Annotated in this window: 47 protein-coding genes and 3 pseudogenes (2 of these 50 running past the window's edge); 26 read left to right on the forward strand and 24 right to left on the reverse strand. The window is 56.6% G+C overall.

Annotation, left to right across the window (positions count from 1 at the left end; all coding sequences use genetic code 11):
- The 4 genes and pseudogenes from RYC17_RS26820 to RYC17_RS00310 all read left to right on the forward strand — a co-directional run.
- A pseudogene (locus RYC17_RS26820) lies at positions 1-446 on the forward strand (MCP four helix bundle domain-containing protein); its annotated part reaches 325 nt to the left of the window's first position; the annotation flags it as partial.
- A gap of 279 nt (positions 447-725) precedes the next feature.
- Positions 726-1304: pseudogene (locus RYC17_RS26825) on the forward strand (methyl-accepting chemotaxis protein); the annotation flags it as partial.
- 206 nt (positions 1305-1510) lie between these two features.
- Entirely contained in the window at positions 1511-2248 is a 738-nt protein-coding gene (locus RYC17_RS00305) for an NUDIX hydrolase (protein ID WP_058402950.1), read from the forward strand.
- Between the two features lie 184 nt (positions 2249-2432).
- Positions 2433-3611, forward strand: coding sequence for a DUF2252 domain-containing protein (locus tag RYC17_RS00310; protein ID WP_005777311.1), 1179 nt, complete (start codon positions 2433-2435; stop codon positions 3609-3611).
- Positions 3612-3652: 41 nt separating this feature from the next.
- Here the strand turns inward: RYC17_RS00310 and tspO are convergent, their stop codons facing one another.
- The 8 genes from tspO to RYC17_RS00350 form a co-directional block, all read right to left on the reverse strand.
- Positions 3653-4093 carry a tryptophan-rich sensory protein TspO gene (gene tspO, locus RYC17_RS00315; RefSeq protein ID WP_122259903.1) on the reverse strand — a complete coding sequence of 147 codons (441 nt, stop codon included), beginning with the start codon at positions 4091-4093 and terminating at the stop codon, positions 3653-3655.
- 165 nt (positions 4094-4258) lie between these two features.
- Positions 4259-5854 carry a gamma-glutamyltransferase family protein gene (locus RYC17_RS00320; RefSeq protein WP_316902101.1) on the reverse strand — a complete coding sequence of 532 codons (1596 nt, stop codon included), beginning with the start codon at positions 5852-5854 and terminating at the stop codon, positions 4259-4261.
- Positions 5855-5884: 30 nt separating this feature from the next.
- Entirely contained in the window at positions 5885-6757 is an 873-nt protein-coding gene (locus tag RYC17_RS00325) for an ABC transporter permease (protein ID WP_058409142.1), read from the reverse strand.
- On the reverse strand, positions 6757-7701 hold the full coding sequence (locus tag RYC17_RS00330; RefSeq protein WP_316902103.1) for an ABC transporter permease: 945 nt from the start codon (positions 7699-7701) through the stop codon (positions 6757-6759). The genes RYC17_RS00325 and RYC17_RS00330 overlap by 1 nt, the downstream gene beginning before the upstream one ends.
- Before the next feature lie 28 nt (positions 7702-7729).
- Positions 7730-9232 carry an ABC transporter substrate-binding protein gene (locus RYC17_RS00335; protein ID WP_316902105.1) on the reverse strand — a complete coding sequence of 501 codons (1503 nt, stop codon included), beginning with the start codon at positions 9230-9232 and terminating at the stop codon, positions 7730-7732.
- Entirely contained in the window at positions 9229-10362 is a 1134-nt protein-coding gene (locus tag RYC17_RS00340; protein ID WP_057441297.1) for an ABC transporter ATP-binding protein, read from the reverse strand. Before RYC17_RS00340 ends, RYC17_RS00335 begins: the two co-directional genes overlap by 4 nt.
- Complete coding sequence (locus tag RYC17_RS00345) at positions 10359-11375, reverse strand: ABC transporter ATP-binding protein (RefSeq protein WP_058402943.1); 1017 nt, start codon at positions 11373-11375, stop codon at positions 10359-10361. The genes RYC17_RS00340 and RYC17_RS00345 overlap by 4 nt, the downstream gene beginning before the upstream one ends.
- Complete coding sequence (locus RYC17_RS00350) at positions 11372-12109, reverse strand: FadR/GntR family transcriptional regulator (protein WP_054072536.1); 738 nt, start codon at positions 12107-12109, stop codon at positions 11372-11374. Before RYC17_RS00350 ends, RYC17_RS00345 begins: the two co-directional genes overlap by 4 nt.
- Positions 12110-12425: 316 nt before the next feature.
- Between RYC17_RS00350 and RYC17_RS00355 the strand changes: the two genes are divergently transcribed.
- A complete protein-coding gene (locus RYC17_RS00355) occupies positions 12426-13610 on the forward strand; it encodes a dienelactone hydrolase family protein (RefSeq protein WP_316902108.1) in 1185 nt (394 codons plus the stop codon).
- Positions 13611-13637: 27 nt separating this feature from the next.
- Here the strand turns inward: RYC17_RS00355 and RYC17_RS00360 are convergent, their stop codons facing one another.
- Together RYC17_RS00360 and RYC17_RS00365 are read right to left on the reverse strand one after the other, a co-directional pair.
- Complete coding sequence (locus RYC17_RS00360) at positions 13638-14135, reverse strand: hypothetical protein (protein ID WP_316902109.1); 498 nt, start codon at positions 14133-14135, stop codon at positions 13638-13640.
- Positions 14136-14338: 203 nt separating this feature from the next.
- The gene (locus RYC17_RS00365) at positions 14339-14776 is read right to left on the reverse strand and encodes a winged helix-turn-helix transcriptional regulator (protein WP_058402940.1); all 438 of its coding nucleotides are present in this window, start codon (positions 14774-14776) and stop codon (positions 14339-14341) included.
- Positions 14777-15201: 425 nt separating this feature from the next.
- On the opposite strand from RYC17_RS00365, the gene RYC17_RS00370 reads away from it, so the two are divergent.
- The gene (locus RYC17_RS00370; RefSeq protein ID WP_316902111.1) at positions 15202-16005 is read left to right on the forward strand and encodes an SDR family NAD(P)-dependent oxidoreductase; all 804 of its coding nucleotides are present in this window, start codon (positions 15202-15204) and stop codon (positions 16003-16005) included.
- A gap of 70 nt (positions 16006-16075) precedes the next feature.
- Positions 16076-16441 (forward strand): YciI family protein, encoded by a 366-nt coding sequence (locus tag RYC17_RS00375; RefSeq protein WP_230016220.1) that lies wholly within the window; start codon positions 16076-16078, stop codon positions 16439-16441.
- 217 nt (positions 16442-16658) lie between these two features.
- Here RYC17_RS00375 and RYC17_RS00380 read toward each other — a convergent pair whose 3' ends face one another.
- Together RYC17_RS00380 and RYC17_RS00385 are read right to left on the reverse strand one after the other, a co-directional pair.
- Entirely contained in the window at positions 16659-17141 is a 483-nt protein-coding gene (locus RYC17_RS00380) for a TIR domain-containing protein (protein ID WP_122280465.1), read from the reverse strand.
- Between the two features lie 2 nt (positions 17142-17143).
- On the reverse strand, positions 17144-18571 hold the full coding sequence (locus tag RYC17_RS00385) for an SIR2 family protein (RefSeq protein ID WP_058409529.1): 1428 nt from the start codon (positions 18569-18571) through the stop codon (positions 17144-17146).
- Positions 18572-19960: 1389 nt separating this feature from the next.
- On the opposite strand from RYC17_RS00385, the gene RYC17_RS00390 reads away from it, so the two are divergent.
- The 9 genes from RYC17_RS00390 to RYC17_RS00430 all read left to right on the forward strand — a co-directional run bounded on the left by RYC17_RS00390 (position 19961) and on the right by RYC17_RS00430 (position 29881).
- Positions 19961-20251 carry a hypothetical protein gene (locus tag RYC17_RS00390; RefSeq protein WP_058402918.1) on the forward strand — a complete coding sequence of 97 codons (291 nt, stop codon included), beginning with the start codon at positions 19961-19963 and terminating at the stop codon, positions 20249-20251.
- 809 nt (positions 20252-21060) lie between these two features.
- Positions 21061-22209: a UDP-4-amino-4-deoxy-L-arabinose aminotransferase gene (gene arnB, locus RYC17_RS00395; RefSeq protein WP_316902114.1), complete on the forward strand. Its 1149-nt coding sequence runs from the start codon at positions 21061-21063 to the stop codon at positions 22207-22209.
- Complete coding sequence (arnC, locus tag RYC17_RS00400; protein WP_058402916.1) at positions 22206-23219, forward strand: undecaprenyl-phosphate 4-deoxy-4-formamido-L-arabinose transferase; 1014 nt, start codon at positions 22206-22208, stop codon at positions 23217-23219. The genes arnB and arnC overlap by 4 nt, the downstream gene beginning before the upstream one ends.
- Positions 23216-25207, forward strand: coding sequence for a bifunctional UDP-4-amino-4-deoxy-L-arabinose formyltransferase/UDP-glucuronic acid oxidase ArnA (gene arnA, locus RYC17_RS00405; RefSeq protein ID WP_316902116.1), 1992 nt, complete (start codon positions 23216-23218; stop codon positions 25205-25207). The genes arnC and arnA overlap by 4 nt, the downstream gene beginning before the upstream one ends.
- Positions 25204-26088, forward strand: coding sequence for a 4-deoxy-4-formamido-L-arabinose-phosphoundecaprenol deformylase (gene arnD / locus RYC17_RS00410; RefSeq protein ID WP_410478444.1), 885 nt, complete (start codon positions 25204-25206; stop codon positions 26086-26088). The genes arnA and arnD overlap by 4 nt, the downstream gene beginning before the upstream one ends.
- Positions 26088-27737, forward strand: a complete 1650-nt coding sequence (gene arnT, locus RYC17_RS00415; RefSeq protein ID WP_316902119.1) for a lipid IV(A) 4-amino-4-deoxy-L-arabinosyltransferase — start codon at positions 26088-26090, stop codon at positions 27735-27737. The genes arnD and arnT overlap by 1 nt, the downstream gene beginning before the upstream one ends.
- Positions 27734-28078 carry a 4-amino-4-deoxy-L-arabinose-phosphoundecaprenol flippase subunit ArnE gene (arnE, locus tag RYC17_RS00420; protein WP_316888875.1) on the forward strand — a complete coding sequence of 115 codons (345 nt, stop codon included), beginning with the start codon at positions 27734-27736 and terminating at the stop codon, positions 28076-28078. Before arnT ends, arnE begins: the two co-directional genes overlap by 4 nt.
- A gap of 26 nt (positions 28079-28104) precedes the next feature.
- The gene (gene arnF / locus RYC17_RS00425; protein ID WP_316902386.1) at positions 28105-28509 is read left to right on the forward strand and encodes a 4-amino-4-deoxy-L-arabinose-phosphoundecaprenol flippase subunit ArnF; all 405 of its coding nucleotides are present in this window, start codon (positions 28105-28107) and stop codon (positions 28507-28509) included.
- A complete protein-coding gene (locus RYC17_RS00430; RefSeq protein WP_058402911.1) occupies positions 28487-29881 on the forward strand; it encodes a UDP-glucose dehydrogenase family protein in 1395 nt (464 codons plus the stop codon). Before arnF ends, RYC17_RS00430 begins: the two co-directional genes overlap by 23 nt.
- Positions 29882-29914: 33 nt before the next feature.
- Here the strand turns inward: RYC17_RS00430 and RYC17_RS00435 are convergent, their stop codons facing one another.
- Positions 29915-31402: an ArnT family glycosyltransferase gene (locus tag RYC17_RS00435; protein WP_058409524.1), complete on the reverse strand. Its 1488-nt coding sequence runs from the start codon at positions 31400-31402 to the stop codon at positions 29915-29917.
- Positions 31403-31729: 327 nt separating this feature from the next.
- On the opposite strand from RYC17_RS00435, the gene RYC17_RS00440 reads away from it, so the two are divergent.
- Positions 31730-33661 (forward strand): LTA synthase family protein, encoded by a 1932-nt coding sequence (locus RYC17_RS00440; RefSeq protein WP_316902121.1) that lies wholly within the window; start codon positions 31730-31732, stop codon positions 33659-33661.
- Positions 33662-33778: 117 nt separating this feature from the next.
- Here RYC17_RS00440 and RYC17_RS00445 read toward each other — a convergent pair whose 3' ends face one another.
- Positions 33779-34453, reverse strand: a complete 675-nt coding sequence (locus RYC17_RS00445) for a histidine phosphatase family protein (RefSeq protein ID WP_221034603.1) — start codon at positions 34451-34453, stop codon at positions 33779-33781.
- 259 nt (positions 34454-34712) lie between these two features.
- Here RYC17_RS00445 and RYC17_RS00450 point away from each other — a divergent pair, with 259 nt between their 5' ends.
- Entirely contained in the window at positions 34713-35516 is an 804-nt protein-coding gene (locus tag RYC17_RS00450) for a phosphatase PAP2 family protein (protein ID WP_316902122.1), read from the forward strand.
- On the opposite strand, the gene RYC17_RS00455 is transcribed toward RYC17_RS00450, so the two are convergent.
- On the reverse strand, positions 35509-36810 hold the full coding sequence (locus RYC17_RS00455; RefSeq protein WP_316902124.1) for a HAMP domain-containing sensor histidine kinase: 1302 nt from the start codon (positions 36808-36810) through the stop codon (positions 35509-35511). The two genes, RYC17_RS00450 and RYC17_RS00455, sit on opposite strands and share 8 nt — an antisense overlap.
- A gap of 292 nt (positions 36811-37102) precedes the next feature.
- Between RYC17_RS00455 and RYC17_RS00460 the strand changes: the two genes are divergently transcribed.
- From RYC17_RS00460 to RYC17_RS00475, 4 genes and pseudogenes are all read left to right on the forward strand, one after another.
- Positions 37103-37642 (forward strand): sigma-70 family RNA polymerase sigma factor, encoded by a 540-nt coding sequence (locus tag RYC17_RS00460; protein ID WP_057407678.1) that lies wholly within the window; start codon positions 37103-37105, stop codon positions 37640-37642.
- A 2-nt stretch (positions 37643-37644) separates the two neighbouring features.
- The gene (locus RYC17_RS00465) at positions 37645-38625 is read left to right on the forward strand and encodes a FecR domain-containing protein (RefSeq protein WP_316902126.1); all 981 of its coding nucleotides are present in this window, start codon (positions 37645-37647) and stop codon (positions 38623-38625) included.
- Between the two features lie 63 nt (positions 38626-38688).
- Positions 38689-41158 (forward strand): annotated as a pseudogene (locus tag RYC17_RS00470) (TonB-dependent siderophore receptor).
- A gap of 4 nt (positions 41159-41162) precedes the next feature.
- On the forward strand, positions 41163-42242 hold the full coding sequence (locus RYC17_RS00475) for a hypothetical protein (protein WP_316902130.1): 1080 nt from the start codon (positions 41163-41165) through the stop codon (positions 42240-42242).
- 272 nt (positions 42243-42514) lie between these two features.
- Here the strand turns inward: RYC17_RS00475 and RYC17_RS00480 are convergent, their stop codons facing one another.
- From RYC17_RS00480 to RYC17_RS00500, 5 genes are all read right to left on the reverse strand, one after another.
- Complete coding sequence (locus RYC17_RS00480; protein WP_002553498.1) at positions 42515-43534, reverse strand: hypothetical protein; 1020 nt, start codon at positions 43532-43534, stop codon at positions 42515-42517.
- Between the two features lie 373 nt (positions 43535-43907).
- A complete protein-coding gene (locus RYC17_RS00485) occupies positions 43908-45512 on the reverse strand; it encodes a hybrid sensor histidine kinase/response regulator (RefSeq protein ID WP_057402378.1) in 1605 nt (534 codons plus the stop codon).
- A gap of 126 nt (positions 45513-45638) precedes the next feature.
- Complete coding sequence (locus RYC17_RS00490; protein WP_316902132.1) at positions 45639-46796, reverse strand: beta-glucosidase; 1158 nt, start codon at positions 46794-46796, stop codon at positions 45639-45641.
- Positions 46797-46798: 2 nt separating this feature from the next.
- Positions 46799-47980: a UDP-galactopyranose mutase gene (glf, locus tag RYC17_RS00495; protein WP_316902133.1), complete on the reverse strand. Its 1182-nt coding sequence runs from the start codon at positions 47978-47980 to the stop codon at positions 46799-46801.
- Complete coding sequence (locus tag RYC17_RS00500) at positions 47968-49152, reverse strand: glycosyltransferase family 1 protein (protein WP_316902388.1); 1185 nt, start codon at positions 49150-49152, stop codon at positions 47968-47970. The genes glf and RYC17_RS00500 overlap by 13 nt, the downstream gene beginning before the upstream one ends.
- A gap of 418 nt (positions 49153-49570) precedes the next feature.
- Between RYC17_RS00500 and galE the strand changes: the two genes are divergently transcribed.
- Complete coding sequence (gene galE / locus RYC17_RS00505) at positions 49571-50599, forward strand: UDP-glucose 4-epimerase GalE (protein ID WP_230016237.1); 1029 nt, start codon at positions 49571-49573, stop codon at positions 50597-50599.
- Between the two features lie 56 nt (positions 50600-50655).
- On the opposite strand, the gene RYC17_RS00510 is transcribed toward galE, so the two are convergent.
- Positions 50656-51204, reverse strand: a complete 549-nt coding sequence (locus RYC17_RS00510; protein ID WP_002553494.1) for a cupin domain-containing protein — start codon at positions 51202-51204, stop codon at positions 50656-50658.
- Between the two features lie 127 nt (positions 51205-51331).
- Positions 51332-52087, reverse strand: coding sequence for a gamma-glutamyl-gamma-aminobutyrate hydrolase family protein (locus tag RYC17_RS00515; protein WP_058402895.1), 756 nt, complete (start codon positions 52085-52087; stop codon positions 51332-51334).
- Between the two features lie 127 nt (positions 52088-52214).
- Between RYC17_RS00515 and RYC17_RS00520 the strand changes: the two genes are divergently transcribed.
- The 3 genes from RYC17_RS00520 (at position 52215) to RYC17_RS00530 (ending at position 55338) form a co-directional block, all read left to right on the forward strand.
- On the forward strand, positions 52215-53102 hold the full coding sequence (locus RYC17_RS00520) for a LysR family transcriptional regulator (RefSeq protein ID WP_316902135.1): 888 nt from the start codon (positions 52215-52217) through the stop codon (positions 53100-53102).
- Between the two features lie 147 nt (positions 53103-53249).
- A complete protein-coding gene (locus RYC17_RS00525) occupies positions 53250-54314 on the forward strand; it encodes an aromatic ring-hydroxylating oxygenase subunit alpha (RefSeq protein ID WP_122281017.1) in 1065 nt (354 codons plus the stop codon).
- 73 nt (positions 54315-54387) lie between these two features.
- Positions 54388-55338 carry a PDR/VanB family oxidoreductase gene (locus RYC17_RS00530; protein ID WP_316902137.1) on the forward strand — a complete coding sequence of 317 codons (951 nt, stop codon included), beginning with the start codon at positions 54388-54390 and terminating at the stop codon, positions 55336-55338.
- On the opposite strand, the gene RYC17_RS00535 is transcribed toward RYC17_RS00530, so the two are convergent.
- Together RYC17_RS00535 and RYC17_RS00540 are read right to left on the reverse strand one after the other, a co-directional pair.
- Positions 55339-56049 carry a GntR family transcriptional regulator gene (locus RYC17_RS00535; RefSeq protein ID WP_316902139.1) on the reverse strand — a complete coding sequence of 237 codons (711 nt, stop codon included), beginning with the start codon at positions 56047-56049 and terminating at the stop codon, positions 55339-55341. It abuts the gene before it with no gap.
- 73 nt (positions 56050-56122) lie between these two features.
- Positions 56123-57671, reverse strand: partial view of a putative bifunctional diguanylate cyclase/phosphodiesterase gene (locus RYC17_RS00540; protein ID WP_005743733.1) — the 3' portion only. Its footprint extends 422 nt past the window's final position; 1549 of the gene's 1971 nt are visible here — the last part of the coding sequence; its start codon lies beyond the right edge, outside the window; it ends in the stop codon at positions 56123-56125.

Here is a 57671-nt window from a genome sequence, read left to right on the forward strand (position 1 = left end):
AGGACGATGAACGCGCAGCGGGCGACCAGTACGACGCCTTGATGTCAGCCTACATCTCTGCTTCCCAGAACATCTTTGACCTGCAGCAAGCGGGCAAACTGGAAGACGCGCGCAATCGCCTCAACGCGCTGGCGGACGGGGAGTTCAACAAGGCTCGCGGCTATCTGCAGATCATGATCGACTCCAACAAGCGCCAGATCAAAGAAGGTGCAGAGGCCGCTGACAGGCTGCAAAGCAACTCGGTATTCATGTTGACGGCGGGTATTGTCATCGCGTTTGTGGTGGCGATCATGTTGGGTATTTTGATCACTCGCATGATTACCGGACCACTGAGAAGCGCTATCGAAGTTGCACAGCGTATTGCATCGGGTGACTTGACCCAGAGCGTTTCCAGCACCCGAGGCGATGAAGCGGGGCACCTGCTCAATGCGATCGGCACGATGCAGAGCAATTTGAAACGCACGATTCAGGAGATTTCCAGCGCGTCCGATCAGCTTGCCTCCGCAGCCGAAGAGCTTGGCGCGGTCACCGAAGAAAGCACACGCGGCCTTACTCGACAAAATGACGAGATTCAACAGGCTGCAACGGCGGTAAACGAAATGACGGCTGCTGTTGAAGAGGTAGCCCGCAATGCAGTGTCTACCTCAGAGGAGTCCAAAGCACTGGCAACCGACGCCGCGAACGGTCGTGGCCAGGTGGATAACACCGTCAAGGGCATCGGCACGATGGTCAGGGAGATTACCGAGTCGACGGGGTCAGTGACCACGCTTGCCGGCCACGTCCGGGACATCAGCAAAGTGCTTGAGGTCATCCGCAGCATTGCGGAACAGACCAACCTGCTTGCGCTGAACGCCGCCATCGAGGCTGCACGCGCCGGTGAGCAAGGCAGAGGGTTTGCTGTGGTAGCCGACGAAGTGCGCGCTCTGGCGCACCGCACCCAGGCTTCAACGGTGGAAATCGAAGGCATGATCGGTACCGTGCAGTCCGGTGCCGACGGTGCGGTCGCTGCAATGAGCAAAAGCCTGGCGACGGCCACCAACACCCAGGGACTTGCTCAGCGCGCCGGCAGCGCACTGGAAAAAATCACCATTGGCGTGGGTACGATCAACGAGCGCAACATGGTGATTGCCTCGGCGTCCGAAGAGCAGGCTCAGGTCGCACGCGAAGTGGATCGCAACCTGGTCAATATTCAGGAGCTCAGCGCGCAGTCCGCAGCAGGCGCCAATCAGACGAGCGCGTCCAGTCAGGAACTGTCACGGCTGGCGACTTCGTTCAACACCATGGTTGCGCAGTTCAAGCTTTAACGGGCTCGTGCAGGTGTATTACCGGCCTGATTGTCTGGACCGGGAATACATGCTGCATACCTTGTTCTTGTCCTTTCTACGGATTGACCTCGCCAGTTTGCGGGGGCGACTCGCGTAAGAGTGTCGACCTGTCCAGCCACGATCATTCGCAAAGCTGCTCCCGTCTCACTACAATCCCGGCAGACAGACCAATCCAAAGGTGTACATTGGAATTCACACGGGACAAATTCAACGGGATCATTGTCGACGCAGCTTCACTGCCAAATGACCCGCAAGCGTTGCGTGACGCTGTCGACGTGCTGGTTACCCTCATCGAAAACGAGCGCCTGGCGCTGGCCTGGGTCACACTGCCTATAAGCAATGCCCAGAGCATTCCGATCTTCACGGCTGCCGGGTTCTCCTTCCATAGCTGTCTGACCGATCAACTGACCCTGGTGCGCCGCCCCTTCGAGCAGGCATTCGTCCCGTTCATACCTACCCATACTGTAGGGGCGGGGGCCATCGTGATTAACGAGGCAGGGGAGCTCCTTGTCGTGAAGGAGCGAGGCACCCAAGGTTTCAAACTGCCGGGAGGGCACGTAGACAGCGCCGAACGAATTCAGGATTCGATCGAGCGCGAGGTGCTGGAGGAAACCGGGATCGAATCGAAGTACGAATCCATCGTGGCGTTTACCACCAGACATCCCTACCAATTTGGCAAATCGAATATTCACTTCATCTGCCGAATGACGGCCCTGACGCAGCGTATCAACATCCTGGACACTGCCGAGATCGAAGAAGCTAAATGGATAGCGTTGTCAGCCTACCTGGCAGATGACAGCAATAGCCTGTCCAACCGGCAGTTACTCAAAGATGTGGCGTTCAGCCGAGGTCTCGTCGCCACCGAGTACTCCGCCAATATCGGACCTCATAAAAAGCAGGAGATTTTTACGACAACTGACTGATCAACAGGAAACGCGGCCTTTAGTTATACGGCAAAATATGTGGATTTAACGCGTTCCGGAATGTCGCAGGGTAGTCTGAGTCAGGCTTGAGCGCTGAATTCAGGCTACTGATCAAATTTGAAATATCTTGAAACATTCCTGTCACATCACGAGTCAATGGAATAACCCTCTTCAAGGTTTTCCGATGAAAACGCCTCGTCCCGACACACGCCTCAAATCCCTCATCAACCTGCGCAACCTGAAAATGGCGAGGTCTGCGCACGCGTTCGTTCGCGGCAATACCGCGCAGTTCTATGAGTGGCTTCACAGTCAGTCGGGCAGGCGTCTGCCCAGCGGTCCGCCGGTCTGGATCTGCGGGGATTGCCATGCCGGTAATCTGGGGCCCACAGGGGATTCGAGAGGGCGCATCGATATGCATATCCGCGACCTCGATCAAGCCGTCATCGGTAATCCGGCCCATGACCTGGTGAGGCTGGGGCTGTCGTTGGCGACGGCTGCTCGTGGCTCGGATCTACCCGGAGTGACCACGGCAAGAATGCTGGAAGAGATGATGCAGGGCTACGAAGAGGCTTTTATCGGCAACGACGATGAAGAGCCGGATCGTCCTGCGCAAGTGAAAGCGGGGATGCGCAGCGCGGTACAACGCACGTGGAAGCATCTGGCAAAGGAGCGTTTCGAAGGTACGCAACCGACCATTCCGCTGGGCAAACATTTCTGGCAACTGTCACGTGCGGAACGCGATGCAATCAAGGCGCTTTGTGAGACGCCGGAGATTCATGCGCTGGTGACATCGCTAAAAGGCAGGTCCCAGGATGACCGAGTGCGTTTACTCGACTCCGCCTACTGGGTAAAAGGCTGCAGCTCTCTGGGGCTGCTTCGCTATGCGGTGCTGATGGGTGTTGGCGATGAAGAGGATGAAGAGTTCTGCCTGCTCGACGTCAAGGAAGCCGTCGCCGCGGCGGCCCCACGTACTGCGAGGGCTCGCATGCCCAGAGACAATGGCAAACGGGTGGTGGAGGGCGCCCGGAACCTGTCGCCCGGTCTGGGTAGCCGAATGGTTGCCGTGCGAATGCTGGATCATTCGTTCTTCATCCGTGAGCTACTTCCTCAGGACATGAAGCTGGAACTTGATGAGCTCACTGAGCAAGAGGCCATGCAGGCCGCAGCTTATCTCGCCAAAGTTGTGGGTAAAGCCCACGCCAGACAGATGGATCTGGCCACACGTGCGGCGTGGATCAGGGACCTGCAAAGCAATCGATCCGATACCCTGGACGCGCCCTCCTGGCTATGGTCGAGCGTCGTTCAACTGGTCGGTAGTCACGAGCAAGGCTACCTTGAGCATTGCCGCCGTTACGCGCTGTAGCGGTTTCGCCGCAGAGCCAATAGACGGCAAAGCCGGGACGATTATCTATTGTGGCGCAGAATGGAAAAGTTTAGCGCCGCTGCCACCGAGAGCCATACCAGATAGGGAAACAAAATCAGCCCCGTAATGATGTCCAGCTGCAAGGCCATTACGATCATTGTGGCGACAACAATCCACAGCAAAGCAAGAATCACCATCGCCGCGACAATGCGGTTCGCACCAAAAAATACCGGTGTCCACAACGTGTTCAGTGCTATCTGAGCAGCCCACAGGGCAAGCACGATCTGGCTGCTGGGGAGCAGCGTCAGGCGATACCCTGCCCAGGCGAGGAGCAGGTAGATCACGGTCCACGCTACCGGAAATGCCCAGTTTGGCGGGGTGAAGCTCGGTTTCTGAAGGGATTCGTACCATGCTCCTGGTTTAAAGATGATGCCGGTTGCTGCGGCGGCGCTGCAGGCTAGAAGGAAGATCAAAAAGGTCATGGCTTTTCCTGGGTCGAAACGCTATAGGGCGGTGAGATGAGTGGCAATCTCAAGCTTGGACGCCTGCGCGCTGGAAAGGTCCGATCTTTTGAGTGGCAAGGTGAGGCCAGCGAAGCTGATTGAACAGTCAATGCCCTGCTGCGCTGGCCGAACCGTTGCGTTTGGTCAATAAGCCGCGACCATTCCATCCTTCCTGGGATCGGTCCCGCCCACATAGCCATGCGCCGTTCGCTGGATAATCTGCGCACCGCCGAAGGCAAATACGCCGCTTGGCTCTTCGACATCAATGTCGTGACCTTTGGCGCGCAGTGCTTTCACCACGTCAGGGTCAAACGCACGCTCCACCGCGACTTTCAGGCCGGTTTCGATCCTCCAGCGCGGCGCATCGGCAGCAGCTTGCGGGTTTTGCTTGTAGCGCAGGATGCGCATCATCATCTGCAAGTGGCCCTGCGCCTGCATCGGGCCGCCCATCAGCCCGAATGACATCAGCGGTGTGCCGTCGGCGTTCATGACAAAGCCAGGGATGATGGTGTGAAACGGACGCTTGCGCGGTGCAACGTAATTAACGTGCTGCGGGTCCAGGGAAAAGCCTGCGCCACGGTTCTGCATGCTGATGCCGGTGCCGGGTACAACGACACCCGAGCCGAAACCCATGTAGTTGGACTGGATGAACGAGATCATCATGCCGCTTTCATCCGCCGCTGACAGGTACACCGTACCGCCCGGTTTTGGCGAGCCGTGCCCGGGATTGGCGGCCTGATCAGTGACCAGTCCCGCGCGCTCCATCAGGTAGGCCTTACTCAGTAAATCCGCTGAAGGGACGCGCATGTGCTCGCTGTCGGCGACATGTTCGTCGAGGTCCGCCAAGGCCAGTTTCATTGCTTCCAGCACCGGGTGAACCGTTTCAAGACTGTCCACCGGGTGCTCGCCGACGCCCAGCGCTTCAAGCATGGTCAGGCCGGCAAGGGTGGCAATGCCCTGACCATTCGGCGGGAGTTCATGCACCACGGCGCCCGCGTATGGCACCGACAAAGTATCGATCCAGTCCACGGTGTGCGTGGCCAGATCGTCGAGGCTCATCACGCTGCCATTGGCGTTGGCATGGGCGATGATCGCCTGTGCCAGTTCGCCGCGATAGAACGCTTCGCCTTTGGTCCGGGCGATCAGTTCCAGCGTGCGAGCGTGGTCCTTGAGCTGGATTTTTTCTCCGGCCAAGGGGGCTTTGCCATCCGGCATGAAGCATTCGGCAAAGCCCGGTTGATCCTTGAGCAGGTGCGAGCCGCGTTTCCACAGCTCGGCGATAATCGGCGTTACCTGATAACCATCGCGGGCATAGCCAATCGCCGGTTCAGCCAGGGTAGCGAAGGGCAGCTTGCCGTAACGCTCGGACAGCGCCACCCAGGCCGAAACCGCCCCCGGTACGCTGACCGCAGGCCAGCCGCGTTGTGGCATCTGACTATGGCCTTCGAAATACTCAGGCGTCCAGGCTTGTGGCGCGCGGCCGGAAGCGTTCAAGCCTTGCAGCGTGCTGCCGTCCCAGACGATGGCGAAGGCGTCGCTGCCAATCCCGCAACCAGTGGGCTCTACCACGGTCAGCACCATGGCTGCTGCGATAGCGGCGTCGACCGCATTACCGCCACGGCGCAGCATGTCCAGCCCGGCCTGAGCGGCCAATGGCTGAGAGCAGGCGACCATGTTGTTGCCCATCACCGGCGAGCGCGCAGAAGCGTAAGGTTGGCTGTAATCCAGATCATCGAACATAAGCGTTTCTCTTGGCAGAAGACGAAAGGTTTAGCCCTTGGGGTCCAGCGCATCGCGCAGGCCGTCACCCAGCAGGTTGAAACACAGGACCGTGATGTAGATCGCCACACCTGGCGCAATCGACATCCACGGAGCCTGCTCCATGAAATTTTTCGCAGTATTGAGCATCGAGCCCCAGGACGGCGACGGCGGTTGCTGGCCCAGGCCGAGAAACGACAGGCTGGCTTCGGCCAGAATCGCCGAGGCGATGGTCAATGTGGCCTGTACCACCAGCGGCGACATCACGTTGGGCAGCACGTAACGCAGGATAATCCAGCGATCCGGCAGACCGATGGCGCGGGCACCTTCCAGGTAATCCTCATGCTTGATCGACAGCACCTGGCCACGGGTCAGCCGGGCAAAGATCGGCATCGCGGACAGGCCGATGGCGATCATCGCGTTGGTCAGGCTGGGGCCGAGAAAGGCGCCCAAAGCGATGGCCAGCACCAGAAACGGACAGGACAACAGCGCTTCCATGACCTGCGAGATGATCATGTCCAGCTTGCCACCGAAGTACCCGGCCAGCAGGCCCAGCGGCACGCCGATGAGCATGGCGATGGCTACTGAAACACCACCGGCCAGCAGCGAACTGCGTGCGCCATACAGCAAGCGTGAAAACAGATCGCGGCCCAGTTCGTCGGTGCCCATCCAGTAGATCAACGAGGGAGCCTTGCGTACCGCGAGAAAATTGGCCTTGAGCGGATCATGGGGCGCAATCCAGGGGGCCAGAATGGCCGCGAGGACAAACAGCAGCAACACCGCCGCGCCAATCACTGCGCCTTTGTTGGCGAGGAACTTCTTCAGAAAAGGCGAGCGACTGCGCGGCAGGATCGCGCTGTGCGGCAGGCTGGCAATAGCGGTCATCAGGCAGTCCTCAGGCGTGGGTTGATCAAGCGGTAGAGCACGTCGGCCAGCAGGTTCAACAGCAGAAAGCCAATCGCGACACACAACACCACGCCTTGCACCACGGCGTAGTCGCGGTTGAACACAGCGTCGACGATCATCTTGCCGAAACCTGGAATGCTGAACACTTGCTCGGTCAGCACCGCGCCGCCAAGCAATTCACCAAACAGCAGTGTCGTGAGGGTGACGATGGGCATCAGCGCGTTGCGCAACGCATGCTTGAGAATCACCGTGCGCGGGAACAGTCCTTTGGCACGAGCTGTGCGGACGTAGTCAGTGCGCAATACTTCCAGCATGGCGCTGCGGGTGTGACGCATGAGAATCCCCGAAAGCCCGGCACCCAGTACGAAGGCTGGCAGAATCAAGGTCTTCAGGTTTTGCCCGAAATCCTCGCCCATAGGCACGAAGCCGGAGGCGGGCAGCCACTGCAGTTTCACCGCAAAGATCATGATCAGCAGAATGCCCAGCCAGAAGTGCGGAATGGAAATCCCCGACAGCGCCACCACGTTGGCCCCGTAATCCACGGCGGTGCCTTTGCGCACCGCCGAAATGATCCCGGTGGGGATGCCAATCAACAGCGCAATCAGCAGGGCCAGCACGGCCAGTTCGATAGTCACCGGCAGTTTCGACGCCAGCAGCGTGGTCACCGGTTGCTCGGTGCGCAGCGATGTTCCCAGGTCGCCGGTCAGCACGTTGCCGACCCAGTTGAGGTACTGCAACGGGATCGGGTCATCGAGCCGGTATTTGTCGCGCAGGTATTCCATGACCGCTGGATCGCGTTCTTCCCCGGCCATGGCCAGCACCGGGTCACCCGGCAGCAGCTTCTGCAGGGTGAAGACGAATAGCGAAACCAGAATCAGCGTCGGTATTGAGCTGAGCAGGCGTCGCAGGATGAACATCAGCATACCGGAACCTCGCAGGTGCGCCCGTCAGTCATGGCTTGAACGCGACATTGGCCAGACGAATAAGGCCGTCCGGGTTAGGGACGAAACCGGTCACGTTGTTACGCATGGCAATGATCCGCGGGTCGAAATACAGGTAGGCGGTCGGTACTTCATCGGCCAGCAAGCGCAGCGCTTCGTTGTACAGCGCCTGGCGTTGTGCAACGTCGTTCACGGTGCGCGCCTTGTTCAACAGCTCGTCGAGCTTGGCGTTGCAGTATTTGCCGTCGTTCTGGCCACCCTTGCAGGTCACGAACTGATGGATATCGCCGTCCGGATCAGGGCGGCCCGACCAGGCGCTCATGCCGATCTGGAAGTTGCCGCTCGCCTGTTCGCTGAGCATCGTGGCGTATTCAGTGGCAATCAGATTGACCTTGAAGCCCGCTTCTTCAGCCATGGCCTGAATGATCTGCCCGACCTGTTGCGCGATAGGGTTGTTGGCCACTTTCAGGTCCACCGCCAACGGCAGTTTCACACCGGCCTGCGCCAGCAGCGCCTTGCTTTTCTCGACATCGCGGGCCGGGATCGGCAGGTCCTTGTCGTAATACGGGCTGTTTTTAGGGAACGGCTGAGCGCTAGGGGCGTACAGCCCCTCAAACACCACCTGGTTAATAGCATCGCGGTCGATAGACAGCTCAAAGGCTTTGCGTACGCGCTTGTCCTTACCCATCGGCGAGTTGGCTTTTTCACCGTTGCCGATGTTGAACATCAGTTGCATGTAGCCCAGGCCGGGTGTGTTGTAGATCGCCAGCTTGCTGTCACCCTTGACGGTCTTTACATCGGTAGGCGCAACGCGTTCGATAATGTCCAGGTCGCCGGAGCGCAGGTTGGCCAGGCGCACCGAGGTATCCGGAATCGGCAGGAACACCACTTTGTCGAAGTGATACGCCTGTTTATTCCAGTACTTGTCAAAACGCTCCAGCACGATTCGATCCTGCTGCACGCGCTGCACGAATTTGTAAGGGCCGGAGCAGACCGGGTTGGAGGCGAACTCGCCTCGCGCAGCTTTCGGCGCGAGCATCATTCCGGCGCGGTCCGACAGCTGTGAAACCAGCGTGGCATCGGCCTGCTTGAGCTTGATGGCGACGGTTTTTGCGTCTATCACCTCGACGCTGTCCACCGAGGCCAGCTCGCTTTTGCGCAGGGAGTCTGGGAGAGTGCGGGCGCGGTCGAGGTTGAACTTCACCGAGGCCGCATCAAAAGGTTCACCATCGTGGTACGTCACGCCATCGCGCAACGTCATGGTCAGGGTTTTACCGTCTTCGCTCCAGTTCCAGGCGGTGGCCAGTTGCGGCGAGTAGGTCAGGTCCGGGTTGACGTCCACCAGTTTGTCGCACAGCGCGGTGTAGACCAGGCGGCCGGAGTAGGTGCGCGAACGATGCGGATCAAGCACATCGGGATCGTCCTGAATGCCGATGCGCAACGTCGATTCGGCAAAGGCAGCGTTGGCGGCCAGCAATAACAATGTTCCTGTCACGACGCGTGCGATTTTCATGGCTGGCTCTCCACTGCAAGGGATTGATGGTGCTTGAACAGATTCAGGCGCTGGGTGTAGGCAGCGCTGGGTGTCGGAAGGATCAGCGTGGCGCTGCCTGCGTTGGCAATTTCACGCCAGAAGTGGCAGGCGACCTGGCGTTCGGCCTCGACTGTCTCCATGACCGGCACAGCTTCCTTGCACAGCGCACGGGCATGCGGGCATCGGCTATGAAAACGGCAACCCGAAGGCGGGCGGCTGGGGCTGGGCATATCGCCGCCGAGCAGCGGACGCGGCTGGCGCAGGTCAGGGTGGCTGACCGGCACAGCGGCCATCAGCGCCTGGGTATAAGGGTGCAAAGGGTTTTCGAACAGCGCGTCGACCGGCGCCAGTTCGACGATTTCACCCAGGTACATCACCGCCACGCGGTCGCTCATATGGCGGATCACGGCCAGTCCGTGGGCGACAATCACCAGGGTCAGGCCGAACTGGTGCTTGAGGTCTTCGAGCAGGTTGACCACTTGAGCCTGAACTGAAACGTCCAGCGCCGAGACCGGCTCGTCACCGAGGATCAAGCGCGGCTCGGAAGCCAGTGCGCGGGCAATGCCGATGCGTTGGCGCTGACCACCGGAGAATTCATGGGGATGCCGGCCACCGTGTTCCGGAGCAAGACCTACCGTGCGCAACAACTCGGCGACTTTAGCCTGACGGTCGCTGCGGCTGGCCTGGCTGTGCAGCCAGATCGGTTCGCCAACGATGGATTCCACGGTCATGCGTGGGTTCAGCGAGGCGAACGGGTCCTGAAAGATGATCTGTAAGTCACGGCGTACCTGACGCAGCTTTTCCGGTGTCAGGTTGGCCAGGTTGCGGCCCTCGTAAATCACGTCACCCGCAGTCGGTTGCAGCAGGTTGAGCAGCAAGCGGCCAAGAGTGGATTTACCCGAGCCGGACTCGCCTACCAACGCCAGTGTCTCGCCCTTGCGGACTGACAGGTTGACCTGATTGACGGCCTGTACCGGTGGCTTCTTCGGCTGCAAAAGGCCGCTTTCCACGGCAAAGTGCTTGCTCAGGCCGATGCCTTCCAGAATGGGTTTCTGCGCGTTGCTGTCGGGGCTGACGCGCCCGGCGATATCTGGTCTGGAAAGGTTCACGCACTGACTCCCACATGCTGTTCCAAAGGCGCACGGATGCACGCGGCGAAGTGTCCGGGAGACAACTCAAGCAGCGGCGGGCGTTCGTCTCGGCATTGCTGGATCACGAACGGGCAGCGCCCGGCGAAGCGGCAACCGCCCGGCATTTCTGCTGGCGTAGGCACTCGGCCGTTAATCGTTGCCAGGCGTCCCTCACGAGGACCAATCGATGGCATCGAGCCCATCAGGCCGACGGTATATGGGTGCTGCGGATCGTCGAACAGGGTTTTCACCGGGCCGCTTTCCACGACACGTCCGGCATACATGACCATGACGTCATCAGCGACCTCGGCCACTACACCCAGATCGTGGGTGATCAGAATCATCGCTGTGCCGGTCTCGGTCTGCAGGTTGGCGATCAGCGAGAGGATCTGCGCCTGAATGGTCACGTCCAGCGCAGTCGTCGGTTCATCCGCGATGATCAGCGCCGGGTCATTGGCCAGCGCCATGGCAATCATGGCCCGTTGCCGCATGCCACCCGAGAGTTCATGCGGGTAAGCGTCCAGCCGCTGGCGAGCGTCCGGCACGCGGACCTTTTCCAGCATGTCCAGAGCCCGCTGGCGGGCAGCCTTGTCTGAAAGGCCCTGATGACGCATCACGCTTTCGGCGATCTGCTCGCCGATGGTGAAAACCGGATTGAGGGAAGTCATCGGCTCCTGGAAGATCATCGCCATGCGGTTGCCGCGCACGTCGAGCAGGCGCTCTTCGGACATGCCCAGCAAGGCTTCATCGATCAGCAGCGAGTCGCTGGCGTCTACCCTGGCTGTCGTCGGCAACAGGCCCATCAGGCCCATTGAGGTCACGCTCTTGCCGCAGCCGGACTCGCCGACGATGGCCAGGGTCTTGCCGCGCTTGACGGAAAACGACACGCCGTCGACTACATTGGCGGGCGCACCGGCAAAGCGGACGGTCAGGTCGCTGATGCTGAGCACCGTGCCGTCGCCGTTTTCTGTGAGGTGGGCAGTGGCGCTCATAGGCTGGCCTCCAGGTCTTGGTTGATGACGGTGTTCAGGGCCTGTTGCAGCGCACGTAAATGGCCGCGCATGGCGGTGGCGGCTTTGATCGGATCGCGGCTTTCAATGGCGCTGACAATGTCGTCGTGATCGTGGCTGTAAGTGTCGAGGCGGTCGGCATTGCGCGCCCGGTGACGCAAGTCGCGCCAAGCGGGGTCCAGACGGATCGCATCGAGCATTTCGAAGATGTCCAGCATCAGCCGATTACCCGCGGCTTCGGCAATGGCGCGGTGCAGGGCGCTGTCCCACAGTTCAATACCTTCAGCATCAGTCTGCTCGGCGACCTGCTGGCGAGTGGTGCGCTCGGCAAGGCGGCGCAGAATCGCCATCTGTTCACCATTGGCCCGTACCGCTGCCAGTGAAGCAAGTGCTGGCTCCAGGTGCAGGCGCGCTTCCATGACCTCAGTAAAATTGGTCCGGCCGGAGAGCCGCGCGAAGCTCATGGCGGCGCTGGGTGGTGTAGGTCCGACAAAGGTTCCTTTACCTTGCCGGCGCCAGACCTGGCCTTCTGCTTCCAGCACCGACAGGGCGCGACGAACTGCGCGTCGGCTAACCCCGAAATCGGCCGCCAGATCCCGCTCGGTAGGCAATGCCCGCTGGGGGAAGGCTGCATGCTGAGCAACGATCTGCCGCAAGGCATCCAGTGCCAGTTTCGAAGAGTTGTCGATAGAGACGTCAGGATCGAACCTTTGCATCGTGGTACTCACACCAGACCAGACCAGAAAAAGATGCCCTGAGCTGCTTATAAGCAGACATTCAGGGCAAAGGGACCGGTGCAAGAGCGATGCCAATGAAAATTGGTTCGACCAACTTCCAGTTGCAGGACGCCTCCCAATTGCAGGCGATCAAGCCTGGCGCGCCAATGTTCAAAGGTTCGGCTGATCGGTTGCAGGCATGGAAGAGGATTGGTTCGCAGGTCTGTGAACCAATTTTGCGAAGGGGGCGTTTTTTTTTGCATCAATGCGGGCATAGTGCGCCAGTGAGGCGCGCATTCTGCGGGGAGACTCTGGCATGGCGTTAAAAAATGCATCGATCGCTTTGCTGTTACTGGTATTGGCGGCTGGCGTCGGAACTTTCCTCCTGGTGAATGAAGTGCAACAAGGGGGAGCGTTATCATTAATAGCCAATGCGCACATTGATGGCTTGATCAGGGAGCCTTTGCTGCTCAGCGTCCGCTTGCCCGATGGTTCAAGTGCGCTTCTCGATGCTTTTGTCACGCGACCGGAGAAGCCCGGGCGCTGGCCAGTTGCTCTAATCACTCATGGCACTAACGGTGATTCGAGCGACCGCACCAAAAGCCCCAATCTTTTTTCGTCCGCGGCTACCGTATTTGCCCGTCATGGTTATGCAGCGGTAGTGGTAATGCGTCAGGGATATGGACAATCGTCAGGTTTCAGCGAAAAGCGTGATGGAACATGCCTCAGTCCCCATCATGCCAGGGCCGGCAGAATTGCAGCTGATGATCTCATTGCAGCGTTGCAAGCCATTCAGCGGGCGTCATGGTCGTTACCGGATGAGGCCGTATTGATTGGCGTATCGTCCGGAGGATTCTCGGTGCTGGCGGCGGGCGCGTCCAACCCACCGGGCATACGGGCGATAATAAATTTCGACGGTGGGCGCGGGGCCAAGGGAGACGGCAATGTTTGCGGCAAGGAGCAACTTCTAACGGCTATTAAAACTTACGGGAGCCTCTCGCGACTGCCTACCTTATGGATGTACGCCACCAACGATAAAGTATTTCCACTGCCACTCGGCGAAGAGTTTTTTGCAAGCTACATCGATCATGGAGGACGTGGAGAGTTTTTCCAGGCTCCGGCATTTGGTGAGGATGGTCACACGTTCTTTGAATGGGCGCCTGAAGAAATATGGTGGGGCAGGGTGGCTGATTTTCTGGATAAGAACAGGCTGCCGAGTGATGAGATCATTTCTGCACCTGTCCCGGATCTGGAACCGCCCGAGGGCTTGGCCACATCAGGGAAAGCGTCTTTTCAAAAATATCTGAACAGCCAGGTGTATGAAAAAGCTTTCGCGACCAATGGAGCAGGTGTCTGGGCCTGGAGCGGGGGGCATCGCAGTCAGGATCAAGCAGGCAAAAAAGCGCTAACTCGCTGCGAGAAGATGACACTCGCAAAAAAGGGGTTGCCTTGTACGGTCTATGCAGTAGGTAACACGCTGGTTAACGCGCAGAGAAAGTAAGTTATTTTTTATGAGGACTTCGCGACATCACTTCGCCGCGAGTTGTTGGGCCTGCTGCAACTCGTCGGGTGATATCTTATTCTCGCGTGCCTGTTTTACCAGGGCGTTGTTGGCAGTCGCGAGGCCAGCGTTGAGGGTTGATATCTCCGTGACCAATGCGCCGATTTTGGATTTTTTGATCTCGGGGTCCATATTCTGATCCGCCATGAGCGCCTGTAACTCCTGCTGTTTCTCCTCAATTTGTCGCTTCAGCTCGCGGATCATCTTGAGGGTTTTTTGCGTCTGGTCTGGTAAGCCGCTTGATTCAATATCGGCATTCGACTTTGCCTGTGGCTTCTTGTCGTCGGCTGATTTCTGAATACTTGCCCCAGACAATGAGACCTTTACCCCTTCGGCAGGAATTGCAGTTGTAGCTGCAGAAGACGACTCAAGCGATTCATCTGTAACGTTGGCACTGTCAGGCCTGGGCGCAGGGACAACCGTTGGCGTGTAGCTAAAATTCGAGAACTGAGTGGTGATGTTCAACGTATATGCCTCATGAGATGTCCGCAGTACGCCATTGGTACGGAAATGTAGCAAAACGTATCATTACTGAATCATCGGCCGATCCTAGCAAATCTTTAGGTTCCGGGAGTGCGCCGATTATGATTCAAGCGCAAACGCCAACGACGTTCGCGACGGCTCGACATTGACGGCTGTGCTGCCCAATCGGCTGCGGCACAACGGCACTATTCCGGTAAATCGATTTGAATGGCGCGGGTGCCGATCTCTGCGCCGGTCTCGGCATCGATCACTACAGGCTTTACGTCAGTTCCGGTCTCGGCGTCTTTGAACCAGACCAGCTTGCCTTCTCCGCGGTGCTTTCGTCCCCAGGCTGCTATCGCAAAAAGCACCGGCCAATAGTCGCGCCCAGCCTCGGTCAGCACGTACTCATCACGCGGTGGGCGCTCTGAATAACGACGCTTTTCGAGTAGCTTTTCCTCTGTGAGGGTTTCGAGACGTTTAGTCAGCATGGTCGGGGCGATACCGAGGCTCTTCTTGAACTGATCAAAGCGCGTCAATCCTGAATTAGCATCTCGCAAAATCAACATCGACCAAGTGTCGCCCAGAACGGCCAAGCTCCGAGCAATAGGGCATGTGCCTTGAGTTGGGTCTTTAGTGTTCATATCATTTCCGTATTAACTAAATACTGAAACGATACTATCAGGTGTACAGCCACTAGTCCAACAGGGTTTTGACTCGTGAAAAGTCACCCATTCAAGGCGTGGGGAGGGCAGAAATCCAATGGCTCCCGATCCCCAGGCTGAAGCGCGTCAGGATCGCAACACCGCGCCCCCAACGAACAGAGGTTTGAGCTGACAGGTAGGTGGGAAAAGATTTTTCACTGTCAGTATCATTTCGGTATTGACTAGGTACTGAATCGATACTATCGTTCATCCATCAGCCTCACCTCAGAAAACAGACGCGATCAGTGACGCTCAAATCGCTAAAAAAACTGGGGCAGGGGGTCGACATCAAAGTATGACGCAATCCCAAAAACCACCGACCGTGATCTTGCGGTCTGTTAAAACACGCCCACGAGAATACTAAGATGAAAAAAACAGTTTTGGTTACCGGCGCATCGTCTGGCTTTGGATTGATTCTTGCCAATAGCCTGCACAAACAGGGCTATGAGGTGATCGGCACCAGCCGAGAGCCCCAAAAGTACGCAAGCAAAGTACCTTTCAAACTCTTGCAACTGAACATTGATGATGATGTTTCAATTGCGTCATTTGTCACAGACCTGTTCAAGCATATCAAGCGGCTCGACGTTCTCGTGAATAATGCTGGCTATATGGTCACGGGCATAGCGGAAGAGACCTCTATTGAACTGGGCCGCCAACAGTTGGAGACAAATTTCTGGGGCACCGTGAAGGTAACCAACGCTTTGCTTCCTTATTTTCGAGCACAGAAAGGAGGGAAGATCATCACGGTCAGTTCTATTGTAGGCCTGATCGGTCCTCCCAACCTTTCTTACTACACAGCTTCAAAGCACGCTGTCCAAGGCTATTTCAAGTCTCTGCGATTCGAGCTGGATCAATTTAACATCAAGGTCAGCATGGTTGAGCCGGTCTGGTTCAAAACGAATCTGGGCGCACATGCTGTATCGGCAGAAGGAACCCGAATTGCCGATTACAACAACTACAGAAGGCAGGTTGAAGCAGCAACCCAAAAAGGTATTGATGCAGCAGAAAAGCCCGATGCTGTTATCAAAAAAATCAATAGCTTGATCGAAGCAAAGAATCCTAAATTCAGCAATCCTGTCGGCAAAATGACTGGAATGATTTTGTTCTTACAGAGTTACCTGCCCAGCATGTTTGAAGGCTCAATTCTTAAGAGCGTGAAAACAGCTTAAACTCTGACGTTTAAAAGCAAAACAAGTCTTTAGCCAGAAAATAAATTCACGTACGTGCTGATGGTGGTTAATGTTTGGCAACGGCCAGGTGATCAGTCACGTCTCCAGTATGGGTTTTAAAATGAAATACTACTTTTGCAAGTTCGTACCGCCGCGCGCTGATTTTCTGAGCACCTTGTCTCCCGAAGAAAAAAGCTTGATGCAGTTGCACGGTGACTATTTGAACGCTCTTCTCGAAAAAGGAGTGATCGTCGCCCACGGGCCTGTACTTGAACCCCCGATAGGATACGGAATGTCTCTTTTTCAAATCGGAGAAGACGTTGAAATTGCTTCCTTTACCTCTGAGGACCCGATTGTGAAAAATGGTGTCGGCCATTATGAACATTATGCAATGCCACATTTGAAATACCGTGACCAAGAAAAAACGTCAGACTGAACTGCGTCACCGAGCAGGTGCAGGGGTTTCTCGCATAGGGCTTCAGCCAGTCTGAACGTTCTTCGTATCTAAAGGAATGCTGGAGCTTGACCCAAGATTTCCTTATACAACATTTAAGAAGGCGTCTAAAAAGGGACTGGCAGATAGCTATGGAACCAGGTACGAGTTGAACAGCGGCCTGTAGGGGCGTGTTCCATCCCTACAGGCCACGAAATCGTCAACCGTTACGTTGCGTGATGGCGGACTCAATCCAGTTCGCGAGGTTCGCCGAGATGTCATTGTAAGCATCAGAAGATTTAGGGTTGAAAACCAGAGGTTTCACTACCTTGTCACCTGTCTTGAAAGTGTATAGGTCGAAAGGGTTCGCACCTTGGCTGGACGTTCCTTTATTCGGGCACGAGAGGTTGTGAATATAGACGCCGAGCAAAGCTTTACCTTCTCCCCAAGCTTTTTTGATCTCGTACTGAACCCAAGGACGCTTGGACGTATCGCTACCTATGAGCACTACGACACAGGACTTCCCGCTCATGTTTTCTTCGATCCAAGCCTTGATCGCGGCGTCACCCTTCTTCTTAACTTCCTCCCAAGTGTTGGCGGTAACCGCTGCGTTGCCTTCAATGACCCCCATGTTGCGGATCTGCTGGACACGCATGACATCGTTGTCGAAATGGAAGCTGTAGAACACCTTACGTTTTGCCATGTTTATTTCCCTAGGCGGTTAAGAATTGCGACGATTTTGATAATAATTTCTTTGCGTTTGATCTGTGGGTCGCAGATCTCTTCGATCAGTGGGCGCATCCACTCAACACCTTGGAAGAGCTCATCTCTTGCGGAAATCATTTGCCAGACTGATTGAGCCGCGAATCCTGTGGCGCCAACCGGAATGATGACGCACCCCTTGTCTATGGCGATCTGCGCCTCCCTGATTACGCCGCCTGCTTCAATGATCTTGCCTTCTGCGCTTCGCTTGTTGCCAAACACAAAAATGGCAATGCCGGTCAGCCCGATCATGCGTTGGCGGTATTGCTCCCAGAGCTGTTGCAAGTCTGCAGCCTTCGTCGCTACCTGCGGAAAAGGCCGCATGATCAACTGGTCTTCAGAGAATTTCTCAGGATTGGCGTAGATCGCTTCCAGCGCACCGTTGATTACTGCGCTACCCACGCCCCAGCCGAAACCATTTACAACGCGTAGGTTATTCTTGACCAGAGAGGCGGAGAGGGTATGGATGAATTCCTGAGCTTCCTGCTGACCCCATTCGCCGAAATCTTCGGCACTGCCAGATATGAACACCGTCTTCTTCAGGAAGCGGCTTTCGATTTCCTGCAAAATGACAGGCACGTCCTCATAATTGTCGATAAGCAATGACTGAATACCGTAACGCTTCAGGTCGTCGATACGCAGATCCTGTTTGCGGCGCTTGTAGGCCTTGACTTCATCATCGTCTTTGGGGGCGATCGGTTCCCGGCGGACAAAGCAGTAGTGGTTGCGTTTGGTAGTGGTGTGGAGGCGGCTAAGCACGTAGTCCAGATTCGGATCAGTAAAGCTGAAGCCGATAAACAGGAAAGTCTTGGAGACAAGGTCACCACTCAAGGCCGTAACAAAGGCCTCATGCGTGCGGTAGTAACGCTCGTACTGTTCTTTGTAGAGAACGGCGTCGTTCGGGTGATGGGCGTCACCGTGCATCTTGTACACCACCGCATCTCGCTTCGGCCGGGTCGTGTTGAGTTGCGCAACGCTGTGCTTGACGTCCGGAACCTTAAAGGTGCGTTTCAACGCATCTTCGACAAGAGTGTCGTAATTCGTTGTCCAGTACGTGCGAATTGGCAAGCGGGCCAGGATCTCATGGGTCGTCGATGGTTCAGCCTGTTCGGAAAACTCTTCCAGGATTTTTCGAGAAAGCTTCGCTGGGCCTTTGAGTTTGTTCACGTGAAATTGCGCTAGAGAAATCAGGTCGTCCTCTTGCTCGATCTTCAGATCCAGCTCGTCCGCGATATCTCTCAGCAACTCTTTCCAATCAACAAAACCGGCACCCTTTGACATGCCCGCGCCAGCAAAGACCGCAGCATTGTCCTCACTTAAATCTTTGACAAATTCTTTGATAAACGAATTGATTTCGCCAGAGAAGGCCATTTCACGTCCTTAACGTCGATCACCTTGAAAGCCCTGCTCGCGGCCAGCTTCGCCTCAGACTGTCAGTCTGCGAGCACAACATGCTGTCTAAAACTTTGTCAGGAATTGTTCACCGTGACTGCCCGCGCTCACGTGGAGTGTCTACGAGCAAGGCTTTGGTCAATGTTTAGCCTTGATGGGATCCAATTCATGATTGCGGAATGTACTCGCAATAATGTCGAAAGGCTACTGTTGGAATGTCGAGCTTCATCGTCTGGCGCTGTAATTGAATATCGATCGAAGCCTATTCCCATCATCCGGGCAGGGGGGGAGTAGCCTAAATCACGCCTTAGCAGACGCAGCCTTCAATCGTGCGCACGCTTACAATAATCCACGAAGTGGTGCTGGCCGATCACTCCAAAAATAGAACACGCCATTCGTTTCAGGGCTTCGATGCGCAGAAGCATGGTGCCATAGGGTTCGACAATATCTACCACTACGCTGAAGTAGAAAGGCCCGACACACCTTAAGCGTTCGCGGGGAGGTCCGCAGGCCTCCCCACATTGCTCGGAATGTACGTCCCCATTCCAGCATGCTCAAATTTCCAAAGGAGTAGGAGTGCAGTGGTCAACTTTTTCCGGACACCTCAATCGGTGATCGTCAGGCCGCATCGACTCTACGATCGGGCAAAGCACCTTTTAGTGGCGGTCTTGGAATCCAAGCCGTCGGGATTGCTTCATCAGTTTGCCAGGCTTTGAGCGCATTCAGATGCCCGGGAACTGACGCCAAGCGGCGCCGAACTTCCAGGTTTATGAGTTGTTCAACTTGGGCATGGTCGTTGAGTAAACCCACGGGTGGGAACAGAGAAGGAACTGTGGCCTCAGCAATGGATTACAAGTCTATGCGAGCGAGCTGACAAAGATCGCATCGTTTTCAAATCTGAGGAATCGCTGACTAGAGCCAAGGAAAATCTCGAAGGCACAGGAGGTAGGGTGAGGAACTCGTTGATTTGGTTGGATTCTGGTAATTCGAGGCAAACCACGGTTTTTACTCACTGGTGACACCGGGCGTGGCAGTTACAAATAGATACAATTTAACATAATATACATTATGCGTACCTATATATACATCCTTTGTGAGCCCTGGCCACCAGATTTGAAGCCCGAGAACTGCCTCCTGGCTATTCAACAACGTGAACATCGAAGCCCCTCACACTTCAGTATCCGACCCAATCGCAGCGTGAGCTTCAACACATCGTGATCGCCAGCTTGAGACGATCAATGACGGACCGAGCCATTGCGCGCGGATGACATCGAATCAGCAACCCAAGTCACCACTCGAATTCAAAGCGTTTTACGGTAAAGTGTCCGCGACGGTACCAGCGCCCGCTAGACCTGAAATCAAGGACTGATGATGAAACGGACAATAGCGATTTTAATTGCCTGCATAAGCTCACCTGCATGGGCTGTAGATCCCGCGACCCTGCCAATGGTCGTGCAGATGCAAAAAGCTGCCAATGCAGCGACATGCGAGTCCTACAAAGGCGACACATCGCCGCTGGGCAAGGCTGTAAACAAACAGTGCCGAAACCGGGCCAAAGCTGAGTTTGAAGACATGCAAGATGAAAAGCCGCTAAGGGACTGCATCAAACCAGGCAACGTTATAGACGATGATGTACGCAAGTGTATGAAAGGCATTTAACAGCTCTGCCAATACCCGCCCTGTAGCCTGATGAGCTAATAGGTGATAAATATGACAGTGCCGAGGCTTGGAACGGCAACCCTCGCCTGTTTATACTTATACAATGGGCACACTCTCATATAACTCAACTAAACAGACATTTAGTTGAGTTATATTAATAACCAGATAACGCCTGGTCGTCCAAGCCTTCGTTCGCTCCACCAACTGACCTGAGCAAACTGTCAAACGCGCTGCCGACAGCCGCAAGGCAGCCTACCGCCACACAGGCACAATCACCCCGGCCCAAGCATACGGGCACTCAAGCTGTTGCCTGCACCCAGCCATATAAATTCGCACTCTGGTCATGAAAGCTTCATTAAATTCCAATGGCGTTGTCATACGTAACGTCACTTACAAACTCCCACAATTAGCATGACCAAGCTGAACTCCAGCTGTCTGTCTGCGATTACCTAAATGAAAGCTGAACACCACATTAATAATTCTACATATTGTCATGACGACATTGTTATCCCCATATAACCCGCCCTACCCTATGGCTCACAAGCGCTGCAATGCGCCACAAAAAACCAACGGCGTCTGGACAATATTTTGATGTTTGAGCCCCTATCTTCGCGACACTTGCTTTCGTCAGCAGGCCGTTTCTGGTGTCCAGCGAATGTGCCCATACACATTACGCCACTTGCAGCCGCTACCGGTATTCCCGTCTTGGCAGCTCGCCGTTGATGCACGTCTATGTTTATGCCCCCGTGTCATGCGTTTTTTTCTGTGTTGGCTATATTGGCTATGAAACGTAAATTGGAAAAATATCTATGAGCCAGGCTTTTCTTGCTTTTTCACGGCCTTCCATAGGCGATGAAGAAGTTGCTGCGGTGACTCGTGTGCTGCGTTCCGGGTGGGTCACAACCGGGCCGGAATGTCAGAAGCTTGAGGAGCAATTTGCGGTGCGGGTTGGCGCGCAACATGCGGTTGCGTTGTCGTCTGCTACCGGGGCGATGCATGTTGCGCTACTGGCACTGGGTGTGGGGCCTGGCGATGAAGTGATTACGCCTTCGCAGACCTGGGTGTCGACGGCCAACATGATTTGCCTGCTGGGGGCCACTCCGGTTTTTGTAGACGTCGACCGTGGCACTCTGATGAGCAGCGCAGCGCTGATAGAGCAAGCCATCACGCCACGAACCAAAGCGATCGTGCCGGTGCATTACGCTGGCGCCGCATTCGATCTTGATCCGCTTTATGCGCTGGCAAATCGGCACGGCATTACTGTGATAGAAGACGCTGCCCATGCGACCGGAACCGCTTACAAGAGGCGTCCGGTCGGCAATCAGGGCACCGCGATATTTTCATTTCACGCGATCAAGAACATGACCTGTGCCGAAGGTGCAATGTTCGTCACCGACAACGCGCAACTGGCCGATCGGGTGCGCCAACTTAAATTCCATGGTCTGGGTGTCGACGCCTACGACCGACTGACGCTGGGTCGCAAACCACAGGCAGAAGTCATGGAGCCAGGCTTCAAATACAACCTGGCCGACCTGAATGCGAGTATTGCCCTGGTGCAGTTGCAACGCCTTGACGCAATCAATGCAAAGCGTCAGGCGCTCGCCAGCCACTATCTCGAAAGGCTGGCCGCGAGCCCGGTCCTTCCTCTCGCCCTGCCCCGCTACGCCCAGCACCACGCCTGGCATCTGTTCATTCTGCGCATTGACCCCGAGCGCTGCGGGCTGGATCGCGACGCGTTCATGAAGGCCTTGCAGGCTCAAAACATCGGCACCGGCATCCACTTCATTGCGACTCACCTGCACAGCTATTACCGCAAGCGTTTCCCTGACGTCTGCCTGCCAGACACCGAATGGAACTCATCAAGGCTTTGCTCTATCCCCCTGTTCCCTGACATGACGCTGGATGATGTCGAGCGGGTTGTCAGTGCCATTGAATCGACCGTGGAATCCAGCCATTGAGACCCTACCCAATCAAGTTTGTGTCGATTGTCATCCCTGTCTACAACGAGCGCCAGAGCTTGCCCGAGTTGCTACGGCGTACTGACGCGGCCTGTAAACAATTGAATCACCGCTTCGAAATCGTGCTGGTGGATGACGGTAGTCGTGATGAATCGGCAGAGATTCTTCAACAGGCCGCACATCAGCCTGGCAGCCCCTTCGTTGCGGTGATTCTGAATCGTAACTACGGTCAGCACGCAGCGATCATGGCCGGTTTCGAGCAGTGCAAAGGTGATGTGGTGATCACCCTCGACGCTGATCTGCAGAATCCTCCCGAGGAAATTCCCCGGCTGGTGGCGCTTGCAGAGCAGGGATATGACGTTGTCGGCACAGTGCGCAGCAATCGTCAGGACTCTGCCTGGCGACGTTGGCCATCCAAGCTCATCAACCTGGCAGTACAGCGCTCCACAGGCGTGGCCATGAACGATTACGGCTGCATGCTGCGCGCGTACCGGCGCACGATTGTCGATGCAATGCTGGCCTGCCGCGAGCGCAGCACTTTCATTCCGATTCTGGCCAACAGTTTCGCGCGGCACACGACCGAGGTATTGGTCGATCACGCCGAACGTGAACATGGCGACTCGAAATACAGCCCCATGCGTCTGGTCAACCTCATGTTCGACCTGATCACCTGCATGACCACTACGCCCTTGCGCCTGCTCAGCATTATCGGCTTCAGCATGGCACTGCTCGGCGTGCTGTTCGCTGCGGTACTGATCGTTCTGCGTTTGATCTTCGGTGCGTCATGGGCCGGTGATGGCACGTTCGTGCTGTTTGCGGTGCTGTTCGTATTCACCGGAGGGCAGTTCATCGGTATGGGATTGCTGGGTGAATACCTGGGCCGAATGTACAGCGATGTCCGTGCGCGTCCGCGCTTCTTCATCGAAAAAGTCGTGCGCAGCTCGTCCGAAGTTGCCAGCGAAAGCGTTGATTCCTCTGTAACTCCCTATATGAACAAGGTTGCGCCATGAGCCCTAAAGCTGTCGTTTTCGCTTATCACGATATTGGCTGTGTCGGCCTGCAAGCGCTGTTGGGCGCAGGTTATGAAATTGCTGCAGTTTTCACTCACGCCGACGACCCCAAGGAAAAAACCTTCTTCGGTTCCGTGGCGCAGTTGTGTGCGCGACATGGCATTCCCGTGCATGCTCCTGAGGACCCTAATCACCCTTTGTGGATGGAGCGCATCGGCAAATTGGCCCCTGACTTCATCTTTTCCTTCTATTACCGCCAGTTGCTCGGTGAGCCTCTACTGGCGTGTGCCAGCAAAGGCGCATTGAATCTGCATGGCTCGCTGTTACCACGCTACCGCGGACGAGCGCCGGCAAACTGGGTGCTGGTCAACGGCGAAAGCGAAACCGGCGTGACCTTGCATCAGATGGTCAAGCGCGCCGATGCAGGGCCGATAGTCGCTCAGCAACGCGTCTCGATCAGTTCCACCGATACAGCCTTGACGCTCCACGGCAAACTGCGTGAAGCCGCCGCTGACCTGCTTAGTGAAACGCTACCCCTGCTTGCCCTCGGGCAACTTTCAGGCACGCCGCAGGACGAATCCCTTGCAACTTGTTTCGGTCGCCGTACCCCGGCCGACGGTTTGATCGACTGGTCGCTTCCGGCCACGCAACTGTACAACCTGATACGGGCAGTCACGCAGCCCTACCCTGGCGCATTTTGCCCGGTAGGCGAAAACAAGTTGATTGTCTGGGCCGCCAGTGCCGAAGCAGGCAATAACGGCGAAGCGCCCGGCACGGTCATCAGCCACGACCCGTTGCGTATCGCCTGCGGTGAGGGTTCGCTGGTGATCAACGCAGGACAGCGCGGCGACACCGGCTTGTACCTCAGTGGCGCACAACTGGCTCGCGAGTTCGGGCTGGTGGAAGGCTCGCAACTGCTCGATACAGAAAAGCGCCGCCCGGCCCGCCGTACCCGCGTGCTGATCCTCGGCGTCAACGGTTTCATCGGCAATCATCTGTCGGAGCGTCTGCTGCAGGACGATCGTTACGAAATCTACGGCATGGACATCGGATCAGACGCTATCGAGCGCCTGCGAACCAAGCCGAACTTTCACTTCATCGAAGGCGACATCAGCATCCACACCGAGTGGATCGAGTATCACATCAAGAAATGCGATGTGGTGCTGCCATTGGTGGCCATCGCTACACCGATTGAATACACCCGCAACCCACTGCGGGTGTTCGAGCTGGATTTCGAAGAAAACCTGAAGATCGTCCGTTACTGCGTGAAGTACAACAAGCGGGTGATTTTCCCGTCAACGTCAGAAGTCTATGGCATGTGCCAGGACGCGAGCTTCAACGAAGACACATCGAACCTTATCGTTGGCCCGATCAACAAGCAGCGCTGGATCTACTCGGTGTCCAAGCAACTGCTGGACCGCGTGATCTGGGCTTATGGTCAGAAAGGCCTGCAATTCACCCTGTTTCGCCCGTTCAACTGGATGGGCCCACGCCTGGACCGACTGGACTCGGCGCGTATCGGCAGTTCGCGGGCCATCACCCAACTGATTTTGCACCTGGTGGAAGGCACGCCGATTCGGCTGGTGGATGGCGGAGCCCAGAAGCGCTGTTTCACCGATGTCGTCGACGGCATCGAGGCGCTGGCGCGGATTATCGAAAATCGCGACGGGCGCTGTAATGGTCAGATCATCAACATCGGCAACCCCGACAATGAGGCCAGCATTCGCCAATTGGGTGAAGAGCTGCTGCGCCAGTTCGAAGCGCACCCGTTGCGCGACAACTTCCCGCCATTCGCAGGCTTTCGCGAAGTAGAAAGCCAGTCCTTTTATGGCAAGGGTTATCAGGATGTCAGCCATCGCAAACCGAGCATCGACAACGCCCGACAGTTGATTGGCTGGACACCAGGTATCGAGCTGAGCGAAACGATTGGCAAAACCCTGGACTTCTTCCTTCGCGAAGCCATGGCTGAAAAGGCGGATATGCGCTGATGCAGGCAGGCTTAAGAATCGATGTCGACACGTATAGGGGCACCCGTGAAGGCGTGCCCAGATTGCTGGACATACTCGATGAAGCTCAGGTCAAGGCGACGTTCTTTTTCAGTGTCGGCCCCGACAACATGGGACGTCACCTGTGGCGTCTCGCACGGCCGACGTTTTTCTGGAAGATGCTTCGCTCCAGAGCCGCGAGCCTGTATGGCTGGGATATTCTGCTGGCGGGTACGGCTTGGCCGGGTAAGCAGATCGGGCGTGACCTTGGCCCGTTGATGCGTCGTGCTCTGGATGCAGGCCATGAGGTCGGCCTGCATGCGTGGGATCACCATGGCTGGCAAGCCAATGCCGGACGCTGGAACGATCGCCAGTTGACCGCACAGATACACCGTGGGGTCGACTGCCTGAGCGACATTTTAGGCAACCCGGTGATCTGCTCCGCAGCAGCAGGCTGGCGTGCCGACCAGCACATCGTGCAGGCCAAGCAGGCGTTTGGTTTCCGCTACAACAGCGACTGTCGCGGTGCCACCCTGTTTCGCCCGTTACTGGCTGATGGCAGCCCCGGCACGCCACAGATTCCAGTGGACTTGCCGACCTTCGATGAGGTCGTCGGCCCGCAACTCCAGCCGGGGGCCTTCAACGACTACATTCTCAACCGTTTCGCTGCGCGACGGCTCAACGTTTACACCATTCATGCTGAAGTGGAGGGCATTGTCATGGCAGACGCTTTCAGGCAGCTGTTACAGCAGGCCAACGCCCGGGAAATCGAGTTCAAACCGCTGGGCCGGCTGCTGCCGGAAGCCATCGAGCAACTGCCTTGCGGGCAAGTTGTTCGCGGTCACCTGCCCGGTCGCGAAGGCTGGCTGGGGGTGCAACAGTGATGCACACCAGATACCGTGATGGCGCACTCCTGTTAGCGGCATTCTTACTGGCCTACCTGCTGCCGCTGGGTTTCCATGGTTTGTGGATTCCCGATGAAACCCGCTATGCCCAGATCAGCCAGGAAATGCTTCACAGCGGCAACTGGATCGCGCCGCACTTCATGGGCTTGCGTTACTTTGAAAAACCGGCTGCCGGTTACTGGCTGATTGCCCTGGGCCAGGCGGTGTTTGGCGAGAACCTGTTCGGCGTGCGCATTGCTTCGGCGATAAGCACCGGTTTAAGTGTCTTGCTGGCCTACCTGCTGGCGGGAAAGATCTGGCGCGACCCGCGCAAAAGCTTCGCCAGCGCACTGCTGTTCATGAGTTTCGGTTTCGTCGCCGGCCAGGCCGGTTACAGCAATCTCGACCCGCAATTCACCCTCTGGACAAACTTGACGCTGGTAGCGTTCTGGTACGCCGTGCACAGCATCGGCCGAGCCCGCCTGCTAGCCTGGGCGGTGGTCGGCGTAGCCTGCGGCATGGGGTTCATGACCAAGGGCTTTCTCGCCTGGGCGTTGCCGGTCATCATCACCCTGCCCTACATGCTATGGCAAAGACGCCTGACCGAACTGCTCAGGTTCGGCCCGCTTGCGGTGGTGATTGCCATTGCGGTCTGTCTGCCGTGGGCGCTGGCGGTACACCAGCAAGAACCCGACTACTGGCGTTACTTTTTCTGGCACGAGCACATTCGCCGGTTTGCCGGGGACAATGCGCAGCATGCCCAACCCTGGTGGTTCTACCTGCCTCTGCTGATCGCGGCCTGCCTGCCTTGGGCGCTGCTGCTGCCCGTGACATTGAAGCAAGCCTGGCAACAGAAAAGCAGGCCCGATACCGCCTTTCTGCTGCTATGGCTGGTCCTGCCGCTGGCATTTCTGAGCCTGAGCAAAGGCAAGTTGCCGACCTACATACTGCCTTGCCTGCTGCCGCTGGCATTGCTCATGGCTGACGCTCTGGTCGAACGTCTCAATCAAGGCCGTGGCACGGCGTTGCGCGTTAACGGAATAGTTAACGCAGCATTGACCTTGCTCGGGCTTTTAGCGCTGATCTACGTGCAGTTGAAACAGCCCGTGTACGAAAACGAACCGATGCACTTGTTGCTGGCGGTCATCGTACTTACCGGATGGACGCTCACCAACGCCCTGCAAGGCATCCGCCCTTTGACCTTCTGGGCTCTGCCAGCGGCGGGAAGCTGGCTACTGATCGTATTGCTGCCTGCGGCACTGCCAAACGACGTGGTGTACAACAAGACTCCCGACCAGTTTGTCGCCAGGCATCAAACGGAGCTGGCAGCCTGTACACATTTGCTGAGCAATGATCTGGGCGCTGCTTCTGCCATGTCGTGGCGCCTGAAACGACCGGACATCGCGCTTTTCAATACTTGGGGCGAGCTTGAATACGGCCTGGGTTATCCGGATGTACAGGGCCGCCAAGTCCGTCTGCAGGACATCGACGCCTGGATTACAAAAGCCCGAAGCGAAGGCAGGGTCGGCGTGATCATGCGTGGCAAGAGTGATGATGAGCTGGAGGAGCTTGAAATGCTTCCCAAGGACGGCCAGCGTTACGACGAAGGCAACCTGGCCATCCTCATTTATGAGAAGTCAGCGCTATGACGTGGCTGATGCTCCTTAGCGCATGCCTGCTGACGTGCCTGGGCCAAATCGCACAAAAGTACGCTGTGGAAGGCTGGCGCGGGACATTTCCCGGCGTATTGGCTGCCCTGCGTTCGATATGGCTGTGGCTGGCGATTGCCTGCCTCGGGCTGGGTCTGCTGGTCTGGCTGTTGGTGCTGCAACGCATGGATGTAGGCATCGCGTACCCCATGCTGGGCCTCAACTTCGTGCTGATCACCCTGGCGGGACGCTATGTTTTCAAAGAGCCGGTTGACCCACAGCACTGGCTTGGTATTGCGCTGATCCTTGTCGGCGTATTTCAGCTGGGACGCCAGGCATGACCCGCCGTAGCGCAACGATGTACGCCATGACCAGTGTTGTACTGGTCAGTTCGGCGCAATTGGGCATGCGCTGGGGCATGAGCCGCCTGCCCTCGCCTGGGCAATGGCTCGAGCTGCAGGATATCGGGCAGGTTCAGTCCAGTGCCGTCGCCGTCATCTGCGCCTCGATCACAGCCTATGCACTCTCCATGCTTTTCTGGCTGCTGGCGCTGCGTGATTTGCCCCTCAGCCGTGCCTATTCGCTCCTCAGTATCAGCTATGCACTGGTTTATACGCTGGCTGCAACTCTGCCATTTTTCCATGAGACGTTCACGGTATCGAAAACTGTGGGTGTCACGCTGATCGTGGCAGGTGTCTTGACCATCAACCTGCGGCGCATCTCCAGCCCGTCACTTCAGGATCTTCCCCATGAGAATCAGCGTTTTCGGTAGCGGATATGTAGGTCTGGTACAAGCGACCGTACTTGCCGAAGTCGGCCATGATGTTGTCTGTATGGACATTGACCAGGCCAAAATCGATCAACTGCGTCAGGGTCAGGTACACATTTACGAGCCTGGACTGGCCAATCTCGTACGTGACAACCTGGACCATGAACGCCTGCACTTCACCACCGACGAGCGACTGGCGGTGGAGCATGCCGAGGTGCTTTTCATCGCGGTCGGCACGCCTTCCCGAGCAGATGGCTCGGCCGATCTCGGCGGGTTTTTCGCGGTGGGCGAAGCCATTGCCCGGCATCGCTGCGAGCCGCTGATCATCGTCGAGAAGTCCACCGTGCCGGTCGGCAGTGGCGACGCCTTGCGCAGCCATATCGACAAGGCATTGCGTCAGGCCGGTCGGCTGTTGCAGTTCGATATAGTGTCCAACCCCGAGTTTCTCAAGGAGGGCTCGGCGGTCAACGATTGCCGGCGCCCGGACCGGATTGTCATCGGCTGCGAAAATGAGGCGGTACGCAAAGTCATGCGCGAGCTGTATGCGCCGTTCAACCGCAATCATGACCGGATCATGTTCATGGACCTGCGCAGCGCCGAACTGACCAAGTATGCCGCCAACTGCATGCTGGCGACCAAAATCAGCTTTATCAACCAGATCGCCGAGCTGGCAGAACATCTGGGCGCAGACGTCGAGTCCGTAAGGTTGGGCATCGGTGCCGACTCACGCATTGGTTACGACTTCATCTACCCTGGTTGCGGCTATGGCGGCTCATGCTTCGGCAAGGACATTCGCGCCCTGATTCACAGCGCCAGAGAGGCGCATTGCTCCAACGACCTGCTGTCTGTGGTCGAGGCAATTAACGAGCGGCAGAAGGGTAAGCTGTTCGAACGGGTCAATGCGTTCTACCAGGGCGACTTGCGCGGCAAGACGTTTGCTTTATGGGGGCTGGCGTTCAAACCCAATACCGACGATATGCGCGACGCTCCCAGCCGCGTGCTCATGGAAGCTCTGTGGGAAGCCGGTGCCAGTGTGCGGGCATTCGACCCCGAGGCCATGCAGGAAACCCAGCGTATCTATGGTCATCGCAAGGACCTGATTCTCATGGGAACACCTGAGTCCGCGCTCAACGATGCCGATGCGCTGATCATCTGCACCGAATGGCAGCAGTTCAAAGCCCCGGATTTCGATCTGATACAGCAGCGGCTGAATGCGCCGATCATCTTCGACGGCCGGAATCTGTATGACACTGAACGGCTTGCAAAACGCGGCTTTCACTACTTCCCCATCGGTCGTGGTGAATCGTGCGATCTGCCGATCCCGCAGAAGCAGTGGATACCGCATGATCAAGTGGCGAGCAGTCAGGCCGTATAACAAACCTGCGACGCTCGCCGTGCAGAGTGGCTGTCAGTGACTGACAGCCACTCCCAGCGGTGCCTGACTGACGAAATAGTAGATACGATCCCCGACCTTTACGCTGTCAACAATCCGCAGGGGTGGTTCGGGTGGCTGCATGCTTTCCATCACAGCGACATTGCCGTCAGCGCTGGCAAGAAAACCAGTCAATTCAGCGTTGTCAGTGAGTGTTTTCAGCAGGCTCTGACTATAGAACACGCTGGCCCCCGCCAGCCGTTCGCTGGGCTGGAACAAGGCAACCTGCCGTCCCTGCACCTGCAGGGTATGGACTTTGTCGGTCAGCGGCAGAAATGACAACTGCCTGTCGGCTTGTGGCGCGAGCCATAGGGCTGCACTTAGATAGCTCGCTACAACCAGCACAACGCCTGCGGCCATGAGCGCCTTTCCATTTCTCATGATGGACGCCGCAAAAAATGAGCGCCCCGACCGAGCCTGCAATCGCTCACCCAGAACAAAAGCATATTCCGCAGCAATCACTGCCGCCGCAGGTGCCAGCGACATCAGATAAACCATGCGTTTACTGGAGGCCAGCGACAACAACAGGAACTGCGCGCCCAGCCACAGGGCGAAGAACAGCAGATAACGATTGGCCATTAACTGCTTTCGAAAATGCCACAGCCCCAGATAAACCAGGATATTCCACGGCAAGAATGCCTCAGGCAGTTTTGTCAGGTAGTAATAGGCAGGTTCGTAATGACCCGCCTCTTCGAAAGAACCACTGAAGCGTCCAACGCTGTTGGTCCACAGCACGTCCTTCACTGACTGCATGCCACCCTGTCCGTACAGGAAACACAGCCACACGAGCAGCGGAATCAGGGCCACAAGGGTGAGCATTGCCGGGCGCAACCAGTGAGCAATAACAATGCGTTTGTTCTGCACTGACTCGCAAACAAGCCAGGCGAAAATCACCACGCCCGGCATTGCCAGCCCCAGCACGCCCTTGCTCAGGGTCGCCAGTGTGATACCCAGCATGAACAGCAACCAGGGCCCTGTAGAGAGCCCATCACTACGCAGGCGATTACTGGCATGGAAGAATGCCAGCAAGGCGGTGGTTACCCCCAACGCCAGCAAGGCATCCTCGCCCACTTGCCGCGAATTGCTCCAGAAGCTGGCCTGGGTCGCCAGCATGAAAGCAGCCACCCAGGCCACGGATGCCGGCCGCCCGAAACGTCGCAGCATGCTGTAAAGCAGCAACACGCTAAGCAGACCCGCGCAGGCAGAAGCCAGTCTTACCGCCCATGGGGCAGGACCGAACACCCGAATAGCCGCCGCATCCAGCCACACACTCATCGGCGGCTTTTCCAGAAAAGGCTGGTCGTTCAGTTTCGGCGTAATCCAGTTGCCACTCAGGTGCATTTCCATGGCAATGCCAGCCACGCGTGGCTCCGTCGAATTTTGCAACTGGTGATTTCCCAGTGCGAGAAAAAACAGCAAGACACCCAGCAGTAACAGCAACGGCGAACGCACACGAGAAGTCATCAAGGGAGATACCGGTTTGACGAGAAAGAGGATACCGACAGGCAACAGGACGACAAATTATAAACAGTGAGTTGTTGAATAATTGTTGAACAGCTCTTAAACATTTTTTTCACGCCTGCGCAACCAAATACTCACCCTTGTGTATAAATAATTGGCTAACACTAATTAATAGAGCGTGCAGGATGCACTGTCTTTCCGCGTGTGTTTATGATTACAGAAATTTGACAACGCGAAAAACTCATCTAACTTTCATGCCGCAGCAGTAGACGCTGATGCTCAACATTTCACCCTGAAATTTCAGATTTTTCCCGTCCAAGGAATTGACAAATGCGGATTTATTCAACAGCCCCAGCCCGATTCTTGCTGCTGGCGACTGGTACATGGCTGATCATTTTCTTTCTGACACGCCTTTTTTTATTTTCGACTCATATGGATGAAGCAGGAACACAGTTTTTCGCCACCTTCGCAACGGGACTTCTCTACGACCTTGCCTTCCTGAGCTACGCTGCCGTCCCCCTGGGTATTTACGTCTTCCTCTGCCCACCCGTGTTGTGGCGTGCCCGCGGGCACCGCTGGTTCCTTCAGGGAGTCATGACGTTAAGTATATTCGTCATGCTGTTTGTATCAGTCGCCGAATGCCTGTTCTGGGATGAGTTCGGGGTGAGGTTCAACTTTATCGCGGTGGACTACCTAGTCTATTCCGATGAAGTACTCAATAACATTCTCGAATCCTACCCTGTGGGTAAACTGCTCGGCATTCTGGCGCTGGTTGCTATCGTCGTTAGTCTGCTGATCAGTCGAGCAGTAGCCGCAGCAGTGAAAGCGCCTCTGCCGTCCTATCGTGGTCGTCTTGCCGCCAGTGCATTATTGCTATTGTTCGCGAGTATCAGCCTGCAATGGGTCGATCAGGACACACCACGCGGCATGGGCGGCAATGCCTATCAGCGGGAACTCGCCAGTAACGGGCCTTATCAGTTTTTTGCCGCGTTCCGCAACAATGAACTGGACTATCAACAGTTCTACGCCACCCTCCCCGATGCTCAGGTCGCCGGTCAAATGCGCCAGGAGCTTGCCGAGCCCGACAGCCAGTTCACTGGCAACGACCCTCTGGATATTCGACGGTCGATCAACAACCCGGGAACGCCACGCACACCTAACATCGTACTGGTCACCATCGAAAGTCTCAGTGCCAAATACCTGGGCAGCAATGGAGACACACGCAACCTGACGCCCAATCTCGATGCGCTACGCAAGCAGGGTCTTTACTTCAACAACTTCTATGCCACAGGTACACGCACCGACCGTGGTCTGGAGGCCATAACCCTTTCCATTCCGCCCACGCCAGGGCGCTCGGTGGTCAAGCGCGTGGGTCGCGAAAGTGGTTTTGCCAGCCTGGGTCAGCAATTGGCCCATGTGGGCTATGACAGCGTTTTCGTTTATGGCGGGCGTGGTTACTTCGACAACATGAATGCTTTTTTCAGCGGCAACGGTTATCGAGTCGTCGATCAGAGCAGCGTCAAGGAAGAGGACATTCACTTCAAGAATGCCTGGGGCATGGCTGACGAAGACCTTTATCGTCAGGCACTGAACCTGGCGGATGCCGATTTTGCGGCAAAAAAACCGTTCCTGCTGCAACTCATGACGACGTCCAACCATCGCCCTTATACGTATCCCGAAGGACGTATCGACATCCCGTCGGGTAACGGCCGTGATGGCGCAGTGAAATATACCGATTACGCCATTGGCAAGTTCCTGGCGGACGCGAGCCAGAAACCATGGTTCGACAACACAATATTCGTCTTCGTCGCTGACCACACCGCGGGCAGCGCCGGAAAGGAAGACCTGCCTATCGATAACTATGCTATCCCGCTGTTCATCTACGCCCCCAAGCTGATCCAGCCGGCAGAAATATCCCGTCTGGCCAGTCAGATCGACCTGGCGCCCACCTTGCTGGGTTTGTTGAACCTGGACTATCAATCGACGTTCTTCGGCCGCAACCTGTTTCTGGACAGCTCGTTGCCGCCTCGCGTGGTAGTCGGCAATTACCAGCACCTGGGCCTGTTTGACGGCAACAACCTTGCGATACTCAGCCCTCGCCAGGGTCTGCGTCGTCACGACAATGCGCTGGGAGAAAGTGTCGAAAGCAAGGCGACCAGCGATGATCCATTGATCGCTCGTGCCATCGCCTATTACCAGGTTGCCAGTTACGGGTTCAAACACAAGTTGCTCGGCTGGAAGCCTGAAAACGCAAAGCCATAGCCGCAACGCAACATCGCCACCTGCAGAGGGCAAGCCACGGTTTGCCCTCTATCCGAGCAGACCCTCTTCGATGCGCCGCCCTCAGTCACTGCCAAGTTTCACCAAGTACCTGGCAACTCAGCGGCTTTTCTGCTGCGCCAGTTGCGTCCAGTCCTCCGGATTTATAATTCCCCGGATAACGGGTTTACCCTGGCTGTCGAGCGAAATGAAAAGCGCACTGTCGTACTCGCTGGTGGCTGCATGAGGATACCCATGCAGGCTTTCCAACTGACCAATACAACCGCTGTGCGTCACCAGAATCAGATTTCGATTCAGAGACTTGTGCGCCATGACCTCATTCAGCATCTTCTCATCACAGTTGTACAACCATTCCTGGGCCTCCACCGGACGGCCAAACATGGCTTGTGCGGTCTGGGCGGTGCGGGTCAAAGGGCTGGTTATTACATCGGTGTGTGCAAGCCCGAGTTCGCTGAACGACCGGCCGACATCTGTCGAAACGGAACTGCCGTAGCGAGTGATGCCGTCGTTTGCACCAAGGCACTCGTTGCTGGAGCGGTCGCAGCGTTCGCCGTGGCGAACCAGTACCATCACATCACCTTTCTTCCAGCTGGCATACAAACCGGACATGGCCAGATTCTCGCCCTGAACAAGCCGAACTGGCGAGCGCGGCCAATAGGTGTAACCCGTCAACACGAGCAAAGAAATCACAATGGCGGCCGCCATCAGAACAACATTTACCCTGCCGCCCAGAAGCGAAGATGCCCTGAACGCGGATTTACCATAACTTTTCATCAAGTTGCCCCGTATGCCTGCCTGTTCAATGGAAAACCGAACACGCTGGCTCTGTCCTTTTAAGGCCGCCAGCTTGATCAAGGACACGTCATCGTCGGGTCAATGACATGTGAAAAAAATGCCAAAGCTGAATGAAACGGTTTTCATGAAAGTCCTGCTAGGAATTGAACAGGCTGCTACGTATATTCTGCCTCGCAGAAGACTTGGGCACATCGACCTGAACTCTCAAGCCACGCAAATGACTACGGAATAAAAAAGAGTGCAAAGCGAAAAATCAAGATTCTATGCTTGGAACTTCGGCGTGCCGATTGCAATAGCGCTGCTGACCTTTGTCGTTTTTGATCTTACTTCGCTCGACGAAGCGATCAGCAACTGGCTTTACTACCCGCTTCAGGTATTTCCGTTTGAGCATGACCGCCTATTTGAAAATCTGACCCACCGCTGGCCCAGGATCATTCCCGACTGGACGGGAGAAGCCGCGGTGATCGGGCTATTGCTGTCCTTTATATGGCCGCTGCTGAAACCCGGGCGCAATGACCGAATGATTGGCTTGCTTGAAACCGCTCGGGTAGCGCCATTGTTACGCTTCACTGCTCGTCACCGTCGCGACCTGCTGTTTATCGTGGTCTCTTTCGCGGTGATCACCGGCATGATCCACTTTTTCAAAAGTCACACGAGCATTTACTGCCCTGTGGAAACCACTCTGTATGGCGGCACAATGGAGAAAAAGGAGTGGTTCGAAAACTTCAGCCTGTTCCATGAAGCAGGTGCGGGTCGTTGCTGGCCAGGAGGTCATGCTTCGGGTGGATTTACCATGGTGGCACTGTATTTCGTTGCACGCCGTTACTGCTGGCGCCATGCCAAGGCAATCCTCTACGCATCGACCGTACTGGGTGCAATCTACGGCACCACACGAGTTGTTCAGGGCTGGCATTTCATGTCCCACACATTCTGGGCTGGTGTGATTGTCTGGCTCAGTGCGCTGCTTACCGCGCTCGCCTTTTATGGCTGGCGGCAGTTGGCGCAACCGCTTGAAACCATCCCGCATAAACCACTCAACTGAATCTGACGGGCTCGCTGTCCGCATCCTGCGGTTGCAGTTCCACTCGGAAGCTGCAACCGCCAGGCAGGTTGCTTGATGTCACCTGCCATCGCTGATAGGCACAGATCCGATTAACCAGTGACAGCCCTACTCCCAGCCCTTCACCACGTTGTTCCTCACCCCGTACGAAGGGTCGGGACAACGCATTCTGCGTGTTGTCGGAAATGCCCGAGCCGCTGTCCTCTACACAAAACCCGGTCTTGAACAGCGACAGCTTGATATACCCCGTATCGGTGTAATGCCAGGCATTACGCAGCAGATTCCCCATTACCGAATGCAACAGGGTCGCGTTGTAAGACGCACCTGCGTTCGCGCCAGGACTGAAAATCAACTCCAGCCCCTTTTTTTCTATCGGCTTTCGCCATACCTCAATCAGCTCGCACGCCACTTCATGTACGGTTGCCCGGGGACCATTGCGCGCATGGGCTCCATTGTCCCTGGCCAGCATGAGAAATGTTTCAACGAGCTGGCGCATGTCGGACGTCGCCTGCGTGATACGCAAGACTTTCGCTCGCCCCAACTCATCCAGGCAGGGGCTCTCAAGCAGTAACTCACTGGACGAGGCAAGTACCATCAAAGGGGTACGCAACTCGTGACTGACATCACTGGTAAACAACTTCTCTCGGCCCAGTGCCGCTCGCAATTGCCCGAGCGTATGATCAAAAGAAACAGCCAGCTCACCCACTTCATCATCGGCATAGTCTGGAGACAACGGCGGCGCGATAGACAACAGTTGATCACGGTGTCGAACCTGACGCGACAAACGTGCGACCGGAGCGATGACGCGTGTGGCAAGCACACGCCCAAGCAACACGGCAAGCAGCACGCTGAGCACAAAACCGACAAATACAATGGCCAGCAACATCCTTTCGCGCTTTTCGAAACCACTTTGATCTCGCAACAACACATAGCGACGGTCGGCGACTGTACTCACCAGCGCGTAATACTCCTTGCCCTGACGGGTGATTTCCTGAAACCCCGGATGCAGATATTCCAGATCCTGCGGAACAGCCAAATCTCCTGCGCCTTCTTCGACGTAGAACAATTCCTCGCGCTCAGGCCGATGACTCCACTCATTGGTACTTTGCGCATTCAAGAGACGGTGCAGATCGTTTTCAAGATCAATGGTAATGAGCCTGGATTCAACGAAGTGCTCGGTCATGTAAATACCGATGCCAAACATGGCCGCCACAAATGCGCTCATCAGCGCAAACACCACCACAATGCGACGTCTCAGGTTGGTTTTTATATTCATGGCTTACCAAAACGATACGTTTGTGCATCACGCACGGGCGGGATATCGCGACGCTGGACACTTTACGCAACCGGTTCAAATCGACGATAGCTTATCGGTATAGCACGCAGGATGAGAATCTGCGACAGCGCCAGCCCACGTGCGGCAAGCGTATTGAGCGGCAACGCCAGAACACGCCAGCAAGGCATACGTCAGTCAACAAGACAATTGGCACGCTTGTTCTGTGCTTTATCAATGAGATTGTTTATTGTATGCGTATGATTCTCTATAACTTCGGAACGACTGCTTTCTCATGACCTGCTCAAGCGCTCCTGATCAGACCCGCATCGACGACCTTTATGCACAGCACTCCGGCTGGCTACGTCAGTGGCTGACCCGGCGCTTTGGCAACTCGTTCAACACTGCCGACGTAGCGGACCTGACTCACGATACCTTCCTGCGTCTGTTGCTCAAGCCTCGAGCATTCAGGCTGCCCGGTGAAGCGCGGTCGTTTCTATGTACCGTTGCACGCGGCCTTTGCATCGATCAATGGCGCCGGGGGCAGATCGAGCAGGCATGGCTGACGGAGCTGGCAAACAGGCCCGAGAACCTGCACCCCTCCCCCGAGTACGTTGCCATTCTTCTCGAGACACTGCATGAAATCGACGCCATGCTGCGTGACTTGCCGCACAAGGCGCGAACCGCCTTTTTGCTGGCGCAACTGTCAGGCAACACTTACCGCGAGATTGCCGAACAGATTGGCACCAGCGAGCGCATGGTAAAAAAGTACATGGCACAGGTCATGTATCAGTGCATGGTGCGTGAACTGTCCGCACGTGCCGATGAGTGTTGACCATGAACAGTCCTCGCAGTGATCATTATGATGTTCTCCAGCAAGCTGCGGCTTGGTATGCGCGTCTGGGTGCAGAGGATGCTGGCGATTCCGAGCGACGCAAGTGGCAGAATTGGCTGAGCCAGAACGAGGAACACCGCAAGGCCTGGGCACTGGTGGAGAAGATAGGTGGACGCTTCGCACAGTTTCAGGATCCGCTAGAAAGAAATGGCGCTTACAAGGTTCTACAGTCCACCAGCTCTTCATCGATGAGCCGCCGTCAGACCCTTCTTTCAATGGGCGTTCTCGCACTGGGCGGGGCATTGGGCTGGCACCTGCTGAACAACGGTGAGAGCGGCTCGCTGTTTGCTTCGATTCGGGCCGATTTATCCACCTCAACGGGCGAAACACGAGAGTTCACGCTGGCTGACGGCACCCGAATCTGGCTCAACACCGCCAGCGCATTGAACGTTACGGCCGCCCCTGATGTTCAAGCGTTGCAACTGCTGAAAGGCGAAGTGTTGATCGACGCTACCCGCTCGCGGAACAAACGGACGGAGGTAAAAACCCTTCATGGGAAAGCGCAGGCATACAGCGCAGAATTCAGCGCACGGCTACTGAATGATGACGCCACCTGCATCACGGTCTATTCAGGCGAGGTGTCGGTCATGGCAGCCGATCAACGCTGCGATGTACATGCAGGACAGCAGATAACCCTTTATGGGGATCGACTCGACAGCCCGCAACCCGCTCCTGCCTCTGGCCGCGCGTGGACGTCCGGCATTCTGGTCGCTGAAGGTATGCCGCTCCTGCAGTTCGTCAATGAACTGTCCCGCTACCGGCATGGCTACCTTGCTTGTGACGAGAAGATTGCAGGGCTGCGAGTGGTCGGCACCTTTTCCATCAAGGATACAGACAGGGCACTGGCTGCCCTCGCATCGGTACTGCCCGTGGCGATCAAGCGCACGCTGCCCTGGTGGGTCACTGTCGAGGCGCGGGCATAATTGCGCGGTCCTGTTTTTTTTTGCACGCGGTGGTTCCCCTTTTGCCCTGCTCGTCCGGTGTAGATGAAAGCCAATATTTTTTCCTTTCATCAGCGTGGACGCCAGCACTATGCATTTCCATAAACGACGCCCGTTTTATCTCAGCCTGACGCCGCTGGCCATGATCATTCCATTGACAGTGGGCGGTGTAAGTGCATCGTGGGTCTCAACCGCCTCTGCCACCGATGCAAGCGCATTGACTCACCGGTTCAGCATCGAGAAAGGCCCACTCACCGGGCAACTCGTCCGTTTTGCCCAGCAGGCAGGTATCGAGTTGGCCGGAAATGCGGCGTATACCGACGGCAAGGTCGGACCGGGCCTTGACGGCAACTACTCGGTCACTGAAGGACTGACCGCATTGCTCGCAGGCAGCGGCATCTTTGCCGCGCAGCAAAGCAACGGCAGCTACACGCTGGTTGCCTCAGAGTCGATGGAGTTGCGCGCGACACAGGTTGAAGCCAACTCCGATCGCAGTACCAGCTACCAGCCAACCGGTGCGAGTTCGATCCTGCACAGCGACAGGTCGACGCTGGAAGTGCCCCAGGTCGTGAACGTGGTTTCTGCGCAAGTTCTGCGCGATCAGAAGCCGCGCAATCTGGACGATGCGCTGGCCAATACCAGTGGCATCACCCAGGGCAACACCCTGGCGGCGACGCAAGACACCTTGATGAAGCGTGGCTTTGGCGGCAATCGCGACGGTTCGATCATGCACAACGGAATGCCCATCGTTCAGGGACGTGGTCTGAGCGCTACTGCTGACAGCGTGGAAGTGCTCAAAGGTCCGGCATCGCTGCTTTACGGCATCATGGACCCGGGTGGCGTAGTCAACGTCGTCAGTAAACGCCCGCAGCTGGAGAGCTACAACGCAATCAGTGGTCGCGCCTCCGCCTATGCGCATGGCCGCGACGGTAGCGGTGGCAGCTTTGACAGCACCGGCGCGCTGGGCGATAGCCGTCTGGCTTATCGCATGGTGGTGGATTATGAAGACGAGGATTACTGGCGTAACTTCGGCACCCATCGAGAATCGCTGGTCGCACCATCGCTTGCCTGGTACGGCGACACGACACAAGTGGTGCTTTCATATGAGCACAGGGAATTTCTTTACCCTTTCGACCGCGGCACGGCACTGGACCCGCGTACCAACCACCCGCTGGATATTCCCAGAACCCGGCGCCTGGACGAACCGTTCAATGAAATGGAAGGTCGCTCGGACCTCACGCAGCTGAGCGTCGACCATCAGTTCAACGACAACTGGAAATCTCATTTCGGCTACAGCTGGAACCGTGAAACCTACGATGCCAACCAACTGCGAATCAATGCCATCAATGCCGCCACGGGCGCAGTGACGCGCAGTAACGATGCAACCCATGGTGCTGTGAGCACCGACAGTTTTGCAATTGCCGACCTGGAAGGCACCTTTCAGATCGCAGGCTTCCAGAATGACTTGCAGGTTGGCGTCGATGATGAGAAACGCAAAATCTTCCGCTCGGACCTGCTGCGTCAAACGGCGCGGTCCAGCTTCAATTATCTGAACCCTGTCTATGGCCGGGAATCGCCGTCCAGCACGGTATCGGCCAGCGACAGTGACCAGACCGATAAACTGCGTGCCACCTCCTTATTCGCTCAGGACTCGTTCCACCTTAACGAGCAGTGGATTCTGGTGGCCGGTGCGCGCTACCAAACCTACGATCAAATAGCCGGACGCGGTCGCCCCTTTGTGGCAAACACCAATATCAATGGGCAGAAATGGCTGCCGCGCGGTGGCGTCGTCTACAAATACAACGATGTGCTGTCGTTCTACGGTAGCTACACGCAATCACTGAAACCCAGCTCAACCATTGCGCCGTTAAGCAGTGGCGTGGTCATTGACTCTGCCGTGCTGCCTGAGCAAGCCAGGTCCTACGAACTGGGTGCCAAACTGGACATCCCGGGACGCATTACGGCTACCGCAGCGGTCTTCGATATTCGCAAGAAAAACATTCTGGTCTCCCAGTTCAACGATGCGACCAAGCTCACCGACTGGCGGACATCCGGAGAAGCCCGCTCGCGAGGCATAGAACTGGACGTGGCTGGAGAACTGACCGATCGCTGGAGCGTGATCAGCAGCTTTGCACTACTGGATGCGAAGATCACCAAGGACCCGCTCTACAAGGGCAACGAGCTGTGGAACGTGGCCCGGCGCACAGCGGCAGTGTCTGCAGTATACGACTGGGGCAGCATCATCGGCGGCGGTGACCGCTTGCGCACCGGCGCTGGCGCACATTACGTCGGAGAGCGCCCGGGAGACTCTGCCAACTCATTCGAACTGCCCGCCTACACCGTGGCGGATGCCTTCGCGTCTTACGATACAAAAGTCGATGAGCACAAGCTCAACATTCAGTTCAACGTGAAGAACCTGTTTGACCGCACGTATTACACCTCCAGCGCCAACCGTTACTTCGTGTCCGTTGGTGATACGCGGCAGTTCATTCTTTCCACCACTCTGGAGTTTTAAGCCGATGATGTCGTTGATCAGGTGGCTCAAGGTAACGGGATTACAGATTTTTGCCAGTGTGTTCACGCTGCTGGCACCTCTTTCGGTTCAGGCGGGTGACTCGCTGCTGTACACCACCCGCGCAGCAACCGTGCTACCAGGCGCTGGCTACAGTTGGGGGTTCGCGGCATTGCAGCCGGCACAGCCTCATTTGTACATCGCACGCCGCGAGAACGGTTTATCCGTGTTCGACGTCGAACGGCAGGTTCTGATCAAGACCCTGGACAACTCGACCGGTGCCAATGCCGTTGCCTTTGCACCCGAGCACAATCGCGCCTATGTCGCCAACATGGACGGGACATTAGGCATCGTCGCGCTGGACCGCATGACCGTACAAAACCGGCTCAAACTGGACTCAGGCAACCTGAACAATGTCATCTACGATGCCGGGCATCAGCGAGTGATCGTTACCAGCGGCCGTCGCGGCGACCACTCCACACTGTATTTCATCGACGCACGTACCGACGCGCTCGTGGGATCCCGGCAGGTTCCGGCACAGAAACTCGACGCGCCGATCGTCCTCAGCGACGGCACGCTGATAGTGCCGATGCGTGACGAGAATCAAGTGGCCGTTCTTTCAGGCCAACTGCTGGAGAAACATCAGTACTGGACGTTCGAGGGCTGCAACAAACCCAGCGCGGTCGCCGCCGATGAATCGCGACAACGTCTGTTCATTGCCTGTCGTGGCGTAAGCCCTCAGTTAATTATTGCCGACTTGATGACCGGCAACCGCCTCGCAGCATTGCCCACCACCCGCGCTGTCAACAGCATGGCGTACGACCGCCAAAACGATCGCCTGTTGATACCCAGTGGTGCAGATGCCAGTCTGACCGTGGTTGCACGTGACCCGGACGGGCAGTATCGGACCAAAGGAAGTGTCAGCACCCGTTTATGGGCGCACAACATGACATTTGATTCTGCACGCTCACAAGCATACTTGCTCAGTGCCGAATTCACCCAGCCTGAGCCCACTGCCGAACAGCCAAAGCCCGACCCGATATTCCATCCGGACACCTTCACAATAACAACCCTTAAAACCCAGTGAATATAGAGTTGGCAACATCAATGGCACAGGTGCCACCGTTGAGATTGAATATATATCCCGCAGCACGCTGTTAGAGTATTTGCTCTTTGAAAGTTGCCCTGTTACGCAAGCTGTAGAGCCGCACGATGATAAGGTAAAAAATTGAGGGATGGACTTTACCAACGTGTTGTCGAAGCGGATCGGCACTGACACGATATCGAATGGCTGAACTAAAAACGGGGAGCGATCAACGCTCCCCGTCTGATACTTCAGTCCAGTCTTGCTGCGTTGGTTCAGACAGCAGCAACAACTTTGGCTGGCGGCTGAGTACGACGACCCAGTACACCCGCACCCGCTGCTACCAGACCCGAGATCACCAGAGTGATCAACAGAATCCAGGCACCTTGCGAAACGCGCTTGGCAGTCACTTCAGCTGCTTCACGGGCTTTCTGTTCTGCCTGAGCTTTCAGTTCCTGATACTTGGCATAAGCCTGACGATAGCTGGCCTGAGCCTGATCGACGATCTGATTGGCTTCGGCATCAGTCTTGTTGCCACGCGCCTTGATCAGATTAACCAGCGCCTGACGGTCAGCAGCATCCCACGCCTGGTCGCCTTTGGCTTTGATGCGGTCCATCAGGCCACCCAATTGCTCATCGGCTTGCTGAGGATTTTGTGCACTCTGCTTGGCAGTATTCTGGGCATCTTCCTGGGTTGCCTGAGCTTCCTGCTTGACGTTGTCAGGGTTCAGCTCGGCTTTACCGGTCTGGCGCATGGCTGTTTCAATTTCACCCTGGATATCGTCCAGATTGAAATCAATACCCTGAGCGCGCAACTGATCCTGAATCTTGCCGCCGACGGCCGGCGCTACCTGAGCAATACCGCTGCCCAGTGCCGACATACCGCTGCCTGCCAGATTAAGGCCACCGCGTACCACGCCTGTTACGGCACTGGACACCAGATAGACCGTGATCAGCGATACGCTCGCCCATACCAGAAGACCATGAAAAGCGCCTTCACGCTGAGCCAGACGGCCAGCCGCCCAACCACCGACAAACAGCGAGATTACCGAGCTGACAACAACCCAGATACCCGCACCTGTACCAATTCCGGACAACGGATTGGCTTCCTGCATTGGATCAATACTGGCACTTCCAATGGCCGTGCCCAACAGGTTCAACAACAGCGAAACAACCATGGCCAATACAACACCGGCCAGAATAGCGCTCCAGGAAATTCGTTTAAGCAGAGGAGCCATGGCATGCGTGTCTTGATACACAGGGGAGCCTGGAGCGATGCGGTCGTCGCGAATCATAATAAGAGTCCTTTGAGTCATTGGCAGTGAACGCTGAAATGTGTGGCGTACACTTTAATGACCCGGGCGACGTTCAAGAAGTTTAAAACTTTTATAGACTTTTTTCAGGGCTGCAAAACCACATAAAAAGGCGACGAACAGTGATCTCTATCAATGGAACGGAAAGAGACGGTAACGCTCCAAGCGCTTTACAATATTGCGGCCTCATTATCGCTTCTATGTTTATAAGTGAGGTTGTCTGATGTCTGTTAATACTCGACAGGCATTAATAAACAATGGCACCCCATAAGGCACAGTCAATAATGGGTATAACCACACACTCGTCAGCCTGACCGAGAACAGTCAGGCCTTCAGGTCTTCGGTAGCGGGACAATCAAGCGATGCCGTTAGGTCCGTCCAGCACCTGCCTGACCTTCCGGGCGAGGTCTTGAGGCATGCAGGGCTTGGATACCACATCGAACTCGGAGCCGCCGATATCGGTTCGTTCGATCGAGCTTTCAGCGTAGCCGGTGGTCAGCAGCACCTTGATCTTCGGATACCTGCGCCTCACTTCACGCGCGAGCATCACACCGTTCATGCCGCCCGGCATGATCAGGTCAGTGAACAGCAGGTCATACCTGCTGCCGGATTCGAATTTCTTCAGTGCTTCGCGAGCGTTGAGTACGATTTCGCAGACATAGCCGTAGTCATCCAGCACCATCTTCGCCAGCTCGGCGACGTCAGGCCGGTCCTCGACAATCAGAATCCGCTCGCAGCTGCCAATGCGTCTGTCGACAGCTTTTGGTGGCTCCGAGTGGGTCAGCATTGCCTCGTCTACCGGAAAATACAGGCGCAGCGTTGTGCCAATACCTTCTTCGGTATAGATCCGCGCCGCGCCGCCCGACTGTTTGGCAAAGCCATAGACCATCGAAAGACCGAGCCCTGAACCCTTGCCCTCTTCCTTGGTGGTAAAAAACGGGTCCATCACACGGTCACGAATACTCGATGGCATGCCAATGCCATTGTCCGTTATGGCAATACTGACGTAGCGACCAGGCAGCAAGCCGTCATGAGACATGTTGGCCAACTCATCGACGACCAGATTGCGGGTTTCAATGGATATTTTCGGGTCAGGCCTGCCAATCAGCGCATCCCTGGCGTTGATGAAGATGTTCAGCAGGGCAACTTCTGCCTGGGTCGGGTCGATACGGCAGTTTTTCAAGGCCGGGTCCAGATCGGTTTCGATCGTCACATGCGGCCCGAACGTACGCTCGATCAAGGGCTCTGTGCTGGAAACCAGACCATTGAGGTTGAGCACTCGTCCCTGCAGCTTCTGTTTACGGGCAAATGCCAGTAATTGCTTGGTCAGCGTACTCGCGCGTTCGACAGCAGACTTGGCGTGATAAACGCTGCGCTGGACACGCTGCACATCGATAGTGGGTTTCTCAGCAGCGCTGCCGATCAAATCAATATAGCCGCCCATGACTTGAAGCAGGTTATTGAAGTCATGAGCGATGCCTCCGGTAAGCTGCCCCAGAGCTTCCATTTTCTGCGCCTGACGCAGGGCTTCTTCAGCATCCCGACGTCGACTGATATCCAGTTGCGACGCAAAGAAATAGATCAGGTCTCCGGCATCGTTATAAACCGGAGAAATAAACAAGGCATTCCAGAAGGTAGAACCGTCCTTGCGATAGTTAAGAATTTCGGTAGAGATATCGACGCGCTCGTCAATCGCTTCACGAATGGACTGCACCACGGCCCGATCCGTTTCCGGCCCCTGAAGAAACCGGCAGTTGGTACCGATGATTTCTTCTGACGAATAGCCCGTCATTTCCAGAAACGCGCGGTTGGAAAAAATGATCGGGTTGTCCGCACGGTTGGGGTCCGTCACGATCATCGGCATACGTGTCGTTTCCACCGCCGCAAAAAAGATATCTTTTCCCTGATGCTGGATATCTCCCGTTGCAGCATTGTCGACACGGGCTTTTTCTTCCGACACTCCAGAAACTCCACACATATTGGTTGGGTTTAATAAATGTTCTCAAGGCTAGGACTGGTGGAGCCTCGAAAGGGTTCTCAGGTTTTGGGCAAAAAACGAATTATATTCATATGAGGGGCTAAGCACTCAAAAAGCGTTCACTTGGAAAGCGGATTTTTCGTGGTTTTGTCGAATAAGAGCCGCAAATTCACTCGCACTCTCGCGTAACGCCACCTGCAAAGGGTGAAAGGCGGCCCGCTTACCCTGCCCGTCTGCATAACCCAACAGGCCCGTCGGGCAGTATCGGGCGTCGTCCCAGCCCGGATAATCGAGAATGGGGTACCAGCAGATACCTTCCACAGGTAAGCCTGCCCTGACAGCCTTACTGACCTCGGCACAGATGTAATTGAACCACGGCAGACGCTGTACGTCTTCGGCGCCGGTTTCAGAAATCAATAGCGGTCTTGCGTACCGCGTATGCAGCTCGCTCAACATGCCCTGAAATGGCCTGTATTGCGGGTCGTCCTGGGTGAGCTTTCGACCGTTGAACTGCCATTGGTTATGTGGGTAGAAGTTGACGCCCAACACATCCAGATACTCGGGGCGGCCGCCCAGCCCAGGCCATTGACGCCCGGATAAAAGATCCCAGGCTTCAAACTGCGCCTGCCGATAGCACTCTGCTGCCGCTTTCTCCGCACTACCGCGCGTAGCCGGTACGACGTGAATCAATGGCTCGGCCTGAATAAAACGCGCGCCGGGCTCTATTGCGCGTATCGCCTCTATCGCCGCAATGCTGGCCCGGACCAGTTGCTGTTTGAGTTCCATGCCGCGCTGCTGACTACCGGGGTTGAAATAAGCAACTTCACCTCCCGCCCAGCTCCAGAACGAAATTTCATTGATTGGTGAATAAAAGGGGGCGGTCTCCCCTTCGTCTTTGACTACCTGAGCTACCGCAGCGGCAAAACGCGCAAAGCGCTCGACAAACTCCGGCCGCCAGATATCCAGGTCATCAGGATAACCGTAATGGCATAAGTCCCAGATCACCTGAGTGCCCTGACGCCGCGCGGCTCGTAACATGGGCAAAAAACTGCTCCAGTCGTAACAGTTCGGGCTGGTTTCAATCAGGTGCCAGCGCAAACCGTCACGCACGGTACGTATTCCGTGCGTCGCCATTGCGGCAAAATCTTCGGGTGCCCAACGGTCGTGACCGGTGGAGTGAAGCAGATCGAGTCGCACGCCGTCGAGTCGTCGATGGCTGGCACACTCGAATCCGCCTATGAAGAAGCTGTCGAACAGACGACCCATGCTCAGCCTCGCGCAGGCTGTTCAATCGGTTCGGCAATCTGCTCCGGCAACTCATGGGCCAGCCGCTGGAACAGCGCCAATGCCTGACCGACAACCTGGTCCATGTTGTAATACTTGTAAGTACCAAGCCGCCCAAGGAAAGTCACCTCATCCGACTGATCGGCCAACGCCTTGTAACGCTTGTACAACTCAGTGTTTTCCGGTCGCGGAATGGGGTAGTAAGGGTCGCCCTCGGCACTCGGGAATTCATAGCTGATACTGGTCTGGGCATGCCGTTGACCGGTGAGGTGCTTGTATTCTGTGATTCGCGTATGAGCAATGGCCTCATCCGGGTAGTTGACCACGGCCACGGATTGAAACTGTGCCTGATCAACGGTTTTGTGCTCGAAACGCAAGGACCGATATGGAAGACGGCCATAGCAATAATCGAAGTATTCATCGATTGGCCCGCAGTAGATCAGGTGCCGATACTGCAAGGCCCCGCGTACATCAGCAAAGTTGACCCCCAGCGCCACGTCGATAAGCGGGTGATCGAGCATCCGGTCAAACATGTGCGTATAGCCATGCAGCGGCATTTTCTGAAAGGTATCCGTGAAGTAGCGACTGTCCGAAGTGGTACGGGTAGGCACTCGAGAGGTGACCGACCTGTCCAGTTGCGACGGGTCCAGCCCCCATTGCTTGCGGGTGTAGCCACGGAAAAACTTCTCGTACAACTCCCGGCCTACTTGATTGATCACAACGTCTTCGGAGGTTCTTATCACCTCTACCGGCTCGGCCCGGCTGGCGAGAAAGGCTTCGGCTTGTTGCTCATTCATCTGCAAACCGTACAAGCTGTTGAGCGTATCGAGGTTGATCGGAATAGGCAGCAATTGGCCGTCCACACTGGCGAGCACACGGTGTTGGTAGTCGCGCCATTCGGTAAATCGCGATAGGTATTCCACAATGCGCTCGGCATTGGTGTGGAAGATATGCGGCCCGTATTGGTGAACCAACACCCCGGCGCTGTCCAGGTGATCGTAAGCGTTACCCGCAATGTGTGGACGTCGGTCGATCAGCAAAACACGTTTACCCAATCCGGCTGCCAGCCGTTCCGCCACTACACTTCCCGCAAAACCTGCACCGACGATCAGGAAATCATAGTGCGTCTCTGCAAACGCGGCTGATTGAGGATTTATCCGAGGCATTGGGTTTGCTCCCCAGTCGTTACCAGGCCGATTTGCGCCTTCATGGCAGCGCACGTGTTGTCCCAGGACTCTCCGACCAGCACTGCGTCAACCTTACGCAGAAAATCAGCAGGATCCTTATGCGCCAGAGCTTCGCGAATCGCGCGCACAAACGCGTCGGCATCATCGGCAATTGCGACGACTCCAGACTCACCGTAAGTTCTGACAACGTCGGCAATCCGGGTTGATACCACTGGACGACCGCCAGCCAGGTACTCCGGCGTCTTGGTCGGGCTGATAAAGCGTGTGGAATCGTTCAGGGCAAACGGCATCAATGCGACATCCCAGCCAGACAGATAGGCAGGTAAATCGTCATAAGGCTTGCTGCCCAGATAATGAACGTTGGCCATGCGCGGCAGGGTTGCCGGATCGATTTTCACCACAGGACCGATCAAAATGATTTGCCATGTGGGCTGTGATTCCGCCACTTCTCGAATCAGTTCAATATCGAAACGCTCATCAATGACGCCAAAATAGCCTAGCCTTGGGTGGGGGATGCAGTGTTGATCCTTCGGGGCGGCAAGCATGTTGCGAGCGGCTGCAAAATGCCCGATATCGACGCTGCTGGGCATGGAGTGTGCATTTGCATGCTGTAGGCGCTTGGCCTCCCAGAGGCTGAAGCCGCCGGTAAAGACAACATCTGCGCGCTTCATCAGCGCTTGCTCCTGCTCCACAAGCTCTGGCGGCGCACCTTTGAACGCAGACAGCTCGTCCATGCAATCGAAGATCGTCACTTGCGCGCGCAGGTGGTCGGTAAACGCCAGGGCCATCGGGGTGAAATACCACAACAGCAGCTCCCCAAATTGTTGCGCATCCATAAAACCATCCAGCAACGTGCGCTGTGCAGTGATCACTTGGTCAGGCTGCATCTGCGAAGGCAGGTGCGGCACCAATACGGTGACACCGCATGCTTGCGGCAGTGACTCAAGCCAGATGCGAGGCGAGTCTGAAAAAACAGGCTCCTCTAGAAACAACACCCGATAATCCTGCGCCATGCGCGACATGATGTGCTGCGGACGCTGGTACACAAACCCCCACCTGAGGTGGGACAGGCACAGCAGCAGCGGTCTGACGGCTGCCTCGACTCTGGCTGAAGCTGACCTTGCGGATTGGATTTTCTGGACACCGTTCATGAAGTCTCCCTTTTTTCTAAAAAGTCCTGGATGAAACTGAAGGGCTCTGAAAAGGGCTGAACTTCGACGGCATTCATGATGAGGATGTGCGTTGGCGGCTGTTGCATGCATGGAACAATCACGTGCATGGAACAACTATAGATATTCTCATCAGTTTCGAGCATGCGCCCGGGCCGCTGTTCGCTGATTCCGATAAAGGGTATGTGCCGTCGGGAATGAACCGTTGAACTCGGCGGAACAAATACGCCCCTAGTCTTGAGCGAATGTTTTTTGGCACCTGCGGTACGTTTTCCCCACGCGGTGGTCTGGTCCTGATTTTCGCAAGCAAGGCTCCTCTGTCGTCCTGTTGATAAAGGTCACGACGCCGAGCCCTCAGCACGCCTCTTGCCGAGGCGGCGAACATCCAGGAAGGATAATCATGATTCTGGTTACCGGTGGTGCGGGATACATTGGCGCTCACGTTGCGCTTGAATTGCTTGAAGAGGGCCACGATGTCGTGGTGCTTGATAACTTGTGCAACAGCTCACGAGAGACATTGAGCCGGGTGGAGACACTCAGTGGGCGACAGGTGGAGTTCATCCACGGCGATGTACGCAGCAAAGCGACGTTGAACCGGCTATTCGCTCGCCACCCAGTGAAAGCTGTGGTGCATTGCGGCGGGCTCAAGGCGGTGGGCGAAAGCGTCAGAGAGCCGTTGCGCTATTTCGAGACCAACGTGAGTGGCAGCGTAAACCTGTGTCAGGCGATGGAGCAGGCAGGCGTGTTCAACCTGTTGTTCAGCTCATCAGCGACTGTATACGGCGACCGTGAGCAAATGCCGCTGGACGAGAACTGCCCACTGGGTTTGCCGACCAATCCTTACGGGCATTCCAAACTGATGGCCGAGCATGTGATGAAAAGCGTCGCCCGCTCGGATCCACGCTGGTCCATCGGGCTGCTGCGCTACTTCAATCCCATTGGCGCCCATCCGTCCGGCCTGCTGGGCGAGTCGCCCTGCAACACGCCTAATAACCTGCTGCCCTTCCTGCTGCAGGTCGCGAATCGAAGACGCCCTGCCCTGCACATTTTTGGCACCGACTACCCGACGCCGGACGGTACAGGTGTGCGTGATTACCTTCACGTAATGGATCTGGCCGAGGGCCACTTGAAGGCGCTGGACAGAATACGCGGCCAAAAAGGCGTATCCGTCTGGAATCTGGGGACTGGGCAGGGTTATTCAGTCCTCGAGGTGGTGCACGCTTTCGAACGTATCTCCGGCAAAACCGTGCCTTTGATCTTTCAGCCGCGCCGGACCGGAGACATTGCGGTGTGCTGGTCGGATCCGGGGAAAGCATTGCGTGAGCTGGATTGGCGTGCCAGGTTCAACCTTGATTCGATGCTCACTGACGCCTGGCGCTGGCAGTGCATGAACCCACAGGGTTATATGCCGACAGCACTGGTCAGTTGAAGTGCAGCCAGAGGTGTCTGGCGGCCGGAAATTATCGTCGTTGCAGGCGCTGTGCGCTAAAAATTGGCGGGCGTGTTGGAACTGATGATCTCGGCCTCGTCCTGGCCGATGTTGCGGAAGCGGTGCGGTAAGGTGGTCGGGAAGTAATAACCGTCCCCGGGACCGAGAATATTGACCTGCCCATCAATGGTCAGCTCCACGGTGCCGCGCGTCACCAACCCGCACTCCTCGCCTTCGCTGTGAACAATGGGCTCTTCACCCGAGTCTGCGCCCGGCGCGTACTGCTCGCGAAGAAAACGCATCTGGCGGCTCGGCAGGGTTGCGCCGACCAGCAGCAGGCGAACACCGTTACGCCCCAGGTCAGGCTGGTCACCGGCGCGGAATACATACTGATCCTGCCCCGGTGGCTGATCGAAGGTGAAGAAATCCGCAAGCGTCATGGGGATGCCTTCAAGCAGCTTCTTCAACGAGCTGATAGAGGGGCTGACACGATTTTGCTCAATCAGGGAAATCGTGGCATTGGTCACACCACTGCGTCTGGCGAGTTCACGTTGTGACAGCTTGTAGCTTTCACGCACCAGTTTGAGTCGTGCTCCCGTATCCATAATGGCCTTGTGCGAAAGATATCCGATGAGTGAAGCAAAGCCCAGGTGGAATGGATTGTCCATCGCCCAAGGCCGCAAAGCCGGATATTAAATCACGTTTGTCAGCAACACTCAGCAGCTCATCGCACTACCTGCCCTGACGGTTCCGGGCATACGCCAGGCAGGCTTCACGGAATGCCGTGAACAGGCTCAGCGACACAGGGTTGTTCATGAACTCCCACTCCGGGTGCCACTGCACGCCCAGCACAAAGCCTGGCGCACCGGGCAGGGAAACCGCTTCCACCAGACCGTCGGGTGCCAGTGCTTCCGCGCGCAGATCCGATGCCAGACGATCGATTCCCTGACTGTGCAGGCTATTGACCTCGAACCCCGGCGCAAGCCCGAGCGCCTCCAGCAACCCGCCAGATTGCACCTGCACCGGGTGTTGCGGCGCGTACTGCACGGCCAGCACATCGCTTTGCGGCTCACGGTGATCCAGATAACCGGGCAATTCCTGGACCCGCTGATGCAGGCTGCCGCCCAGTGCAACATTCAGCTCCTGAAAACCACGGCAGATGCATAACACCGGCACACCCTGGGCGATGGCGGCCCTGAGCAGCGGTAATGTCGTGCGATCCCGAAACACGTCGTGGGCAGTGCCTTCCACGCTCGCCGGGCCGTTGTAATGATGCGGCTCGACATTGGACGGCGAGCCGGTAAACAGCAAACCGTCCAGTGAGGCCAGCAACTGCGCAGGCTCGGTGGGCACGTCGAGCGCGGGCAGAATGACCGGGACACCCGCAAACGCCGCCGCTTCGACATATTTATCGCCTGCGGTATGGGAGGAATACTTGCCCAACTGCTGACGGCAGGCAGTAACGCCGATCAAGGGAGGTCGTGACATACGTTGAGTCCTTGTAAATCTGGTGAGCCAGCACGTCGATATGACGCTATCCAGCCGGGATAAAACCAGTCTAGGATAGTCATCTACGCAACAAACATAGGCATTCAGGCAAAGGAACAATGCAGCGATGCAATATGAAATCACCCATGCCGATCTTTCTCTGGTATTGGCGCTGGTACGCGGCCGGACCCTGGCGCGTGCTGCAGATCTGCTGCACGTTGATATTTCGACAGTGTTCCGCTCGATCCGACGTCTGGAGTCAGCCCTCGGTGCTGCGCTGTTTGAAAAGAACCGACGCGGCTACATTCCGACGGATACTGCCCAGGCCATGGCCGAGCAGGCGGAACACGCCGAACAGGCACTCGCCGCTGCCCGTATCGCCTTGCAGCAAGGCGAACAGGTGGTCAGCGGTACGGTACGCCTGACGTGCACCGACGCGGTCTTGCACAGCCTGCTGTTACCAACGCTCGCGGACTTCATGCCGCAGTACCCTGCCCTCACGCTGGAACTGGCCACCTCCAACGCGTTTGCCAACCTCAGCCGTCGTGATGCCGACATCGCATTGCGCCTGACCAATACCCCGCCCGAACACCTGATCGGACGATGCCTGGGCAGCGCGGACTACTTCATCTGTGGCCGCCCCGAATACCGCGATGCGCTGACACACAACCCTGCCTCCATTCCCTGGATCAGCCCGGACGACTCGATGCCCGACCACCCTTCGGTGATCTGGCGTAAACAGGCATTCCCGGCGGTGAGCCCACGCTATCGCTGCAGCAACATGTCGGCGGTCTCTCAGTTGGTCGCTGCCGGTCTGGGCGTGGCGGCCTTGACCGATTTCACGATTCAGGGCCTTGGCTCAGTGGAAAGGTTGAGTGAACCACTGCAAGGGTGCAGCACCGATCTGTGGCTACTGACGCGTCCCGACTGCCGGGCATTGCGCTCTGTGCAGACCCTTCTGGAAGCACTCGCCCCCCGTCTGCGAGCAGTATTGCTGGCGTCCAGATCCACCTGATGGTCAGTCTGTGGATCCATTAAATAATAGTTAATTAAATTAATCATTGGATTAATCTTGATCCTGTGGCATTAATAATCACGAGGAAAACAACATGATTCATTCTGTGGATCCATAAGACCAATAATCGAACCGTGGAGAACCGTCATGCACCCGAAGAATGCGTGGTACGTCGCCTGTACAGCAGATGAAGTCGCCGACAAGCCTCTGGGTCGGCAAATCTGCAACGAAAAGATGGTCTTCTTTCGCGACCAGAACCAGCAGGTTGTCGCCGTAGAAGATTTCTGCCCGCACCGCGGTGCCCCGCTGTCGCTGGGTTATGTCGAGAACGGCCAACTGGTATGCGGTTATCACGGGCTGGTGATGGGCGGCGATGGCAAGACCGCCGCGATGCCCGGCCAGCGTGTTCGAGGCTTCCCCTGCAACAAGACCTTCGCCGCGGTCGAGCGCTACGGCTTCATATGGGTCTGGCCTGGCGACCGGGAAAAGGCCGATCCGGCGCTCATCCATCATCTGGAGTGGGCGGTCAGCGACGAATGGGCCTACGGTGGCGGCCTGTTTCATATTCAGTGCGACTATCGCCTGATGATCGACAACCTGATGGACCTCACCCACGAAACCTACGTGCATGCGTCGAGCATCGGTCAGAAGGAAATCGACGAAGCGGCACCTGTCACGACGGTCGAGGGCGAGGAAGTCATTACCGCACGCCACATGGAAAACATCATGCCGCCGCCGTTCTGGCAGATGGCGCTGCGTGGCAACAACCTGGCCGATGACGTGCCAGTCGATCGCTGGCAGATCTGCCGCTTCACCCCGCCCAGCCATGTACTGATCGAGGTAGGCGTAGCCCACGCGGGCAAAGGTGGCTATCACGCGCCCCACGAGTTCAAGGCATCGAGCATCGTTGTCGACTTCATCACGCCGGAGACCGACACCTCGATCTGGTACTTCTGGGGCATGGCGCGCAACTTCAACCCGGCTGACGAACAGCTGACGGCCACCATCCGCGAGGGTCAGCGCAAGATCTTCAGCGAGGACCTGGAAATGCTTGAGCGCCAGCAACAGAACCTGCTTCAGCACCCGCAACGCAATCTGCTCAAGCTCAACATCGACGCCGGCGGTGTGCAGTCGCGCAAGATTCTGGAACGCCTGATTGCTGCCGAACGGGCCAGCACGGCTGAACAGATTCCCGTAATGGCCACTAAGTGACTGCCTGCTGCCAGCCCGAATGCGTTGAAAACAATCAGAAGTGACCCTTGCTGCGGTCACCCGAGGACATACCATGATCGACGTGACCGTGTTATCACGTAACGATGAAGCGCTGGATATCTGCAGTTTCGAGCTGGTGCGAGCCGATGGCGAGCTGCTGCCGCCCTTCACGGCAGGCGCGCACATCGACGTGCACTTGCCTGACGGGCTGATCCGCCAGTATTCGCTGTGCAACGCACCGAACGAGCGTCATCGCTATCTGATTGGCGTCCTCAACGATCCGGCTTCACGCGGCGGGTCGCGCAGCCTGCATGAGCAGATTCAGTCAGGCGCGCACTTGCGCATCAGCGAGCCACGCAACCTGTTTCCCCTGGCCGGGAACAGCCGTCGCACGCTTCTGTTTGGCGGCGGCATCGGCATCACACCCATTCTGTGCATGGCTGAACAACTTGCGCTGGACGGTGCCGATTTCGAGCTGCACTACTGTGTTCGTTCCGTCGAGCGCGGCGCCTTTATCGAGCGCCTCAAGCACTCGCCGTTTGCCGACCGGGTCACACTGCACCTTGACGAACAGCCCGATACCGCGCTGGATGCCGCCAATGTGCTCGCCCAGCCCCATCCCGATACCCATTTGTATGTGTGCGGACCGGGTGGCTTCATGCAACACATCCTCGACAGCGCCCGTGCTGCCGGCTGGCTTGAAGACAATCTGCACCGGGAGTACTTTTCCGCAGCGCCGGTGGACACCAGCAACGACGGCAGCTTTTCCATCGAGATCGCCAGCACCGGTCAGGTGATTGCCGTTCCTGCCAACAAGACGGTCGCTCAGGTGCTCGAAAGCCACGGCATCGATATTCCGCTTTCGTGCGAACAAGGTGTGTGTGGCACATGCCTGACGCGCGTCCTCAAGGGCATTCCGGATCATCGGGATTTGTTTCTGACTGAAGACGAGCAGGCGCTCAACGATCAGTTCACGCCATGCTGCTCACGCTCGAAAACCCCATTGCTGGTGCTCGACATCTGATCAGTTCGAGCGCTGGATGACCTTCATGCGCTCGTTCAAACCGGCACCGAAAATCTCCGCATAGCGCAGGGTAGCATTGGCATGCTCACGCATGATCGCCTCGGCACGAGCGCCCTGCCCGCTCACTAACGCATCTACCACCGCATGATGCTGCATGTGGGCGAAATTGAAGCGCCGGTATTCGCGAATCAGGTTATCGCGATCCACTGCCAGCGCCGTCACCGAGGCAAAAGGCAGATGGTCGTTGCGCGCCAACGCATCGGCAATTGCGCGGTTCCCGCTGCCTGCCACGATCACTCGATGCAGGCGCATGTTCATGTCGTGATAGACCTCAAGATCATCTTCAGTGACATAACCCTTTTCGAACAAGGCATCGCCCTGCACCAGGCAGGCTTCAAGCTCGTCCCGCGCCTCCTGCGTCAAGCCACGTTCGGCCATCTGCCGCGCCGCCAGCCCTTCCAGAACACCGCGCACGTCGACCGCACCGGCGATTTCCATCGGCGTGATCGAGCGCACCTGAAAACCGCGCCCGCCAAAGGGCACCAACAGGCCTTCCTGTTCCAGGGTGCGAAACGCCATACGCACCGGCATGCGCGACACGCCGAACAGCTCGGCGGTCGGCACTTCCATCAAGCGCTCGCCGGCCGCCAGCTCGCCTGACGCAATCATCCTGCGCAACGCAACAAGAATGGTCTGCCCGGGTTTGCTCATTGACAGGATTCCGTGGAGATCGAAAAACGCATCTTACTCCACGTACACAGGGGAATGGTTCAAGCGCAGTCGATCAGATCCGGCACGAGGCTGCATAACCGAAGGTGCGCTCTTCATCCGGCGTTTCGATCCACACCAGGGTTTGTTCAAAACTGATCGGTGGACTGTAGAAATAACCCTGCACCATCGTGCACCCAAGGCTGGTCAGTGCATTCAGCTCATCCTGCGTCTCGACGCCTTCAATCACGCAGCCAAGAGACATGTCCAGACTCAAGGCAACCAGCGATTTCACGATCTTGTAGCTCGCCGGATTGTCATGCACACCGGTTACAAAACTGCGGTCAATCTTCAGCTTGGTCAGCGCCAGCGCGTGCAACTGACTGAGGCTGGAGTACCCGGTGCCGAAATCATCCAGCGAGATACCGCAACCCAGTTGCCGGAACTGCGCAATGGCCTGCTGTACCTGGGCAATGTCCTGCATGACCGCCGTTTCGGTGATTTCCAGATCGAGCCGTGAGGCATCGAAACCGCTGTTTTCGATGATCTCGACAATGGTACTGACACTTTCCCAGGTCGCGCAGTCGTGCGCCGACAGGTTGAACGACAGTCTGATGGGCGCCGGCCATGACAAGGCCCTCTTCAATGCATGAGTCAACAAGGGTGCGGTGAGCTTGTTGATCATGCCGATTCGCTCGGCAATCGGAATGAAATGCGCAGGCGATACCGAGCCCAGTTCCGGACTTTTCCAGCGGGCCAGAGCCTCGAAAGCCACCGTTTCGCGTGTGCAGCTTTCAATGATCGGCTGAAACAGCACGTAGAACTCGGTCTCCAGATTGGCACGCCGCAATGCCTGCTCGGTTACGCCATCGGCGTGCAACTGCTCGCGGTGGCTGGCGGAGAACAGGCAGGTAGTTCCGGGGTTATGGTCTTTGCCCTGATAAAGCGCGTAGTCGGCAAACTCGAACAGTTGGGTGGCATTGTCTGCAGTGGCCGGAAACGTAGCGAAGCCCAAAGTTGCGCCAATCTGGATGGGCATGTCCGACAGCTCGAAGCTTTCATGCATCAGTTCACACAGGTGTTTACCAAACGCCAGCAATGCATCGTTGCTGATATCACCCTTGATAACCAGAGCGAACTCGTCACCGCCCAGTCGCGACACATGCACTGTATCGCTGGAGGCACTGGTCAAACGTTCGGCTACCAGCATCAGCAGACGGTCGCCGGTACGATGCCCATAAAGGTCATTGACTGGCTTGAACCCGTCCAGATCCAGCACGCCGACCGCCAACCCGGTGCGCTGCGCCAGCGCCTCCTGCATGGCCGTGTCCAGTGTCTGAAAGAACTGTCGGCGGTTGGGCAGCCCCGTCAAACTGTCCTGATTGGCCAGCAGAAGGTTCTCATTGCTCAGTTGCTCGGTTCTTATCTGCACATTCACCAGGCTGGTGAAATCGCGGTATTGATACTGAAGAATGATCAGCATGCCAATCGACACCAGCACGATGTTCACTGCTGTGGCGATGAAAGTAATGTTGTGCGTCGACGCGAAAAAAATAACAAACGCAGTGTTGACCACAACTGCAGTGGTCAACGCCGCAGGCCGCAAGTGCATCATGCAGAAGATG

The organism is Pseudomonas syringae group sp. J248-6 (genome assembly GCF_032586995.1).
GTDB classification, from domain to species: Bacteria; Pseudomonadota; Gammaproteobacteria; order Pseudomonadales; family Pseudomonadaceae; genus Aquipseudomonas; species Aquipseudomonas amygdali.

Coding starts and splice junctions, on each gene's coding strand:
- RYC17_RS00455 (WP_316902124.1), bottom strand. CDS start 36,810: ATGAATATAAAAACCAACCTGAGACGTCGCATTGTGGTGGTGTTTGCG.
- RYC17_RS00535 (WP_316902139.1), bottom strand. CDS start 56,049: ATGAGCAAACCCGGGCAGACCATTCTTGTTGCGTTGCGCAGGATGATT.
- RYC17_RS00320 (WP_316902101.1), bottom strand. CDS start 5,854: ATGTTCGATGATCTGGATTACAGCCAACCTTACGCTTCTGCGCGCTCG.
- arnB (WP_316902114.1), top strand. CDS start 21,061: ATGAGCCAGGCTTTTCTTGCTTTTTCACGGCCTTCCATAGGCGATGAA.
- RYC17_RS00510 (WP_002553494.1), bottom strand. CDS start 51,204: ATGGATACGGGAGCACGACTCAAACTGGTGCGTGAAAGCTACAAGCTG.
- RYC17_RS00525 (WP_122281017.1), top strand. CDS start 53,250: ATGCACCCGAAGAATGCGTGGTACGTCGCCTGTACAGCAGATGAAGTC.
- RYC17_RS00435 (WP_058409524.1), bottom strand. CDS start 31,402: ATGACTTCTCGTGTGCGTTCGCCGTTGCTGTTACTGCTGGGTGTCTTG.
- galE (WP_230016237.1), top strand. CDS start 49,571: ATGATTCTGGTTACCGGTGGTGCGGGATACATTGGCGCTCACGTTGCG.
- RYC17_RS00430 (WP_058402911.1), top strand. CDS start 28,487: ATGAGAATCAGCGTTTTCGGTAGCGGATATGTAGGTCTGGTACAAGCG.
- RYC17_RS00350 (WP_054072536.1), bottom strand. CDS start 12,109: ATGCAAAGGTTCGATCCTGACGTCTCTATCGACAACTCTTCGAAACTG.
- RYC17_RS00375 (WP_230016220.1), top strand. CDS start 16,076: ATGTTTGGCAACGGCCAGGTGATCAGTCACGTCTCCAGTATGGGTTTT.
- RYC17_RS00365 (WP_058402940.1), bottom strand. CDS start 14,776: ATGAACACTAAAGACCCAACTCAAGGCACATGCCCTATTGCTCGGAGC.
- RYC17_RS00335 (WP_316902105.1), bottom strand. CDS start 9,232: ATGAAAATCGCACGCGTCGTGACAGGAACATTGTTATTGCTGGCCGCC.
- arnT (WP_316902119.1), top strand. CDS start 26,088: ATGCACACCAGATACCGTGATGGCGCACTCCTGTTAGCGGCATTCTTA.
- glf (WP_316902133.1), bottom strand. CDS start 47,980: ATGCCTCGGATAAATCCTCAATCAGCCGCGTTTGCAGAGACGCACTAT.
- RYC17_RS00310 (WP_005777311.1), top strand. CDS start 2,433: ATGAAAACGCCTCGTCCCGACACACGCCTCAAATCCCTCATCAACCTG.
- RYC17_RS00465 (WP_316902126.1), top strand. CDS start 37,645: ATGAACAGTCCTCGCAGTGATCATTATGATGTTCTCCAGCAAGCTGCG.
- tspO (WP_122259903.1), bottom strand. CDS start 4,093: ATGACCTTTTTGATCTTCCTTCTAGCCTGCAGCGCCGCCGCAGCAACC.
- RYC17_RS00445 (WP_221034603.1), bottom strand. CDS start 34,453: ATGAAAAGTTATGGTAAATCCGCGTTCAGGGCATCTTCGCTTCTGGGC.
- RYC17_RS00385 (WP_058409529.1), bottom strand. CDS start 18,571: ATGGCCTTCTCTGGCGAAATCAATTCGTTTATCAAAGAATTTGTCAAA.
- RYC17_RS00460 (WP_057407678.1), top strand. CDS start 37,103: ATGACCTGCTCAAGCGCTCCTGATCAGACCCGCATCGACGACCTTTAT.
- RYC17_RS00480 (WP_002553498.1), bottom strand. CDS start 43,534: ATGATTCGCGACGACCGCATCGCTCCAGGCTCCCCTGTGTATCAAGAC.
- RYC17_RS00515 (WP_058402895.1), bottom strand. CDS start 52,087: ATGTCACGACCTCCCTTGATCGGCGTTACTGCCTGCCGTCAGCAGTTG.
- RYC17_RS00370 (WP_316902111.1), top strand. CDS start 15,202: ATGAAAAAAACAGTTTTGGTTACCGGCGCATCGTCTGGCTTTGGATTG.
- arnA (WP_316902116.1), top strand. CDS start 23,216: ATGAGCCCTAAAGCTGTCGTTTTCGCTTATCACGATATTGGCTGTGTC.
- RYC17_RS00380 (WP_122280465.1), bottom strand. CDS start 17,141: ATGGCAAAACGTAAGGTGTTCTACAGCTTCCATTTCGACAACGATGTC.
- RYC17_RS00490 (WP_316902132.1), bottom strand. CDS start 46,796: ATGGGTCGTCTGTTCGACAGCTTCTTCATAGGCGGATTCGAGTGTGCC.
- RYC17_RS00440 (WP_316902121.1), top strand. CDS start 31,730: ATGCGGATTTATTCAACAGCCCCAGCCCGATTCTTGCTGCTGGCGACT.
- RYC17_RS00530 (WP_316902137.1), top strand. CDS start 54,388: ATGATCGACGTGACCGTGTTATCACGTAACGATGAAGCGCTGGATATC.
- RYC17_RS00520 (WP_316902135.1), top strand. CDS start 52,215: ATGCAATATGAAATCACCCATGCCGATCTTTCTCTGGTATTGGCGCTG.
- RYC17_RS00390 (WP_058402918.1), top strand. CDS start 19,961: ATGATGAAACGGACAATAGCGATTTTAATTGCCTGCATAAGCTCACCT.
- arnF (WP_316902386.1), top strand. CDS start 28,105: ATGACCAGTGTTGTACTGGTCAGTTCGGCGCAATTGGGCATGCGCTGG.
- RYC17_RS00355 (WP_316902108.1), top strand. CDS start 12,426: ATGGCGTTAAAAAATGCATCGATCGCTTTGCTGTTACTGGTATTGGCG.
- arnE (WP_316888875.1), top strand. CDS start 27,734: ATGACGTGGCTGATGCTCCTTAGCGCATGCCTGCTGACGTGCCTGGGC.
- RYC17_RS00330 (WP_316902103.1), bottom strand. CDS start 7,701: ATGCTGATGTTCATCCTGCGACGCCTGCTCAGCTCAATACCGACGCTG.
- RYC17_RS00325 (WP_058409142.1), bottom strand. CDS start 6,757: ATGACCGCTATTGCCAGCCTGCCGCACAGCGCGATCCTGCCGCGCAGT.
- RYC17_RS00345 (WP_058402943.1), bottom strand. CDS start 11,375: ATGAGCGCCACTGCCCACCTCACAGAAAACGGCGACGGCACGGTGCTC.
- RYC17_RS00500 (WP_316902388.1), bottom strand. CDS start 49,152: ATGAACGGTGTCCAGAAAATCCAATCCGCAAGGTCAGCTTCAGCCAGA.
- RYC17_RS00475 (WP_316902130.1), top strand. CDS start 41,163: ATGATGTCGTTGATCAGGTGGCTCAAGGTAACGGGATTACAGATTTTT.